The organism is Pseudodesulfovibrio pelocollis (assembly GCF_030282845.1).
GTDB lineage: Bacteria > Desulfobacterota > Desulfovibrionia > Desulfovibrionales > Desulfovibrionaceae > Pseudodesulfovibrio > Pseudodesulfovibrio pelocollis.
This window is the reverse complement of sequence record NZ_JASTWE010000015.1, coordinates 1-57036: the sequence shown is the minus strand read 5'-3', so window position 1 is coordinate 57036 and position 57036 is coordinate 1. Positions and strand designations below refer to the sequence as shown.

53 protein-coding genes (1 of these 53 only partly in view) are annotated in these 57036 nt (G+C 64.5%); 34 read left to right on the top strand and 19 right to left on the bottom strand.

Annotation, left to right across the window (positions count from 1 at the left end; translation table 11 throughout):
• Positions 1 to 1034, top strand: the 3' portion of a protein-coding gene (locus QQS14_RS07285) for an L-cysteine desulfidase family protein (RefSeq protein WP_285906311.1). Its footprint begins 283 nt before the window's first position; the window shows 1034 of its 1317 coding nt (coding positions 284-1317); its start codon lies beyond the left edge, outside the window; its stop codon occupies positions 1032 to 1034.
• A 78-nt stretch (positions 1035 to 1112) separates the two neighbouring features.
• Here QQS14_RS07285 and QQS14_RS07280 read toward each other — a convergent pair whose 3' ends face one another.
• The 5 genes from QQS14_RS07280 to QQS14_RS07260 all read right to left on the bottom strand — a co-directional run bounded on the left by QQS14_RS07280 (position 1113) and on the right by QQS14_RS07260 (position 6839).
• Entirely contained in the window at positions 1113 to 1580 is a 468-nt protein-coding gene (locus QQS14_RS07280) for a hypothetical protein (protein WP_285906310.1), read from the bottom strand.
• A 77-nt stretch (positions 1581 to 1657) separates the two neighbouring features.
• Positions 1658 to 2128 (bottom strand): outer membrane protein assembly factor BamD, encoded by a 471-nt coding sequence (locus tag QQS14_RS07275; protein ID WP_285906309.1) that lies wholly within the window; start codon positions 2126 to 2128, stop codon positions 1658 to 1660.
• A 96-nt stretch (positions 2129 to 2224) separates the two neighbouring features.
• On the bottom strand, positions 2225 to 3883 hold the full coding sequence (locus tag QQS14_RS07270; RefSeq protein ID WP_285906308.1) for a ribonuclease J: 1659 nt from the start codon (positions 3881 to 3883) through the stop codon (positions 2225 to 2227).
• Positions 3884 to 4609, bottom strand: a complete 726-nt coding sequence (locus QQS14_RS07265) for a lysophospholipid acyltransferase family protein (RefSeq protein ID WP_285906307.1) — start codon at positions 4607 to 4609, stop codon at positions 3884 to 3886. It lies immediately after the preceding gene.
• A 166-nt stretch (positions 4610 to 4775) separates the two neighbouring features.
• Positions 4776 to 6839, bottom strand: a complete 2064-nt coding sequence (locus QQS14_RS07260; RefSeq protein WP_285906306.1) for an elongation factor G — start codon at positions 6837 to 6839, stop codon at positions 4776 to 4778.
• Positions 6840 to 7098: 259 nt separating this feature from the next.
• On the opposite strand from QQS14_RS07260, the gene QQS14_RS07255 reads away from it, so the two are divergent.
• The gene (locus QQS14_RS07255; protein ID WP_285906305.1) at positions 7099 to 8061 is read left to right on the top strand and encodes a ParB N-terminal domain-containing protein; all 963 of its coding nucleotides are present in this window, start codon (positions 7099 to 7101) and stop codon (positions 8059 to 8061) included.
• Positions 8054 to 9172 (top strand): SPL family radical SAM protein, encoded by a 1119-nt coding sequence (locus tag QQS14_RS07250; RefSeq protein WP_285906304.1) that lies wholly within the window; start codon positions 8054 to 8056, stop codon positions 9170 to 9172. The genes QQS14_RS07255 and QQS14_RS07250 overlap by 8 nt, the downstream gene beginning before the upstream one ends.
• Before the next feature lie 11 nt (positions 9173 to 9183).
• Here QQS14_RS07250 and pgm read toward each other — a convergent pair whose 3' ends face one another.
• Entirely contained in the window at positions 9184 to 10836 is a 1653-nt protein-coding gene (pgm, locus tag QQS14_RS07245; RefSeq protein WP_285906303.1) for a phosphoglucomutase (alpha-D-glucose-1,6-bisphosphate-dependent), read from the bottom strand.
• 346 nt (positions 10837 to 11182) lie between these two features.
• Here pgm and QQS14_RS07240 point away from each other — a divergent pair, with 346 nt between their 5' ends.
• Together QQS14_RS07240 and QQS14_RS07235 are read left to right on the top strand one after the other, a co-directional pair.
• On the top strand, positions 11183 to 13075 hold the full coding sequence (locus QQS14_RS07240; RefSeq protein WP_285906302.1) for a methyl-accepting chemotaxis protein: 1893 nt from the start codon (positions 11183 to 11185) through the stop codon (positions 13073 to 13075).
• Positions 13076 to 13247: 172 nt separating this feature from the next.
• On the top strand, positions 13248 to 14135 hold the full coding sequence (locus QQS14_RS07235) for a tetratricopeptide repeat protein (protein WP_285906301.1): 888 nt from the start codon (positions 13248 to 13250) through the stop codon (positions 14133 to 14135).
• A gap of 11 nt (positions 14136 to 14146) precedes the next feature.
• On the opposite strand, the gene QQS14_RS07230 is transcribed toward QQS14_RS07235, so the two are convergent.
• The gene (locus QQS14_RS07230; RefSeq protein WP_285906300.1) at positions 14147 to 14566 is read right to left on the bottom strand and encodes a DUF3592 domain-containing protein; all 420 of its coding nucleotides are present in this window, start codon (positions 14564 to 14566) and stop codon (positions 14147 to 14149) included.
• Positions 14567 to 14671: 105 nt separating this feature from the next.
• On the opposite strand from QQS14_RS07230, the gene QQS14_RS07225 reads away from it, so the two are divergent.
• Positions 14672 to 15139, top strand: coding sequence for a hypothetical protein (locus QQS14_RS07225; protein WP_285906299.1), 468 nt, complete (start codon positions 14672 to 14674; stop codon positions 15137 to 15139).
• A gap of 37 nt (positions 15140 to 15176) precedes the next feature.
• Here the strand turns inward: QQS14_RS07225 and QQS14_RS07220 are convergent, their stop codons facing one another.
• Positions 15177 to 15575 carry a response regulator gene (locus QQS14_RS07220; protein ID WP_285906298.1) on the bottom strand — a complete coding sequence of 133 codons (399 nt, stop codon included), beginning with the start codon at positions 15573 to 15575 and terminating at the stop codon, positions 15177 to 15179.
• A gap of 9 nt (positions 15576 to 15584) precedes the next feature.
• Positions 15585 to 16205 (bottom strand): D-sedoheptulose 7-phosphate isomerase, encoded by a 621-nt coding sequence (locus QQS14_RS07215; RefSeq protein WP_285906297.1) that lies wholly within the window; start codon positions 16203 to 16205, stop codon positions 15585 to 15587.
• 209 nt (positions 16206 to 16414) lie between these two features.
• Between QQS14_RS07215 and purU the strand changes: the two genes are divergently transcribed.
• Positions 16415 to 17296, top strand: a complete 882-nt coding sequence (gene purU, locus QQS14_RS07210; protein ID WP_285906296.1) for a formyltetrahydrofolate deformylase — start codon at positions 16415 to 16417, stop codon at positions 17294 to 17296.
• A 24-nt stretch (positions 17297 to 17320) separates the two neighbouring features.
• Here purU and QQS14_RS07205 read toward each other — a convergent pair whose 3' ends face one another.
• Both QQS14_RS07205 and QQS14_RS07200 read right to left on the bottom strand, forming a co-directional pair.
• On the bottom strand, positions 17321 to 19012 hold the full coding sequence (locus QQS14_RS07205; protein ID WP_285906295.1) for an RAD23 family protein: 1692 nt from the start codon (positions 19010 to 19012) through the stop codon (positions 17321 to 17323).
• A gap of 156 nt (positions 19013 to 19168) precedes the next feature.
• Positions 19169 to 20071: an HD domain-containing protein gene (locus QQS14_RS07200; RefSeq protein WP_285906294.1), complete on the bottom strand. Its 903-nt coding sequence runs from the start codon at positions 20069 to 20071 to the stop codon at positions 19169 to 19171.
• A gap of 116 nt (positions 20072 to 20187) precedes the next feature.
• On the opposite strand from QQS14_RS07200, the gene QQS14_RS07195 reads away from it, so the two are divergent.
• Positions 20188 to 20499 (top strand): zinc-ribbon domain-containing protein, encoded by a 312-nt coding sequence (locus tag QQS14_RS07195; protein ID WP_285906293.1) that lies wholly within the window; start codon positions 20188 to 20190, stop codon positions 20497 to 20499.
• A gap of 46 nt (positions 20500 to 20545) precedes the next feature.
• On the opposite strand, the gene QQS14_RS07190 is transcribed toward QQS14_RS07195, so the two are convergent.
• Both QQS14_RS07190 and QQS14_RS07185 read right to left on the bottom strand, forming a co-directional pair.
• The gene (locus tag QQS14_RS07190) at positions 20546 to 21043 is read right to left on the bottom strand and encodes a hypothetical protein (protein WP_285906292.1); all 498 of its coding nucleotides are present in this window, start codon (positions 21041 to 21043) and stop codon (positions 20546 to 20548) included.
• Between the two features lie 17 nt (positions 21044 to 21060).
• On the bottom strand, positions 21061 to 21267 hold the full coding sequence (locus QQS14_RS07185; RefSeq protein ID WP_285906291.1) for a DNA-binding protein: 207 nt from the start codon (positions 21265 to 21267) through the stop codon (positions 21061 to 21063).
• 145 nt (positions 21268 to 21412) lie between these two features.
• Between QQS14_RS07185 and QQS14_RS07180 the strand changes: the two genes are divergently transcribed.
• On the top strand, positions 21413 to 22222 hold the full coding sequence (locus QQS14_RS07180; protein ID WP_285906290.1) for an ion transporter: 810 nt from the start codon (positions 21413 to 21415) through the stop codon (positions 22220 to 22222).
• Positions 22223 to 22230: 8 nt separating this feature from the next.
• On the opposite strand, the gene QQS14_RS07175 is transcribed toward QQS14_RS07180, so the two are convergent.
• From QQS14_RS07175 to QQS14_RS07165, 3 genes are all read right to left on the bottom strand, one after another.
• Positions 22231 to 22821, bottom strand: coding sequence for a hypothetical protein (locus QQS14_RS07175; protein ID WP_285906289.1), 591 nt, complete (start codon positions 22819 to 22821; stop codon positions 22231 to 22233).
• Between the two features lie 139 nt (positions 22822 to 22960).
• Complete coding sequence (locus QQS14_RS07170; protein WP_285906288.1) at positions 22961 to 26104, bottom strand: efflux RND transporter permease subunit; 3144 nt, start codon at positions 26102 to 26104, stop codon at positions 22961 to 22963.
• Between the two features lie 3 nt (positions 26105 to 26107).
• Positions 26108 to 27316: an efflux RND transporter periplasmic adaptor subunit gene (locus tag QQS14_RS07165; protein WP_285906287.1), complete on the bottom strand. Its 1209-nt coding sequence runs from the start codon at positions 27314 to 27316 to the stop codon at positions 26108 to 26110.
• A 315-nt stretch (positions 27317 to 27631) separates the two neighbouring features.
• Between QQS14_RS07165 and QQS14_RS07160 the strand changes: the two genes are divergently transcribed.
• The 12 genes from QQS14_RS07160 to tsaB all read left to right on the top strand — a co-directional run bounded on the left by QQS14_RS07160 (position 27632) and on the right by tsaB (position 39034).
• The gene (locus QQS14_RS07160) at positions 27632 to 27919 is read left to right on the top strand and encodes a DUF1844 domain-containing protein (protein ID WP_285906285.1); all 288 of its coding nucleotides are present in this window, start codon (positions 27632 to 27634) and stop codon (positions 27917 to 27919) included.
• A gap of 47 nt (positions 27920 to 27966) precedes the next feature.
• Positions 27967 to 29022, top strand: coding sequence for an N-acetyl-gamma-glutamyl-phosphate reductase (gene argC / locus QQS14_RS07155; protein ID WP_285906284.1), 1056 nt, complete (start codon positions 27967 to 27969; stop codon positions 29020 to 29022).
• 414 nt (positions 29023 to 29436) lie between these two features.
• On the top strand, positions 29437 to 31074 hold the full coding sequence (locus QQS14_RS07150) for a glycosyltransferase family 2 protein (protein WP_285906283.1): 1638 nt from the start codon (positions 29437 to 29439) through the stop codon (positions 31072 to 31074).
• A 138-nt stretch (positions 31075 to 31212) separates the two neighbouring features.
• Positions 31213 to 32040, top strand: coding sequence for a 30S ribosomal protein S2 (gene rpsB, locus QQS14_RS07145; protein WP_285906282.1), 828 nt, complete (start codon positions 31213 to 31215; stop codon positions 32038 to 32040).
• A gap of 2 nt (positions 32041 to 32042) precedes the next feature.
• A complete protein-coding gene (gene tsf / locus QQS14_RS07140) occupies positions 32043 to 32873 on the top strand; it encodes a translation elongation factor Ts (RefSeq protein WP_285906281.1) in 831 nt (276 codons plus the stop codon).
• A 101-nt stretch (positions 32874 to 32974) separates the two neighbouring features.
• On the top strand, positions 32975 to 33697 hold the full coding sequence (gene pyrH / locus QQS14_RS07135) for a UMP kinase (protein WP_285906280.1): 723 nt from the start codon (positions 32975 to 32977) through the stop codon (positions 33695 to 33697).
• Between the two features lies 1 nt (position 33698).
• Positions 33699 to 34253, top strand: coding sequence for a ribosome recycling factor (gene frr / locus QQS14_RS07130; protein ID WP_285906279.1), 555 nt, complete (start codon positions 33699 to 33701; stop codon positions 34251 to 34253).
• A 12-nt stretch (positions 34254 to 34265) separates the two neighbouring features.
• Positions 34266 to 34976, top strand: a complete 711-nt coding sequence (gene uppS / locus QQS14_RS07125; protein ID WP_285906278.1) for a polyprenyl diphosphate synthase — start codon at positions 34266 to 34268, stop codon at positions 34974 to 34976.
• 120 nt (positions 34977 to 35096) lie between these two features.
• Positions 35097 to 35897 (top strand): phosphatidate cytidylyltransferase, encoded by an 801-nt coding sequence (locus tag QQS14_RS07120; RefSeq protein ID WP_285906277.1) that lies wholly within the window; start codon positions 35097 to 35099, stop codon positions 35895 to 35897.
• Between the two features lie 13 nt (positions 35898 to 35910).
• Positions 35911 to 37128 (top strand): 1-deoxy-D-xylulose-5-phosphate reductoisomerase, encoded by a 1218-nt coding sequence (gene dxr / locus QQS14_RS07115; RefSeq protein ID WP_285906276.1) that lies wholly within the window; start codon positions 35911 to 35913, stop codon positions 37126 to 37128.
• A 57-nt stretch (positions 37129 to 37185) separates the two neighbouring features.
• Positions 37186 to 38244, top strand: a complete 1059-nt coding sequence (gene rseP, locus QQS14_RS07110; protein ID WP_285906275.1) for an RIP metalloprotease RseP — start codon at positions 37186 to 37188, stop codon at positions 38242 to 38244.
• Complete coding sequence (gene tsaB, locus QQS14_RS07105) at positions 38219 to 39034, top strand: tRNA (adenosine(37)-N6)-threonylcarbamoyltransferase complex dimerization subunit type 1 TsaB (protein ID WP_285906274.1); 816 nt, start codon at positions 38219 to 38221, stop codon at positions 39032 to 39034. Before rseP ends, tsaB begins: the two co-directional genes overlap by 26 nt.
• Positions 39035 to 39122: 88 nt before the next feature.
• On the opposite strand, the gene dnaA is transcribed toward tsaB, so the two are convergent.
• Both dnaA and thyX read right to left on the bottom strand, forming a co-directional pair.
• A complete protein-coding gene (gene dnaA / locus QQS14_RS07100; protein ID WP_285906273.1) occupies positions 39123 to 40469 on the bottom strand; it encodes a chromosomal replication initiator protein DnaA in 1347 nt (448 codons plus the stop codon).
• A 621-nt stretch (positions 40470 to 41090) separates the two neighbouring features.
• Positions 41091 to 41825 (bottom strand): FAD-dependent thymidylate synthase, encoded by a 735-nt coding sequence (thyX, locus tag QQS14_RS07095; RefSeq protein WP_285906272.1) that lies wholly within the window; start codon positions 41823 to 41825, stop codon positions 41091 to 41093.
• A gap of 137 nt (positions 41826 to 41962) precedes the next feature.
• On the opposite strand from thyX, the gene QQS14_RS07090 reads away from it, so the two are divergent.
• A complete protein-coding gene (locus tag QQS14_RS07090) occupies positions 41963 to 42412 on the top strand; it encodes a DUF2721 domain-containing protein (RefSeq protein WP_285906271.1) in 450 nt (149 codons plus the stop codon).
• Here QQS14_RS07090 and QQS14_RS07085 read toward each other — a convergent pair.
• Positions 42409 to 42954, bottom strand: a complete 546-nt coding sequence (locus tag QQS14_RS07085) for a nucleoside/nucleotide kinase family protein (RefSeq protein WP_285906270.1) — start codon at positions 42952 to 42954, stop codon at positions 42409 to 42411. The two genes, QQS14_RS07090 and QQS14_RS07085, sit on opposite strands and share 4 nt — an antisense overlap.
• Positions 42955 to 43041: 87 nt before the next feature.
• On the opposite strand from QQS14_RS07085, the gene QQS14_RS07080 reads away from it, so the two are divergent.
• The 12 genes from QQS14_RS07080 to ahbC all read left to right on the top strand — a co-directional run bounded on the left by QQS14_RS07080 (position 43042) and on the right by ahbC (position 56990).
• Positions 43042 to 44013, top strand: a complete 972-nt coding sequence (locus QQS14_RS07080; protein ID WP_285906269.1) for a zinc dependent phospholipase C family protein — start codon at positions 43042 to 43044, stop codon at positions 44011 to 44013.
• Between the two features lie 89 nt (positions 44014 to 44102).
• Positions 44103 to 44873: an AsmA family protein gene (locus QQS14_RS07075; protein WP_285906268.1), complete on the top strand. Its 771-nt coding sequence runs from the start codon at positions 44103 to 44105 to the stop codon at positions 44871 to 44873.
• Positions 44874 to 44968: 95 nt separating this feature from the next.
• The gene (locus QQS14_RS07070) at positions 44969 to 46657 is read left to right on the top strand and encodes a CgeB family protein (protein WP_285906267.1); all 1689 of its coding nucleotides are present in this window, start codon (positions 44969 to 44971) and stop codon (positions 46655 to 46657) included.
• Positions 46658 to 46888: 231 nt separating this feature from the next.
• Positions 46889 to 47773, top strand: coding sequence for a flagellin N-terminal helical domain-containing protein (locus QQS14_RS07065; RefSeq protein WP_285906266.1), 885 nt, complete (start codon positions 46889 to 46891; stop codon positions 47771 to 47773).
• Between the two features lie 162 nt (positions 47774 to 47935).
• Positions 47936 to 49636: a flagellar filament capping protein FliD gene (gene fliD / locus QQS14_RS07060; RefSeq protein WP_285906265.1), complete on the top strand. Its 1701-nt coding sequence runs from the start codon at positions 47936 to 47938 to the stop codon at positions 49634 to 49636.
• Positions 49637 to 49658: 22 nt separating this feature from the next.
• A complete protein-coding gene (fliS, locus tag QQS14_RS07055; protein ID WP_285906264.1) occupies positions 49659 to 50369 on the top strand; it encodes a flagellar export chaperone FliS in 711 nt (236 codons plus the stop codon).
• Positions 50370 to 50408: 39 nt separating this feature from the next.
• Complete coding sequence (locus QQS14_RS07050) at positions 50409 to 51527, top strand: glycosyltransferase (protein ID WP_425607917.1); 1119 nt, start codon at positions 50409 to 50411, stop codon at positions 51525 to 51527.
• Positions 51524 to 52738, top strand: a complete 1215-nt coding sequence (locus tag QQS14_RS07045; RefSeq protein WP_285906263.1) for a glycosyltransferase — start codon at positions 51524 to 51526, stop codon at positions 52736 to 52738. Before QQS14_RS07050 ends, QQS14_RS07045 begins: the two co-directional genes overlap by 4 nt.
• Positions 52739 to 52830: 92 nt before the next feature.
• Positions 52831 to 54063, top strand: coding sequence for a YIP1 family protein (locus QQS14_RS07040; RefSeq protein WP_285906262.1), 1233 nt, complete (start codon positions 52831 to 52833; stop codon positions 54061 to 54063).
• 9 nt (positions 54064 to 54072) lie between these two features.
• Positions 54073 to 54405 carry a hypothetical protein gene (locus tag QQS14_RS07035; protein WP_285906261.1) on the top strand — a complete coding sequence of 111 codons (333 nt, stop codon included), beginning with the start codon at positions 54073 to 54075 and terminating at the stop codon, positions 54403 to 54405.
• A gap of 113 nt (positions 54406 to 54518) precedes the next feature.
• Positions 54519 to 55646 carry an OmpA family protein gene (locus QQS14_RS07030; protein ID WP_285906260.1) on the top strand — a complete coding sequence of 376 codons (1128 nt, stop codon included), beginning with the start codon at positions 54519 to 54521 and terminating at the stop codon, positions 55644 to 55646.
• A 150-nt stretch (positions 55647 to 55796) separates the two neighbouring features.
• Positions 55797 to 56990: a 12,18-didecarboxysiroheme deacetylase gene (ahbC, locus tag QQS14_RS07025; RefSeq protein WP_285906259.1), complete on the top strand. Its 1194-nt coding sequence runs from the start codon at positions 55797 to 55799 to the stop codon at positions 56988 to 56990.
• The last annotated feature ends 46 nt before the right edge of the window (positions 56991 to 57036 follow it).

The window sequence follows — 57036 nt, the reverse complement described above, 5'->3', positions numbered from 1 at the left end:
ATGGCCATGTGGCTGAGGCCAAAGCCGCCCTGGCCGCCGGCAAGATCACGGTGTCGCTGCTCAAGGACCGCCACGGGCTCTTCGTGCGCAACGTGGTCCGGCGCGGCGACGACGTGGCCGAAAGCGTCATCGAGGGGCTGCACGACAACATTACCAGCCTGACCCTCAATGGGCAGCCCGTGGGCAGCCCGCTGCTCAAGCCCCACGGCGAGGACGGCCACGCCAGGCTCATGGAGATGGAAGAGTGGCTCAAGGGGCTCTCCCTGACCGAGATCATGGCCCTGACCGACCACCTGGACGAAGCGGACTTCGCCTTCCTGCGCGAGGGGGTGGACGTGAACATGCGGCTGGCCGAGCAGGGGCTCAAGTTCGGCCTGGGCCTCGGCGTGGGCAAGACCCTTGAGCGGCTGGTGCGCCAGCGGCTGATCAGGAAGGACATGATCCTGGCCGCCCGCATCCTCGCCTCCAGCGCGGCGGACGCGCGCATGTCCGGGATTCCGCTCCCGGCCATGAGTTCCGCGGGGTCCGGCAACCACGGGCTGACCGCTATCCTGCCCATCTGGGCTGTCAAGGACTTCATCGACGACGCCGACGAAAAGACCGTGCTCGAAGCCATCGCCCTGTCGCACATCGTCACCGCCTTCGTGAAGGCGCACACGGGCAGGCTCTCGGCCATCTGCGGCTGCTCGGTGGCGGCCGGAGCCGGAGCCACGGCGGGCATCACCTACCTGCTCGGCGGCGACGCAACCCACATCGCGGGGGCCATCAAGAACCTGCTCGAAGACCTGGCCGGCATCATCTGCGACGGGGCCAAGGCCGGATGCGCCCTCAAGCTCTCCACCGCTGCGGGCACTGCGGTGCAGGCCGCCCTTTTCGCCCTGCACGGGGTCAATGTCCACGCCACGGACGGCATCATCGGCGACTCGTCCGAGGACACCATGCGCAACATCGGCACCCTGGCCGTGGACGGCATGATCCAGACCGACCGGACCATCCTCGACATCATGCTGCGCAAGCGGCTCACCGAAGAGTAGCCCGACGCGACACGACACGACACGCAAAAGCCCTGCCCGCTCTCGCGGACAGGGCTTTTGCGCACATTCCGAGAAAGTCTAGAAGTAGGCCAGACCCTGCGGCGGGGTCTTGTTCTCGAAGAAGGCGTCCACCCGTTCCTTGTCGGCCGAACTGATGCGCAAGTCAGAAAGGTTGAGCGGTGTCGAGAGGTTGCCGTAGGTCTTGACCGCTCTGTCGATGAAGTCCGCGTCCACGAAGGCGGCCCGGATGGTCACCGGCCGACCGCCCCAGCCCACGGTCAGAGCCATCACCGGCTGGCGGTCCGGCCCCCGGGTGATGAAATTGCCGGTGCGGACCAGACTCTCGATGATCTGATCGGGAAATATCCCGGCCAGCCGACCGAGCTGATCGACAAAGGCGGGCATCACCGCCAGATAGTGCAGGTGGTCAATCTTGCAGGCGATGGACCGGCCGGGCATGTTCAGAATCCAGGGCTCCTCGGCAAAGCCCCGGCCCAGGGCCCGCTGCACCCTCTCGACAATCTCCGCGTAATCCTTGAGCGGCATGACAATCCCCCCGCGATGACGTTCCGGCCGCCCGGGCGGCCAAACAAGGACGCCCCGGCAGGCGGGGCGTCCTCGGATCACTTGGCTTGGGTGGCGAACTGTTGCATGTACCGGGCGTTGAGTTCCGCATTGACCTTGGCTGTAATGGCCTCGACCTTGGCCGCGCCCACATCCGGGGCGAGCGTGTTCAGCGTGTCCGGCAGGATGCGCTCGCAGTATTCGCTGCGGGCGTAGGTGTTCAGGTTCTCATGCTCGGTGTTGGTGGCCACATCGTAGCAGACCACCACCTTGGCAGCGTAGTAATTCTCATAGGCCGTGGCCGCATCGCCCGCCTTTTCGGCGCACTTGGCCTTGAGGAAATAGGCGTAGGCGATATCCATGGTCTCGTTGGGCCGGGCAATGGTCTGATCGAAATACGACTGGGCCCCGGCGCAATCCCCCTGCTTGTACAGGGCGACACCCTCGTCAAGGGCGGTCCGCTGCCCGCCGCACGCGGCCAGCGCAGCGGCGACCCCCATCAGCACGGCAACCATCAGCATCTTCTTCATCGGCACATCCTCGCTGGCAACGTTAAGATTCTACAGCATGTCTAATTATTAGCCCATTATGGCCGCCACGTCCAGACCTTGGCCCCGCGCAGCGAATCAGATGGAAATGACCAGGGGCACCACCACCGGGTCGCGACCGAGCACCTTGCGGAAGAACCGGCGCAGGGCCGAGCGGATGCGCTCCTTGAGCTTGGCCGTCTCGCCCGGGGCGATGTTCTCGTGCACGTCGAGCACGATGCATTTGGCGTCGTCGAGCAGATGCATGTACTGCTGTTCGAAGATGAAGCCCTTGGACATGATGTCCGGCCCCATGCTGATTTCCCCGGTGGCCTCGTCCACCACCAGGACCACGATAACCATACCCTCTCCAGCCAGCAGCTGGCGCTCGCGCAGCACGCTCTGGCCCACATCGCCCACGCCCTTGCCGTCCACCAGGATTCGCTCCGCCCTGAAGGTGCGGCCAAAATGCATGGAGCCGTCCGCCTCAAAGACCACGGACTGGCCATTCTCGACCACCAGGGCGTTCTCCTCCTCCACGCCGCACTCCGTGGCCAGCCGCACATGCTTGACCAAGTGGCGGTATTCGCCATGCACGGGGATGAAGTATTTCGGGCGCACCGCTTCGAGCATGAGGGTCAGCTCGCCCGCATGGGCGTGGCCCGAGGCATGGACGTCGTGCATCTTCTCGTAGAGCACCTCGGCCCCGAGGCGATAGAGATTGTTGATGACCCGGGTGATGGCCCGCACATTGCCCGGAATGAACCTGGAGGAGAGGATGCACAGGTCGCCGGGCTTGACCGATATCTGCCGGTGCTCGCCCATGGACATGCGCGAGAGAGCGGCCAGGGGCTCGCCCTGGGAGCCGGTGACCAGCAGCACAAGCTCGGAGTCGCCGAACTCGTCCAGCCGGTCAAGCTCTATGAAGGTGCCCTTGGGAATGCGCAGGTAGCCCATGTCGCGAGCCAGCTCGATGTTGCGCAGCAGCGACTTGCCGGACACCGCCACCTTGCGCCCCTCGCCGTCGGCCAGGTCGAAGACCTCCTGGATGCGCTGGATGTGGCTTGAGAAGAGCGAGACCAGGATGCGCCCCTTGGCCGTGGAAAAAATCTCGCGCAGGCTGACCTTGATCTCGCGCTCGGTCAGGGCGAACCCCTCCCGGGCCACGTTGGTGGAATCCGAGAGCATGAGGGTCACCCCCGGCTCGGAGAAGCGGCGAAAAGCGTTCAGGTCGGTGGCGTGCCCGCCCAGCGGGTTGCGGTCGATCTTGAAATCGCCGGTGTGCACCACCCGGCCCACCGGGGTCTCGATGCCCAGGCCATAGCCCTCGATGATTGAGTGACAGACCGGGAAGAAATTGAAGGTGAAATCGCCAAGCAGCACCCGATCATGGGGCCGCACCGGCCTCAGATCGGCCCAGCGGGCGAGATCGTGCTCGCGCAGCTTGTTTTCCACCAGTCCCAGGGTGAACTGGCTGCCGTAGACCGGCACGTCCACGTTCTGGAGCAGCCAGGGCAGCGCGCCGATGTGGTCCTCGTGGCCGTGGGTGAGCACGATGCCGTGCAGCATGGCCTTGTTCTGGAGCACGAAATCGAAGCAGGGAATGACCACGTCCACGCCGAAATGGTAGTCCTCGGGAAACATCAGGCCGCAATCCACCAACACCATGGAGCGCTGCGTCTTGAAGGCCATGCAGTTCATGCCGATCTCGCCCAGGCCACCAAGGGGGTAAACGCTGAAAGAAGGGGAATCCGTCATCTATGCATCCTTGGCGAGCAGTTCGCGGTAGGCGGTGCGCATCATCTCGCGCAGGTCGTCCTTGAAGGCTTCGCGGTCCTTGATGGTGTATTTGGCCGGGTCGATGACCGGCAGGGCCTTGAAGCGGATCACATGGCGGTTGTCGATGACCTTGGCCCCCTTGGGCATGATCTTGCCCGTGCCGGTCATGACAAAGGGCACCACGGGCAGGCCGCACTTGAGCGCCAGGATCATGCCGCCGATCTTGAAATCCATGAGATCATCAAGCTCGGTGTTACGCGTGCCCTCGGGAAAGATGAGGGGAGAGATGCCCGAGCGGGCCGTGTCCACCGCGGCGTTCAGGCTCTCCATGGCGGCCCGGCGGTTGTCGCGGTCGATGGAGATGTGGCCCGCGTGGGCCAGCGCCCGGCCGTAGATCGGGATGTCGAAGAGGCTCTTCTTGGCCACGAAGCGGATGCGGTTGCCCTTGAGCAGGGTGAAGAGCACCGGGATGTCGAGATTGCTCTGGTGGTTGCCGATGAAGACATAGTGCCCCTTGGGGTCGATCTCCCCCATGTCGGCCTCGATCCTGACTCCGGCAAGGCGCACGGCGGCCGCTCCCCAGGCAAGACCCCAGTAGTCGTATTCCTCGGGCGTGGAGCTTTCCCTGTCCACGCGGAGCATGCGGATGCTGTAGTAGATGGTGACGGGTATCAGGAGCAGAATGAAGAAAATGCGTCGGAACATGGACATCCTCTATGGTGTTGACTCACGACTGAGTAAACCATTATCCCGCGCGAAACAAGTGCGCAGCCAGCCGATTGCGAAGAACAGGAGGCATTCCTGCCGCCTGAAAACGGAAAAGGGACGGCGGAATACCCCGCCGCCCCTCGCGTTGTTTCAGGGGAACCGGCTATTCGTCCTCGCTGCCCTTCCTGTGGGCGGCGATGACCTTTTCCGCTTCCTGAGGCGGGCATTCCTCGTAGGAGGCGAACTCCATGAAGAAGGTGCCCTGGCCGCCGGTCATGGAGTTGAGATCGGGCGCGTACTTGAGCATCTCGGCCATGGGCACATGGGCCTTGACCTCGGTGATGCCCGCCTGGGAGTCGGACCCCAGCACCTTGCCGCGCCGCGAGGACAGGTCGCCGATGACATCGCCCATGAAGGAGTCCGGCACGGCCACTGTGACGAGCATGATCGGCTCGAGCAGGGCCATCTTGGCCTTTTCGCACGCCTTTTTGAAGGCCAGGGAACCGGCCACCTTGAAGGCCATTTCCGAAGAGTCCACGGAGTGGTAGGTGCCGTCGTAGAGGGTGACCTGAAAGTCGATGACCTGGTATCCGGCCAGCACGCCCCGGGCCGCGGACTCCTGGATGCCCTTGTCCACGGCCGGGATGAACTGGCGCGGGATGGAGCCGCCCACCACCTGATCCACGAACTCGTACCCCTCGCCCGAGCCCCTGGGGGCCACATGAATCCAGCAGTCGCCGAACTGGCCACGGCCGCCGGACTGCTTCTTGTGGCGGCCCTGGATCTCGCGCGCGCCGGTCTTGAAGGTTTCGCGATACGGCACCTTGGGGGTCTTGAGCAGAATTTCCGTCTTGTAGCGCCGCTTGGCCTTCTCCACCGAGACCTCGATGTGGTTCTGGCCCATGCCCGAGAGCAGGATGTCGCCGGACTCCTCGTCGCGGCTCAGGGTCAGGGTGATGTCCTCGTCCAGCAGCTTGCCCACTGCGGCGTAGACCTTGTCCTCGTCGCCCTTCTCGGCCGGGGCCAGGGCAAAGGTGATCAGCTGCGGGGACATCTCGGGCCTCTTGAGCACGAAGCTGCCCTTCTCGGCCGTCAGGGTGTCGCCGGTGGAGGTGTTCTTGAGCTTGGCCAGGGTGACGATGGAGCCGGGGCCCATGGGCGTCTTGGACTGGACCTGCTCCTTGCCGTTCATCAGCAGCAGCTGGCCCACGCGCTCCTTCTCGCCGTTGCTGGCGTTGAGCAGCGCCGAGTCGGGCTTGAGCTCGCCCGAGAGGACGCGGACCACGGTCAGTTGCCCGGCAAAGGGGTCGGCCAGGGTCTTGAAGACGAAACAGGCCAGGGGCTCATCCGGGGAGCTGGCGCGCTCGCCCTCTTCGCCCTCCCAGGCCTTGTGGGCCAGGGGGTCGGGCAGCAGGCTCTGGACGGTGTCGAGAATCATCTGGCCGCCCTGGTTGTTCAGGGCCGAAGCCACGACCACGGGCACCAGCTCGCCCACGGCCACGCCCGCCTGCAACCCCCGGGTGATGTCTTCCGGGGAGAGCTGGCCCTCCTCCAGATATTTTTCCATCAACTCCTCATCGCTCTCGGCGATGTTCTCGATCATGGCCTCGCGCAGGGCCTCGACCTCGTCGGCCACCTCGTCGGGGATGGCCTCTTCGGAGACCGCGCCGTCAGCGCCGAACATCAGCGCCTTGCCGGACATCATGTCCACCACGCCCCGGAAGTCCTCCTTGCTCCCCACAGGGTAGTAGAGCAGGGCCGGACGGGCGCCCAGCGCATCGGAAATGCCCGCAAACGCCGTGTCGAACTCGGCGCGGTCGCGGTCCATCTTGTTGATGACGATCATGGCGGGCAGCCCCATGCCCTGGATCATCTGCCACACCTTGCGGGTCTGCGGCTTGACGCCGTCCACCGCGTCGATGACCAGCACCGCGCCGTCTGCGGCGGTGAGGGAGTAGGAGAGGTCCCCTGAAAAGTTGGAATCACCCGGAGTGTCGATGAGAAAATGGTCGTTTTTCTTCCACTTGAAGGTGGCGATGCCGGGCTGGGTGGAGCCGCGACGCTTGATCTCCTCGGGCTCGTAGTCCAGAACGGTGCTCCCTTCCTCGACCTTGCCCAAACGATTTATCACACCGGCGTTGAAAAGCAGCATTTCGGCGACAGTGGTCTTTCCGCTGCCGCCGTGGCCGACGAGTGCGTACGTTCTCTGTGTCTTCAGGTCAGGCATTTTCTACTCCGCTGGTATTTATTGGTTTTTCCTTTGGTCAGGGGAACCTCGGACCCCATGGCAGCACTGGTACTTGGTTTTTCACAGGTTTAGTCCTATAGGAAGAGCAACGCGAGATTGTCAAGGGGGGCCACCCAAAAAATCTGCCCCCATGATGCTGTTTTTTTTAGCCATTTTGTCGAATCTTTCGGGAGGCGGACAACAAAGTCTCGCTTTCCCGAACAGTTACCCACCGGCGAGCACACACCAGGAGCCCGAAGTGCATCTTTCAAACGAGACCGTGACCGCCCCGGCCAGCGCCATCCGCACCGCAGGGGCACACCTCTTCTGGGCCGCCGAGCCATCGCCCGGCCTGATCCGCTCCATGGCCCGCCACGGCCAGGCCCAGGCCGTGCTCGTCCGGGAGACGGCAGACGGCCTCGCTCTGGTGGCAGGATACGCCCGGGTGGCCGCCCAGGGCCAGCTGGGCCAGCCGGTCCTGGCCCGGCTGGTGGAGACGGCCGACCCGGTGGAACTCGGCCTGCTCTATCTGGCCGACAACAGTCTGCGTCCCCTGGACGACGCCATGCGGCTGGCCGCGCTCCGCTACTTCCGCCTCCTGCTCGACGACGCACAGCTGGCCGGGGAAGTACTGCCCTGCCTGGGCGTCACCCCCGGCAGCCGCGATGCGAAGCTCCTGGCCGACTGGCTCACCCTGGCGGACTCCTGGCAAGGGCACCTCGCCGCCGGACGCGTGCCCCTGGCCGCCGGGACCGTCCTGACCCGCATGGACGAGGCGGACCGACTGGCCGTGGCCCCCTTCTTCGCCGAGCTGTCGTGGTCCCGCTCCAACGCGGTCAACCTGCTGACTTGGCTCTACGAGGCGTCGAAGATGACAGGCAGGCCCGTGGCCGAGGTCATGGCCGACTCCGGCATGAGCCATGGCCCGCTGCGCGAGCTTTCGCCCAAGGACGCCATGGCCCGGCTCACCGCCCTGGCCCGCGAGGCGCGCCAGCCCACCCTGCGCGCCATGCAAACGCGTTTCGACACGGCCGCCCGGAAACTGGTCGCTGACACCCGCTGGCGCGTGGCCCAGCCCGACAATTTCGAGACCAACGGGGTCGAACTCACCGTCCGCATCGCCGATCCCGGCCAACTCGAACAGGCCGTGCATGATCTTCAGGCCATGGCCGACCGGCCGCATTGGCACCAACTCTGGGACACCACCGCAGACCATGACTGATCCCTCCCCGCTGCCGTCGCACCTGCGCCGCATCGCCCAGGTCTTTGTGGACGAGTCCATGGCCGACTCGCCCCTGGCCCGCCGCGTGCGCCACAGGCTGGCCGACTCCACCCATGGCCACATCCCCTGGACCGTGGTTCCGGCCGGGGCCGACCGCGTCCACTTTGACCGGGGCGCTGATCAGGCGCTCTACCTCAAGGAATACAAAGGAAAATTCCTGCGATTCTGCCCCGGCACCCGCGCCTACCACTGCTGCGCCTACCGCATCATCCACATCGGCGAGAACTGCCCCATGGCCTGCTCCTACTGCATCCTCCAGGCCTACTTTCAAGACCGCGTGCTCAAGATATGGGCCAATCAGGACGACCTCTTCACCCAACTCGGCGAGGCTTTCAGCGCCGACCGCTCCACCCGGTTCCGTGTCGGCACCGGCGAGTTCACCGACTCCCTGGCCCTGGAACACCTGACCGGCTACAGCCGCGACCTCATCGCCTTTCTCAATGATCACGACAATGTGGTCCTCGAACTCAAATCCAAGGTGGTGGACCTCTCCTGGATGGACGCGGCCAAACGCACGGACCGGGTTCTGCCCGCCTGGTCGCTGAATGCTCCCTTCATCAACGAACACGAGGAATTCCACGTCTCCACCCTGACCGAGCGCCTGGAGGCCGCACGCACCTGCGCCCGGGCCGGGTTCCGGGTCTGCCTGCACTTCGACCCCATCATCCACTTCCCCGGCTGGCGCGAGGGCTACGCCCAGACCATCGACATGATCTTCGACTACCTCACGCCGGACCAGATCGCCTACATGAGCCTCGGCTCCTTCCGCTGCATGCCCCAGCTCACGCCCATCATCGCCGACAATTTCCCAAGCGCCACCTACATCTACAACGAGTTCGTGCCCGGCCTCGACGGCAAGGCCCGGCTGCTCCGCCCCCTGCGCCTTGAGCAGTTCACCTTCATGGTCGACCGCCTGCGCGCCCACGGCATGGACAGGCAGCTCTACTTCTGCATGGAATCCTCGGAAGTCTGGCAGCAGGTATTCGGCCACACCCCCAGGCACCTGGGCGGGCTTGCCAACCACCTGATGGCCCGGGCCTTCGGGGAATAGCACCCCTCGGCTTACGCCCCCGCCTTGATGAAGACGGCGTCGACGATGGCCCGGGCCTCCTGCTGGATGGCCTTCAGGTGATCCGCGCCCCTGAATGATTCCGCGTAAATCTTGTAGATGTTCTCGGTGCCCGAGGGACGGGCGGCGAACCAGCCGTTGTCGGTGACGACCTTGAGGCCGCCGATGGACGCATCGTTGCCCGGAGCGCGGGTGAGCTTGGCCCGGATGGATTCCCCGGCCAGGGTGTCGGCCGCGACCATGTCCGGCGTGAGGCAGCAGAAGGCGGCTTTTTGTGTTGGGGATGCGGGAGCGTCGATGCGTTGATAGATGGGCGCGCCGTGCTCGGCTTCGAGATCGCGGTAAATCTCGCCGGGGTCGCGCCCGGTGCGGGCGGTGATCTCGACGGCCAGCAGGTCCATGATGATGCCGTCCTTGTCCGTGGTCCAGACGGTTCCGTCGCTGCGCAGGAAGCTGGCCCCGGCCGATTCCTCGCCGCCGAACCCGCACGAGCCGTCGAGGAGTCCGTCCACGAACCACTTGAAGCCCACCGGAACCTCGTGCAGACGGCGGCCCAGGCTGGCGGCCACCCGGTCGATCATGGAGCTTGAGACCAGGGTCTTGCCCACGGCCGCGTCGGCCGACCAGCCCGGGCGGTGGGTAAAGAGATAGTGCACGGCCACGGCCAGGTAGTGGTTGGGGTTGAGCAGGCCCGAGCTTCTGGTGACGATGCCGTGGCGGTCGTAGTCCGGGTCGTTGCCAAAGGCGATGTCGTACTCGTCCTTGTGCCGGATGAGGGAGGCCATGGCCCAGGGGGATGAGCAGTCCATGCGGATCTTGCCGTCCCTGTCAACAGTCATGAAGGCGAAGGCGGGGTCCACGACCGGGTTGGTCACGGTCAGGTCGAGGCCGTACATCTCGGCCAGGGGCTCCCAATAGGCGATGCCCGAGCCGCCCATGGGGTCCACGCCGATCCTGAGGCTGGCATCGCGGATGATGTCGAGGTCCACGACATTGCGCAGATCAGTGATGTACGGGGTGATGAAGTCGTGATGCTCGGTCGTGGGGCTCCTCATGGCGCGGGCGTATGGGATGCGTTTGACGCCCGCCAGGTTTGCCCGCAGCAGCTCATTGGCCCGGTCCTGGATGGCCCTGGTGGCCGCGGTTTCGGCCGGACCGCCCTCGGGCGGGTTGTATTTGTAGCCGCCGTCGCGCGGCGGGTTGTGGGACGGGGTGATGACCACCCCGTCGGCCAGTCCGGTGGTGCGGCCCTTGTTCCAGGTGAGGATGGCGTGGGAGATGACCGGGGTGGGCGTGTAGCCGTGGCCGCGCTGGATGCGCACCATGACCTTGTTGGCGGCGAAGACTTCAAGAGCGGTGGCCAGGGCTGGTTCGCTCAGGGCGTGGGTGTCCATGCCCAGATGGAGCGGGCCGTCGATGCCCCGGGCCGCGCGGTGTTCGCACACGGCCTGGCTCACGGCCAGGATGTGGTCCTCGTTGAAGCTGCCGTCAAGGGACGATCCTCGATGGCCCGAGGTGCCGAAGCTCACGGCGCAGGCCGGGTCAGCCGGGTCGGGCCTGGTCTGGAAATAGGCGGCCACGAGCCGGGGGATGTTGACAAGGATGTCCCTTGGGGCAGGCTTTCCGGCCAGTTCGTGCTGGGGCATGGCGAGGTCTCCGTTTCGTTGCAGGCTTTCGCGTCACACGCAAAAACATAACATCAAAGTCGCGACCCTGTCATGTGCTGCGGTGGTCGCGATGCCACGGTCCTGCATATGCAAGCCAAGATACTTGGCTACAAATAGTAACTATTAACTACAAACCAGATTATAAAGGAAGATTTTTATCAGGCATGGCAATTGGCGATGATGTTTCCCGATGGTCAGCGTGTGCCGCCGTTTGATCGACCGATCACTTGGCGACGGGGAGGCGCGTCGAACCGCGGGCAGCAACGCAGTCTGGAGTAAAGCCGCATATGCGGCGCAACCGGAAAGGACAAAGGAGCAATGCAAGATGTTTGATTTTGTGAACAAGAGACTGGCGAGCGCCGTGCTTCTCCCCGTCATCGCGTCCATCATCCTGGGGGTGGCCGCCCTGGTCTGGTATGTCCGGGGTTCCTCCTATGCCATGATCCTGGAGACCGAGACACAGGCCGCCGCAAGCCAGGCCGCCAGTGTGACGGCCGCCCTCGACCTCTTTGTGCAGGACACGCTGGCAGCGACACGGGCCATGGCCGGGCGGTGGGAAGTCGTCGCCGCCCTGAGTTCCGAATCGGACGCCGCCCACGCAGTGCTTTCGGACTATGCCAGGGAGAATCCCAACCTGTGGGCCGCCGTGGCCTTTGACACGCGCGGGCGGGTGGTGGCCGGAGCCATGGCCGATGGCGGGAACATGATCGACCTTGACGTGTCGGATCGCGACTATGTCCGGGCGGCTCTCGGCGGCGAGGCAGCCTTCGTCTCGCGCACGGTCTTCAAGTCACGCACCGACGGGGCGCTGACCTTTGCCGTGAGCGCGCCGGTGCGCGACAACCGGGGCACCATTGTCGGCGGCGTGGCGCTCTTCTCGGCCTGGGACATGTTCGGCCGGAACTTCGTGGACCCCGTTGTCATCGGGCATGAGGGATACGGCTTCATCTTCGACGAGACCGGCCGATTCATCTATTACCACATTGATCGAAACATGGTCCTGGAGGATTTCAGCCAGCACGAGTTCGTGCGCCGGGCCATGACCATGCGCAACGGCGAAATCACCTACGACTGGCAGGGACGGGCCAAGGTCATGGCATTCAGGACCGATCCGACCACGGGCTGGATAGTGTGCATGTCTGCCTTCGAATCGGATCTGGCGGCGGGCGCGGTGCGCCAGGGGTATGTCCTGATGGGCATCGGCGCGGCCATCGCGCTGGTGGTGTCCGGTCTGGTGGCCTTCTTCCTGCGCCGACTGGTGGTGACGCCGGTGACCAGAGGCATGCACGCCTCCAACAGCCTGGCACAGGGCGACCTGACCTTTGACCTGCATAGCGACTCGCCCAATGAGTTGGGGCGGCTGACCCGCGCCCTGGGCGAGATGATCGGCTCGCTGCGCAGCGTGGTGGGCACTGTCAAGTCAGCGGCCGAGATCGTGGCCGCCGGAAGCGAGGAGATCGCGGCCTCGGCCGAGCAGATGAGCGAAGGCACTACCGAGCAGGCGGCCAGCGTGGAGGAGATATCGGCCTCCATGGAGCAGATGGCGTCGAGCATCCGCCAGAACATGGAGGTGGCCCGCCAGACCCGCGACATGGCCGTCAAGATGGCCAGCGACGCGACCCTGGGCGGCGAGGCCGTGTTGCAGACCGTGGCCTCCATGCGCGATATCGCGGACCGGACCTCGGTCATCGAGGAGATCGCCCGACAGACCAACCTGCTGGCGCTCAACGCGGCCATTGAGGCGGCCAGGGCGGGCGAGCACGGCAAGGGATTCGCCGTGGTGGCGGCCGAGGTGCGCAAGCTGGCCGAGCACAGCGGCGAGGCGGCGCGCAGGATCAGCGAGCTGACCGGCAGCAGCCTCAAGGTGGCCGAGGAGGCAGGAGGCATGCTCCAGAAGATCGTGGCCGACATCAAGCGCAATGAGCAACTGGTGGACGAGGTGGCCGCTGCCAGCCAGGAGCAGGACGCTGCCGCCGTGCAGATCACCCAGTCCATCCAGCACCTGGATATCGTGGTCCAGAAGAACGCCTCGTTCTCCGAGGAACTGTCGGCCACGTCCGAGGAATTGTCGCAGCAGGCCGTGCAGTTGCAGCAGACCATGGAGTTCTTCACCGTGGCTGACGACAATGGCAGGGGCCGGACCGAAGCAGTCCGGGTGGTGCCGGGCCGTCCGGCTGCGGCGCTGCCCCGTGGCAGGAACGGCCTCGAACTCATGTAGCTCCCGGCAAAAACCGGCGCGGCGGCGCTTCCGGCATGGCCGGGAGCGCCGCCTTTGCCTTGGCCGGGCGGGCGCGTGTCACACGGCTGTTTCCAGACGCTTGCTAAAACACTCCCCCTGTATTAGTTTGCGGAGGAACCGTTTTGTCTCAACCGGCGGGAAAGATTGATCGATGCCAGCCAACAAGGTCACTGCCAAGGACATCCGCGAGGACATCGCCCGCGCCCGCGCCTATGCGGGCAGGAACGATTACATGCGCACGCTCAGCTGTCTGGCCAATGCCGTGCGCGGATTGGTCCTCAGCCAGATCTTCGGCGCGGAGAAGTTCGAGATATACGCCCACCTGGAAGAGGCCCTGCGCGACCTCAACAAGATGAAGATGATCAAGCGCCTCTTCCCCGACGGACTGACCTTCACCCGCGGCAAGGAAAAGGCCTTTTACCAGACCCTGATGCGGCTGCACGGCAAACTCGGGGAAGCCATGGAAAAGGCGCGGCTGACCAAGATGCGCCAGCGCCTCGCCGTACTGGACGACAACCTGATCAAGGCGGGCCAGCTGATCAAGGACGGCAACAAGCTCGAAGCCCGCAAGTTGTATCGTAAAATTTCTGAATATTTCAAGGACATCGAAGGCATAGACTCTGACATCGGCAACAGGCTGACCATGTTCGGCATGTTCCCCGAGGCCGTGGAATATCTGACCAAGGCGCTGGCGACCGCGGCCGCAGACACCCGCGCCCACAACGCCCTCATCCTCTGCTACGAGGGCATGCGCGAGCATGCCAAGGCCATGGAGGCGGTCAAGGAAGCCATGCGCCGCCTCGGTCCCAGCGAAGGCCTCTACCTGCGGCTGGCCAAGCTGCACCTGCTCAAACGCGAATGGGGCCAGGTCCACACCAACGCCCAGGCCGTGCTGGATCGCAACCCGCTCAACTCCGAGGCCCAGAAGCTCCTCAAACAGTCGGAAACCAAGGTGTTCGCCCGCCAGTCGGAACCAGCTTCCTCCCCGGGCACGGCACCGGCCAAGCCCAACGGGAAAACCCACAAACTCGAACTCTAGCCCCCGGGCTCTCAGCGGAGCATGGCGCGCAGCCAGAGCTGAAAGCGCGGCTCGATCTCGCCCGGCGTGCGCGAAACGGCGGGCCGCTGGCTGGCGTAGAGCACCTCAATGCGCTCACCGGGCCGGTAGCGCTCCCATTCCTCGTGGGGCAGACGGGCCGTGGCGTTGCGCACTAGGCCGTCGGCATCCACGTACTTGTAATCGACGAAGAACCGGGAGCCCTCGCTGGTGGCTGCCTCGGCGCGCACGGCTGTGACCACGCCGGTGGTGAAGCTCTCCCCGTAGATGCGGAACCGCTCGGCGCGCAGGATATCGTAGGGGACCATGGACAGGGCGTAGATGATGAGCGCCACGGCCGCGCAGCCAACGACCCCGCGCAGTACGCGCATGGCCGGGGTGCGCCTGACGCGATTGCCCGAGAGAAAGGTCATGGCATTGGATACACGGCCCGGCGCAAGGGCGCAAGGACCGAAAAAGCCGGTTCGGACGGATTTCCCCCCTTGCCATCCGCGACCGGGCCGGTCTACAGTGGAGCAATGGCACAAAAGAGCGAGAAATATCAGGCTGCAAGATCGACCCCCTCCCCTGCCCCCGCCGGGGACGCCGTCGCCCTGATCGAGGGGACCATCCAGCGCATGACAGCCTCGGTGCGCCGCGAGATGGCCGGGAGTCCGGCCATGTCGGCCGTGGCAGCCACAGGCAAGACGCCCGGAGCGGACGACAGCGAAGCCCTGGAGGCCCGTCCGCTGGGCTGGTGGGTGCTCGTCTGCGGCGAACCCCTGAACGAGCGCTCCCTTGCGGCCCGAGACGCGGCCCGCGACCGGCTCCTTGATCAGGTCCGAGCCAGCGGCCTGATGCTGGCCGAAAACATCTGGGTGTGGGATGAAACCGGCATGGCCCAGCTGGTCATCAGCACCGTGCCGAGCCTCAAGCGCGCCGAGCGGCTGGCCAGCCACCTTCGCGGCAAGGGGCTGACCGTCCGCATCCGCCGCGAAAAATTCTGAACAGGAACCCTACCTCCCCGCCGCTGCCCCGGACGGCTCAGTCGATGAGCCCTAGGCAGCGCAACTCCCGCTCCACCACTTCCTGACACACGGGCTTGGGTATGCAGGCCGCGACCTGGCCCATGGTGCCACTTGCCCGCAGGGCCCCTTCATCCTCGTCCAGAGCGGTGGTGATGATGGCCTTGATCCCGCTCTCCGGGGGGATGCCCCTGCCCCGCTCCACACTGCGCATGCGCTCCAGGGTTTCAAGACCATTGATGCCGGGAAGCATCACGTCCATGAAGACTATGTCAAAGGGCGCGGTATCCAGCGCCCCGGAGAAAACATCAAGCGCCTGCTCGCCGCAATCCGCCACACGGCATTCGCCAAAGGACGAAAGAATGAGCTTGAGGAATTCCCGGTTGATGAGGGTGTCCTCGACAATGAGCGCGCGCATGGGGTTGGGCTAGGGCTCCCGGGACAGGAAGGGAGTCAGCTCGGCCACGGCCTCGAACAGAAAATGGTCCACGAGATGGCAGAACATGTGCCCTGCCGCGATGTGGATTTCCTGGATCACGGCGGTGTCCCCTGACGGAACGGTGAGCAGATAATCGGACACGGCGGTCATCTCCCCGCCGCTCTGGCCCGAGAGGCCCACGGTGGAGATGCCGTTGCGCCGGGCCTCGCGCATGGCGCGGACGACGTTGGCGCTGGTGCCCGAGGTAGAGAGGCCCACCAGCATGTCGCCGGGGCGGCCCAAGGCCTGGACTTGCTTGGAGAAGACCTCGTCGAAGCTGTAGTCGTTGGCGATGGCGGTGAGGGCCGAGGTGTCGGTGGTCAGGGCCAGCCCGGGCAGAGGCGGCCGCTCCAGCCGGAAGCGGTTGGTGAACTCGGCGGCCAGATGCTGGCTGTCGGCAGCGCTGCCCCCGTTGCCACAGAACATGACCTTGCCACCGTTGGCCAGACACACGGCCATGGCCCGGGCGATGCCCACCACCAACTCGGCCTTGGCGTCAAAGAACGCCTTGCGCGCCTCCAGCCCGGCCGCGGCGTGGTCCATGACCTTCTTGAGAGCTGTTTCTGACATATATCGTATCCTTGTGGTGCTCGGAATTGAGTGAGGGCATACCCTAATGCAATTCATTGCGGCGCGCAATCGTCCCGGAACGGTGCCCGTCCGCGCCCGGGGACCGCAAAGGGCTTTTTTTCGACCGGTTTTTGGGGTACAGCCCACGGTCAGTCCCGGTCGGCGCGCGACCAGGCCCCATTCCCATTGACCAAAAGTGACGTGAGACAATGACAGAATCCAAGGAAAGCACGGTCCGGCTGCTCATCACCTGCCCTGACCAGCCCGGCATCGTGGCCGCTGTCAGCGGCTTCTTGCACAGGAAAAACGCCAACATCATCCACTCGGACCAGCACTCCACCGACCCCGAGGGCGGCCGCTTCTTCATGCGCAACGAATTTTTCCTGCCCGGCCTCGACCTCGACGGCCTGGCCCTGCTGCGCGAGGAGTTCGCAACACAGGTGACAGACGGATTCATCATGGATTGGAGCCTCAGCCCGGTCTGGGTGCCCAAGAAAACCGTCATCCTCTGCTCGCGGGTGGACCACGCCCTGATGGAACTGCTGTGGCGCTGGAAACGGGGCGACATGCGGGCCGACGTGACCATGGTCATCAGCAACCACCCGGACCTGCGCGGCTCGGTGGAGCACTTTGGCGTGCCCTTTCACCATGTGCCGGTGGGGCCGACCCTGCGCGACAAGGTCCACGCCGAGGACACCATGATGCACCTCATGGAGGGACAGGCGGACCTCGTGGTCCTCGCCCGCTACATGCAGGTTCTGACGCCGGACTTCGTGGCCCGGTTCGACCGGCGCATCATCAACATCCACCACTCCTTCCTGCCCGCCTTTGTCGGGGCCGACCCGTACCGCCGGGCGCACCAGCGCGGGGTCAAGCTCATCGGGGCCACGGCCCACTATGTCACCGAAGAGCTGGACGAGGGACCGATCATCGAGCAGGACGTCATCCGCGTCACCCACAGCCACGACATCGACGACCTCAAGCGGCTGGGCGCTGACATCGAACGCCATGTCCTGGCCAGGGCCGTGCAGTGGCACCTGGAAGACCGCGTCATCGTGGACGGCAACAAGACCATCGTTTTTCGCAGATAGAGGGCAGGCGATCCTGGCCGGGGATCAGGTTTCGGCGGGATCAGGCTGAGCCGGGACGCTCTCCGTTTCGAAGGGTTCGCCGGGGACGACCGCTTCGGCTGGCGGCGCGTCCTGCGCTGCCGCGCCGATGGGGGCGGCTTCCTGCCCGGAGTCGGCGGCCGCTTCGCCCGACGGGGCTGGGGCCTGACGCTTGGTCACGCCATATTTCACCAATATTTCTGAGAGCTTGACCTTGAGATTGGTGGTCGTCCTGGCCACCTGCTCCAGATTGATCAGGACCATGATGTCCACCCGGAAAAGGGCCTGGCCCCAGAGGGCGGCGATGGGCTCCTTGAGTTCGGGCTCCAGGTTGAGCATGTCCATGGCCCCGGCCAGTTGCTTGCCGGTCTTGGGCTTGAACAGGAGCGCGCCCTGGCGGGTGGCGTCGTTGGCAAAGAGCTGGGTCTTGCGGATCTTGGACATGCCGGGCAGGCCGTCCACCGCTGCCGCCGACACCCGCCGCGCCCGGCCGCTGCGCACCTGGATCTTGCCCCCCTCCCCGCGGCCGGTCTCGGCCAGGATATGGATGGTGTGGTTTTCCAGCAGGAAGAAGAGCATTTTTTCCAGCGTGGGGATGCTGAAATCCCTTGAGAAGGGGCGGATGGCCTCGATCTGGTCGGGCACGAACTCTTCCAGGGCGTTGTAGAAATGATCGCTGGTGCGGCCGATGGCAATGGCCGCGCCAAGCCCCACGGCCACCACTTGATCCACCAGAAACTTGAACTCCGTCTGCTCCCGCTTGCGCTCTTCATCCCCTTCCGAGCCTTCGCCCGCGGCGCGCGCCAGGGCGCGCTTGGCGTACAGGGTCTCGAAAATCTCGCTCACCGGGTCGATGCAGGTGATGCGGGCTGCCTGCAGCACTTCGCCGTCGCCGATGTCGGCCGCCTGGGTCAGCCCTGACAACCCACGGGCCAGCACGGTCTTGATGAGCTTGACCCGTTTGCGCCCCTCGAATTCGGTGCGGCTGGCGATGAAGCTCTTCTGGATGCGCGTCTTCTCGATGGCCTGGTTGGTGGGGTTGAGCCCGGCCAGGATGTCGTCGAAGAGGAAGCGGATGACCAGGAAGTTTTTCTCCTTGGTCACGGTGAAGCGCTCGCCGTCGAGGATGGCCCGGTGGGCGTCGGCCACGCGCTTGGCGATGAACTGCTGGACAAACGCCTTCCAGAACCGCTCGTCCAGCTCGTGCTGCTCGATGAGCACGCTATACTCGCGCAGGGCGTCCTGGCCGAAGTAGCGCAGGACGATCTCCTCGAAATTGTCGGTGATCAGGGCCATGGCGTAGACAATGCCCTGCACGCATTTGATGAGTATGGACTCGGTGTTGACCAGCCCGGTGCGCTGCTCGTCCGCCCGCTCCGTATCGCCCGCCCTGACGGCCTTTTCGTAGTGGCCGAGCAGGACGATGAAGCCCGCGATATGCTTGTGGATGTATTCGTAGCCGGGGTGCCCGGCCCGACCGCACAGCAGTTCGATGACGCTCGCCTGCTGCGCCTTGAGCAACGGGTATTCGCTGATGTTGCCGTGGTTCACCCGAATGAATTCCATCAGCAGGTCGCGCTCCATGACCTCGCGGAGCGCGGAGCGCTCCTTGAGGGCGCGCAGCTTCTGCTGATAGGCGGCCAGCCGCTGGTTCTTGTCCAGCTGGGAAGGCCCGGATTCGGGTGCTGATGCGGTCATGTTGTCCCCATGTCGCGGCTCTTCGGGATGGCTATCACCAGAACCCTACGCCATATCTGAATTTTTTGCAAAATATAATTGAGCCGTTCCGGCTCGGTCGCCATTGACACGGCAAGGGGATGGGGCTCGGCGGTCAGGGATGTCCAGGGCGGCCCCTCATGCGGCGATGCGCGCCGGGGCCTCGCGGCGGGAAAGGCTGCGGCGCAGCCTCACGCGATAGTCCCGGCCGTGCTCGTCCAGGATGAGGCCCAGGTAGTTCATGTTGCGCCGGGCCGCCTCGGTGTAGACGTCGCGCTCCACGCCGAAACGCGCCCGAAAGTGGGCGGGCATGCAGCCGATGACATTGGAGAGGCCATTCTCCATCCGGGTGCGCATGTAGGCGTAAAAACCCCGGGTGGAAGCTGCCAGATCAAAGCGCGACCCGAACTCGGTGATGCCTGCCTCGACGAATTCATCGAAAAGGAGGTCCAGCTTTTCCAGGTAGATGTCGTCCGCCATCTGGGCGATGATGTCGGCGGTGGCCAGAACGTGCGCCGCCAGCATGGCCTGGATGTTGGCATGGACCACGGTCAGGGGCGAGCTGGCCGGGTCGGTGCTGCGGATCATGCTCTCCATGTCCAGCATGTCGGCCACGGGCCAGCCGCTGGCGTCGGCGTAGGCTTCGAGCAGGTCGATGGACCGGTCCACATGGCTCGTGGTGAAGCGCGCGCCGGTGCCGATACGCTCCTCCTCGCGGCGGATGTAGCCCGCGTCGTGGAACAGGGCCGCCACAAGGGTCAGCTCGACGAGGCGCGGCGACAGATCGTGGCGGACGAGATGCACGCCGTGGAGCAACCGGGCCGAGGCCAGCAGCACCCCCAGGGTGTGCTGCCAGTCGTGGTAGCCCGTATCGCAGGGATGGTAGCCTTCCATCCGGCCGTGGAAGAGCCGGTCGGCATCGGCAAAGGCCCGGCCATAGCGGTCAGGCTCGAATCCTGGAAACATGGAGGCGACGATGGCGCGGACCTCGCGGTCCACTTCGGACGGATTCTTGATGATCAGGCGCACACAGCGGGTCATTATTCGGATGATACCTTCAGGGAAGTTTCCGATGCTGTTTTCACAGAAACCCGCCCGCGTCAACCATCCGGCCGGTCCGAACTTGACCCTCTGCGGCGAAAAGGCGATAACACGCCGTGATCACTTGCACCGGTTGCGGAAAAAGAAATGCGGACGAGGCGCGCTTCTGCGAGGAATGCGGCAGGAAGCTCCAGTCGTCGCGCCGCGCGAACCCGGCGGACGATTCCTCGGGGCGTCCCCTTTCGCCCTTTCGCCACCAGGGCATCGATCCCCTGGCGCGCGCCTCGCTGTGGCGCATGGTCGAGGCCTGGGCCTATGTGCTCGTGCTGGGCGGCGTGGCCGCCGTCTGTCTGGTGCGCGAGATGTGGTGGCCGATGTATCCGGCCGTGGCCCTGCTCGGGCTGATCGCCTGGCTGCGCCGCATCTGACCCGGTGCCACCCGCTCCCTTCCCTTTTGTCGCAGCCGCGTTGCGGCTACTGGCCGTTGTCGGTGGCGTTGACGCCTTGCAGCGCCCGGCGCAGATCCTCTTCAAGCAGTTCGGGGATGGGCCGGTTCCAGAACCTCTCCTCCTGCCGATCCTCCTCGGTTTTCACCGCGCAGCAGACGATGGGGCCGGTCATGGGGCAACCGGGGGTCTTGTAGTCCACCACCGCGCACTTGGAAGTGGCGTCGAAATGATAGGGGATGGTCCTGGTCACGGTCTTGAACTCCTTGCCCTGTATCCGGATGACGCTGCGGTCCACGCCCACGAAGAAGTGGGTCTCGCGATTGGCGTAGAAGGCCGAGAAGAGATAGAGGCCGTCGCGCATCCGGGAGACGTAGTTGATCTCGTCGGCGGGCTTGCACAGCAGGCGGCCGAGGGTCTGCCTGCCAAGGCATATCTCCATGTCCTGGATTTCGTCGGCCCTGGCCGGGAAGGCCAGGCAGACCAAGACGGCGAGGCTCAGTATCAGCTGTGTGATGGGGCGCATTCTCTGTCCTGTTCTGGCTAGCGGATGTCGAGAAAAAGCTGGAAACCGTCGGGGTCCGAGGTCTCGCAGCGCTCCTTGCAGCCGCAGCACTGGTAATGGCCGTCCTTGAGATACCACACGGCCTTCCACGAGTGCTCGCAGTTGAAGTATTCATACACCGAGGCATCCACCGCGCCGCGGTAGCGGGTGTAGCCCTCCTGGCGAATCCTGTCCGTAAACCTCATCGTCACAATCATCCGTTTGATATAGGGGTCGTTCCAGGCGGGTGTACACCCGATGCCGGGATTTTGCAAAGCCGCCTGCGACGCTTTCGTTGACAAGCCGGGAACAAAGGCGTTTACAGTCGTGTCCATCCACCGGGAGGACACCATGGCCAAACCGCTGAAAGAGACGCTCTACCTGCTGCTTGAAGACCCCGAGGGACGCGACCCCCGGGCCAGGGCGATCAGAGCCTTCCTCCTCGCGCTCATCCTGCTCAACATCGCGGCCCTGATCCTTGAGACCGTGCGCGAATTCTCCATCGCGAACGAGTTCTGGTTCAATGCCTTCGAGTGGCTCTCGGTCGGCGTTTTCACTGTGGAGTATGCGGCCCGAGTCTGGGTGGGCGGTCCTGGCCGGGCCAGCGGACTGGCCGCAAAGGTTCGCCACGCCCTCTCCCCGCTGATGCTGGTGGACCTGCTGGCCATCCTGCCCTTCTATCTCCCGCTGCTGCTGCCCGCCAACCTCGTCTTTCTGCGCGCCCTGCGGCTCATGCGCCTGATGCGCGTGCTCAAACTCGGCCGGTACTCGGAGGCCATCCAGATATTCTGCAAGGTCGTGATGCGCAAGAAGGAACAGCTGGTGGTGGCCTGCATCGCGGTGCTCATCCTGCTCATCATCTCGTCGAGCCTGATGTACTATTTCGAGAACGACGCCCAGCCCGACGCCTTCAGTTCCATCCCCCAGTCCATGTGGTGGGCCATCGTGACCATGACCACCGTGGGTTATGGCGACGTATATCCCATCACGGGCATGGGCCGGTTGCTGGCCTCGGTCATCGCCCTGCTCGGCATCGCCATGTTCGCGGTGCCTGCGGGTATCTTGAGCGCCGGATTCGTGGAGCACGACGAATCCGCGCAGACCGCCAGCGCCGTCTGTCCCCATTGCGGCAAGCCGCTGGGGCCGGGCCACACGGGCTGACACCGGACTCAATACTGTTTGGGAAACCGCCCGCCCATGAGGTAGTTCATGGCCTCGCGGTCGATGGTGCCCGAGGCCACGAAGAACTCCTCGCCCACCACTGCCGGATGATAGGCGAGCCCGTGGGGCAGCCCGTCGCCCGGGGCGCAGACGACACGCTCCGAGGGGATCATCGGGTTGATGTCCGCCAGTCCCTCGCGATGCAGGGGCGAGAGGATGACGTGGTCGAGGATCACGCCGCCGGGCAGGGTGGTCCACAGGTGGTAGGAGCCTAGGCACTCCTCGCCGCTTTGGTCCGCCAGCATGGCCTTGAACCGGGCCGGGGGCGCGTCCACCAGCATCCGGCCACCCACAGAGACCGAGCCCATGGTAATGACGCAGTCGGTCACCCCGTACTTCTTGACCAGCATATGGAACATGCCGAAGTTCACGGCCATGGCCTTGCCCGCGCGCTCGCCAAAGGGGATGTGGCTCGACGCCTCAAGCTCGTTGAGGATGGCCAGATCAAGGGGCCCGTCTGCTTCCGGCAGGGCGTAGCTGCCCAGCCCCCACTTGGCCGTGCGGCTCGCCGCAGCCCTGAATTCCTCGATATATGCCATGGACATCGCCTCCGTGATGGTGTCGGGGCTGGGTAGCATGTCGGATGCGCGGCCGCAACCACGGGTGCGGCGAGGCGAGCGCCCGTTTCAACCTTCGCCATGAAGGGAGGCCGCCCTGCCGGGCGGCCATACGATGCTGTTATTCCTGGGTGCCCAGCCCCCGCTTCAGCGCCTGTCCCGCTTTCTGAGCCACCCCCTGCACAAAGGTGTAGAGGGCGGGCACCACGAGCACGCCGAGGCAGGTAGCCGCGATCATGCCGCCGAAGACCGAGGTGCCCAGCGCGTGGCGGCTCGACGAACCGGCGCCCGAGGCCATGACCAGCGGGATGACGCCGAGGATGAAGGCAAAGGAGGTCATGAGGATGGGCCGAAAGCGCAGCTTGGCCGCGGCCATGGCCGCCTCGGGCAGGGACAGTCCCTGCTCGTGCTTCTCCTTGGCGAACTCCACGATGAGGATGGCGTTCTTGGCCGCCAGGCCGATGAGCATGACCAGACCGATCTGGGCATAGACGTTGTCGTCGAGCCCGCGAATCCACTGGGAGGCCATGGCCCCGAAGATGCCAAGCGGCACGCACAGGATGACGGCAAAGGGCGTGGCCCAGCTCTCGTACTGGGCGGCCAGCACCAGGAAGACCATGACGATGGCCAGGGCGAAGACGAGACCGGTCTGGCCGCCGGAGTGCTTCTCCTGATAGGCCATGGCCGTCCAGTCGTAGCTGTAGCCCTCGGGCAGGTTCGCGGCCGCCACCTCCTCCATGGCCCTGATGGTCTGGCCCGAACTGTAGCCCGGAGGCGTGGCCGCGTTGATCTCCACGGTGCGGAAGATGTTGTAGCGCTGGATGTATTCCGGTCCCGTTGTCCGGTCCGCCGTGCCCAGGGTGTTGAGCGGCACCATCTGGCCGTCGCCGGAGCGCATGTAGAAGCGGTTCAGGTCGTCAAGCCGGGTGCGGTATTGGGGTTCGGCCTGGGCCATGACCCGGTAGGTGCGGCCGTATTTGTTGAAGTCATTGATGTAGTAGCCGCCGAGGTATGTCTGCATGGTCTGGAAGACCTCGTTGAGGGGCACGCCCAGCTTCTTGACCTTGTCGCGGTCGATATCGACCATGTACTGCGGCACCTGGGCGCTGAAGGAGGTGAAGAGATTGGCCACCTCCGGGCGCTTGCCCGCCTCGTGCATGAAGGCGGTAGCCACGGCCGAGAGATCCTCGATGGAGCCGCCGGTGCGGTCCTGCAACTCGAACTGGAGGCCGCCGGTGGAGCTGAGGCCCGGTATGGCTGGCGGCTGGAAGCCCATGACGATGGCTTCCTGAATGCCCCGGAACGCCTGCTGCGCCCGACCCATGACGGCGTCGAAGGCGAGGTCTGCGCTGGTCCGCTCCGACCAGTCGTCGAGCATGACGAACACGGCAGTGCTATAGGACGAGTACGCGCCGGTGAGCATGTTGAAGCCGCCCAGGGTGACGTAGTCGTGGATGCCCGGGGCGCTGTCGAGATATTCTTCTATCTGCTCGGCCACCTCGTTGGAACGCTCCAGGGACGCGCCCTCGGGGAGCATGGCGTTGACGATGAAGTAGCCTTGGTCCTCGTCGGGCACAAAGCTCGACGGCAGGATGGAGAACAGCCCGCCGCAGCCCACGCCGAATGCCACCACCACCAGGAGGCCCAGGAACGAGCGCCTGACCATGGCCCCCACCGCCGCGTTGTAGCGGCTGCTCACGGCGTCGAAGACGGCGTTGAACCTGCCGAAGAACCAGCCCAGCGGGCCACGGATGGGCGTGTATGGCCGCAGCAACAGGGCGCTCAGGGCGGGCGACAGGGTCAGGGCGTTGATGGACGAGATGACCACCGACACAGACAGGGTCAGGGCGAACTGCTTGTAGAGCTGGCCCGTGATGCCGCCCATGAAGGCCACGGGGACGAAGACCGCCACCAGCACCAGGGTGGAGGCGATGATGGGCCCGGTGACCTCGGTCATGGCCTTCTTGGTGGCCTCCTTGGGCGAGAGGCCTTCCTCGTCGATGATCCGCTGGGTGGCCTCGACCACGACGATGGCGTCGTCCACCACGATGCCGATGGCCAGGACCAGCCCGAAGAGGGTCAGGGTGTTGATGGAGAAATCAAGCAGCGGAAACAGGGCAAAGGTGCCGATGAGCGATACCGGCACGCAGACCATGGGAATGATGGTGGTGCGCCAGTTCTGCAGGAAGATGAAGACCACCAGGAAGACCAGCAGGAGCGCCTCGAACAGGGTGTCCATGACCTCGTCGATTGACGAATTGACGAACCGGGTGGTGTCGTAGGGAATGGAATACTCGATGCCCTGGGGAAAATAGGTTTCGAGCTCGGCCATGGTCGCCGTGATGTTCTTGACCACGTCCAGGGCGTTGGCCCCGGGCAGTTGGTAGACCAGCAGCGAGGCCGTGGGCTTGCCGTTGAGCCTGGCGAAGGTGTAGTAGCTTTTGGCTCCCAGTTCCACCCGGGCCACGTCGCGCACCTTGACCGTGCTGCCGTCCTCGTTGGCCTTGAGGATGATGTTGCCGAACTCGTCGGCGTCAGTCAGCCTGCCCTTGACCCGCAAGGTCATCTGAAACTGCTGACCCTTGGGCGCGGGCGGCATGCCCAGCTGCCCGGCCGGAGCCTGGACGTTCTGCTCGTTCACGGCGTTGATCACGTCGGTGACCGTGAGGCCGTAGGAGGCCAGCTTGTCCGGATCAAGCCAGATGCGCATCCCGTAGTCCTGATCGCCGAAGAGGTTGACATCGCCCACGCCGTCGATGCGCTTGATGGCGTCATAGAGGTTGATCTTGGCGTAATTGTTCAGGAACAGCGAGTCGAACTGGGGCTGGTCCGAGGTCAGGCTGATGATGAGCACGAACTCGGGCGACTGCTTCTTGACCTGGACCCCGGTGTTGCGGACCTCCTGGGGCAGCTGTTGCAGGGCGAGGTTGACCCGGTTCTGCACGTCCACGGTGGCCAGTTCCAGGTCGCGGCCCAGCTCGAAGGTCACGGTCAGGTTCATGGAGCCGTCGTTGGACGAGATGGAGCTCATGTACATCATGTCCTGGGCGCCGTTGACCTGCTCCTCGATGGGCGTGGCCACGGACTGCTCCACGGTCTGGGCGTCCGCCCCGGTGTAGCTGGCCGTGACCCGGACCGAGGGCGGCGATATCTGGGGGTACTGGGCTATGGGCAGGGCAAAGAGGCTCAGGACGCCCACCATCAGGATGATGATGGCGACCACTGACGCGAAGATGGGCCGGTCGATGAAAAATCTGACGAACATGGGCTACCCGGCCTGCGGCGCTGCGGTGGCGTTGTGCTCCGCGTCGGGCGCGGGCTGGCCACTGCCATTGTCCGTGTCCATCGACTCCAGCACGGGTTTGATGGTCATGCCCGCCCTGACCCGGCGGATGCCGTCCACGATGACCATGTCCCCGGACGAAAGGCCTTTGCTGACTATCACCATATCCTTGGACTCGAAACCAAGGGTCACCGGCTGGCTGCGCACCGTGCCCGATTCGTCCACCACCAGAAGGGACTTCATGCCCTGGGTGTCGATGACGCCCCGCACCGGGACCACCACCGCGCCCTTGACGGTGTCGAAGAGCACCCGCACTTTTGCGTACTGGCCGGGCCGCAGGATGTGCGCCGGGTTGGGGAAGGTGACGCGCACGCCCAGCGTGCCCGTGCGCGAGTCCACGGCCCGGTCCACCATGTCGAAGGTGCCGTCGTGGTCGTACTCGCTGCCGTCGGCCAGGACCATCCTGACCTGGGAGTCGCGGCTGTCCTTGGCCGACTGGTCGCGCATGGCGCGGATGTAGTCGCTCTCGCTGACGCTGAAGTTGACGTAGACCGGGTCCACGGTGGACACCGTGGCCAAGAGGGTGTTCTCGCCCTGGCCGACAAGGTTGCCCACATCCACCTGCACCCGGCCGATGATGCCGTCGATGGGTGACTGTATCCTGGTGTAGCCCAACTCGATCCTGGCATTCTCCACCCGGGCCCTGTTGTCGCTGACCTGGGCCTTGAGGGTGGCCAGTTGAGTCTGGTAGCTCTCGTACTCGTCGCGGCTGACCACGCCCTCGTCAAAGAGCCTTTTGAACCGCTCGTAATCCTTCTGCGCCTTCTCGATCAGGGCCAGGTTGTAGTCCAGGCCCGACTGCTCCTGCTTGAGCGTCTCCTGAAAGGGCCTGGGATCAATGATGAAGAGCAGATCGCCCTTGGAAACCGAGGCTCCCTCCTTGAAATTCTTTTGCATCAGGAACCCGGCCACGCGGGCACGGATGTCAACGGTTTCGGCGGCATTGATCTGACCGATGAATTCACCCCAGTAGGGCATGTCCCTGGTCTCGGCCTTGATCACCTTCATGGGCGTGGCCTCGGTCTGGGCGGTTTTCGTGTCCGCGCCCTTGTCCTCGCCGCCGCAGCCGCTGACGAGCAGGGCTGCCGCCGCAAGGGAAAGGCCAAGCCGCAGAATGAGTCGTTTGGGTGTCATCGTGTCTTCTCTCGGGTTTGCTGTCTGATTGCCTGACCATGCAAGTCGCCGTATTCCATGGGGATTGCTTCCCCATGAAACCAACGCTGAAGAAATAATTGTCAACATATCAATTTCATAGAAGAAAATCGCATGGGTGGCAAGATGATATGCCAAATTTTGCCAATGCCGCAGCCCGGCCGTACCTGTTGACTCCTAAGCCCGCAGGAATTACTACCTTTGTGTGCGGCCGCGATTCCTGGCCGCAGGACACTCAACAGGCCGGTTCCCGGACGGCGCGGCCGAGGCACCCCGGGCGGTCCGACGGAGGCGAGGATGGCTGACAACACCTGCAAGGAAAACCCCATGAAGGGGATTCCGCTGGACATCAACTTCACCACCTTCATCTATTCCCTGTCGTCTTCAGCCATGGTCGCCCTGGGCGAAGCTCCGGACCCGAGCACCGGCAAGGTGGAGCTTCAGCGGCAGATGGCCAAGCACACCATCGACGTGCTCGGCATGCTCAAGGAAAAATTCGACAAGGGGCTGGACGACAGCGAGAAGAAACTGCTCTGCGACATCGTCTACAACCTGCGCATGACCTACGTGAACAAGGTTCGATAGACACCGAGCCCCCTGTTCCCCAACGACAAAACGAAGCGGAGACTGTCATGTCCCACATGATCAAGGCGGGGCTGGTCGGCGTGACCGGCTACACCGGCATGGAGCTTGCCCGGCTCATGGTCCACCATTCCTCCATGGAGTTGGTGCGCGTCACCTCCCGGGCCGAGGCGGGCAAACGGCTGGCCGACATCTATCCCTTCCTGCACCGGCTGCCCCTTGGCGAGCTGGTCATCACCCAGCCCGATCCGGCCGATCTGGCCGAGGAGTGCGATGTGGTCTTTCTGGCCGTGCCGCACAAGACGGCCATGGAGATCGCCGCCACTCTGCTTGATCAGGGCGTCAAGGTCGTGGACCTGTCCGCCGACTTCCGCCTCAACGACAAGGCCGTGTACGAACAGTGGTACGCCACCGAGCACACCCGGGCCGGGCTGCTGCCCGAAGCCGTCTACGGCCTGCCCGAACTGTACCTCGACCGGATCATGGGCGCGCGGCTCATCGCCAACCCGGGCTGCTACCCCACCTCGGCCATCCTTGGTCTGGCTCCGGCCCTGGCCGCGGGCATCGTCGAGACCGGCGACATCGTCATCGACGCCAAGTCAGGCGCGTCCGGCGCGGGACGCGGGGCCAAGGTCGGCACCCTGTTCTGCGAGGTGACGGACTCGTTCCGCGCCTACGGGCTGCCCACCCACCGGCACACGCCCGAGATCGAGCAGGAGCTGTCGAAGATCGCGGGCCACGGCATCACCGTCTCCTTCAGCCCCCATCTGCTGCCCATCGACCGGGGCATCCTCTCGACCATCTACAGCCGGCTCAAGGGCTCGCCCTCCCTCGACGAGGTGCACGACATCTTCACGGATTTCTACTCGGACAAGCCCCTGGTGCGGGTGCTGCCCAAGGGGCTGCTCCCCGAAACGCGGCACGTGCGCGGCACGGTCTTCTGCGACATCGGGCTGGTGGTGGACCCGAGGACCAACCGGCTGGTGATTCTCTCGGCCATCGACAATCTCTGCCGGGGCGCGTCCGGGCAGGCCCTGATGAACGCCAACCTCATCTGCGGGCTGGACATCGACGAGGGGCTGCCCATGGCGCCCATGATGCCGTAAGCAGACTGTTCAAAAACGACGATCTGCGGACGTTAAGCGACTGTAGGCGAGTCTTCGAGCCGTACAGAAAGCTTATTCAAAAAGTTCACAAATCCGCAGGACAGCGGATTTGGACGTCGGCTCCTGCCGACGCCCCGAAGGGGGGAGCCCCAGGACGGGGCGAATCAAATCCTTGCGTACATGAAGTACGCTTCGGTCTTGAACTTTTTTCGACCTAGCATCTCACCATTTTTGAACAGTCTGCATGTTCTGACTTTTTCGAGAGCTTGGTAAGCGCCAGCGCACGATTCTCCCTGCGGGGCCGGTCGCACCGGGCGGCTGGCCCCTGTTTTCTCCCCCGGCCCGCATCAAACCTGATGCAATTCCCGCCACTTTCCGATAGGGTTCCCGGAAAAACCATCAACCCGAGATTCCATGCCCGAAGTCCGCTACACCCCCACCGACCGTTTCGAGGAACTCGACCACCTCGACCTTGACGGGATATTCAGCGTTCTTGACGTCTACTGCGACACCTTCCTCCCTGACATGGAGGCGTGCCAGGTCTTTCTCGCCCGCATCCTGGGCACGTCCGGCGCGTCCGCGCACCCGGCCACGCGCCCCCGGGTGGCCGCGCTGCTACGCAAGGCATTGGCCTACGGCCCCTTTCACCTCCCCACTCTGGAAATCGCCCACGGCCTGACCGGCGACGCGGAACTGGGCGAGCGCATCCGCAAACTGCGCACCCTGGCCCTGGACCCGGCCCTGGCCGACCCCCGCGCCATCCTGAGCGACGAGGCCATGTTCACCCGCAAGCGGGACCGCCTACTGGCCATGCTCGCCGAAAAGCCGGGCCATGTGACGGCCGCGTCCCATCTGCTCTCCATCGACGCATGGCGGGGATTGCCCAGCGACGAATGGCTGGCGGGCTTCACCGTGCCCAAATACGTGCGCGCCCCCTGGGAACGGCGGCTGTTCCTGCACTACTCGGCCACGGGCGAGACCGAGCGCGCCCTGGCCCTGTGGCCCGGCGTGGCAGCCGGGGCCATCTGCGAGGTGGAGCTCAACTGCACGGCCGAACTCTTTGCCGCCTCGGGCGACATGGACCGGGCCGCGGCCTGTTACGCCAGGTCCCTTGAAATCGACCCCGCCCAGACCCCGGCCCGGCTGCGGCTGGCCGAGCTGCAATCCCCCACCCTGGCGGACGCCGCACTGCCGGACCAACGCGACGTGACCATCTGCCTCTATACCTGGAACAAGGCCGACCACCTGGAGCGGACCCTGTCCAGTCTGGCCGGAACCAGCCTGGGTCGGGCCAGAATCCGCGTGCTGCTCAACGGCTGCACCGACCGCAGCGCCGAGGTGGCCGAGGCGGCCCGGGCGCTGTTTCCCGGGCGCGACTACGCGGTGGTGGCCCTGCCGGTCAATGTGGGCGCTCCGGCGGCCCGCAACTGGCTGGGCGCCCTGCCCGAGGTCCGCGCCAGCGAGTTCGTGGCCTACATCGACGACGACGTGGACCTGCCCGGGGACTGGCTGGCCCATTTCCTCACGGTCATGGAGCACCATCCCGACACGGCCGTGGTGGGCTGCAAGGTGGTCTTCGGCTCGGACCCGAGGATGATCCAGTACCTGTACCGCGCCTTTGCCCTGGCCCGGCCGGAGATCATCAAGCTGACCGACCCGTGCCAGGTGGCCCAGATGGACCGGGGCCACTACGACTTCGTGCGCGAAACCGACACGGTCATGGGCTGCTGCCACCTGCTGCGCACCGCCAGCATGCCCGACGGGCCGGAATTCGACCTGCGCTACTCCCCCACCCAACTGGACGACATCGCCCACGACCTGACCTTGCGGCTGCGCGGCTTTGAGGTCCGCTACTGCGGGCTGGTCCGCTGCATCCACCACCAGAACACCGGGGGCAGCTTCAAGCGCCGGATGACCGATGCCCAGCTCGGCCAGGTGCTTGGCAACGATTTAAAATTCTTTTATTTTTTCAAGAAGCATCTGGAGCGCATCAGGGAGATCATGACCGAGGCCGCCCGGACCAGGGAAACGGCGTCGAAATTCGGCACCTGACCCCTTGCCATCCGCGATGGAATGCGCTAAGTACGCCGGACTTCAAATTCACACATCCCGCCCATAACTCCGGGTGGCCCGTGGTGTCACGGGCTCCTTCACAGGCTGCGGGATGGACGAAAAACCCAGGAGATCACCATGGCTTATGTTACCATGAAGCAGATGCTGGAGACCGGCGTCCACTTCGGCCACCAGACCCGCCGTTGGAACCCCAAAATGCGCCCCTTCATCTTCGGCGCGCGCAACGGCATCCACATCATGGACCTGCAACAGACCGTCAAGATGTTTGCCACGGCCCATGACTTCATCGTCGATACCGTGGCCAAGGGCGGCAAGGTGCTGTTCATCGGCACCAAGCGCCAGGCCCAGGAGGCCGTGACCCAGGAAGCCCAGCGCGCGGGGATGTTCTTCGTCACCCACCGCTGGATGGGCGGCACCCTGACCAACTTCCAGACCATCAAGAAATCCATCGACCGCCTCAAGAACCTTGAGCAGATGTTCGAGGACGGTTCCATCTCCCGCTACACCAAGAAGGAAGCCGTGGGCATGAGCCGCGAGGTCAAGAAGCTCAATCTCGCCCTGGGCGGCATCAAGGATATGGGCGACGCCCCCAGGGCCGCCTTTGTCATTGATCCCAAGCGCGAGCACATCGCCATCATGGAGTGCCGCAAGCTCGGCATCCCGGTGGTGGCCGTGGTCGATTCCAACTGCGACCCGGACATGGTGGACTACATCATCCCCGGCAACGACGACGCCATCCGCGCCATCAAGCTGTTCGCCACCCACATGGCCGACGCCTGCATCGAGGGCGCCGCCATGCAGAAAGACTTCGCCAAGGCCTCGGACGAGGCCAAAGCCGCCCCCAAGGCCGCTCCCGCCGAGCAGGCCGCGGCGACCCCCGCAGCTGAAACCGCAACCGAAGAAAAAGCCGAGGCTCCGGCCGAGGCCACTGCCGAGGAGAAGTAAGCATGGGCATCACCGCATCCCAGGTAAAGGAACTGCGCGAGAAGACCGGCGCAGGCATGATGGACTGCAAGAAGGCGCTGGTCGAGTCCGGCGGCGACGAGGAAAAGGCCGTCATGTACCTGCGCGAGAAGGGGTTGTCCAAGGCCGCCAAGAAGGCCGGACGCGCCACCTCCGAAGGTCTGGTCACCCCTTACGTCTCCGCCGACGGCAAGACCGTGGTCCTCTCCGAACTCATGTGCGAGACCGACTTCGTGGCCAAGAACGAGGACTTCCAGTCCTTTGCCAAGGCCCTGTCCGAGAAGATCGCCGGGCTTGACGTGACTAGCGGCGTGGCGGCCGACCTACCCGCCGAGGTGGCCGACGTGACCGACCTCATCGCCAAGCTGGGCGAGAACATGGGTGTGGGCCGCTTTGTCAAGGTCGCCTCCGACGATGCCATCGGCGTCTACATCCACTCCAACAACAAGCTCGGCACCGTCGTCGAGCTCAAGGGTTCCGACGACGAGTCCCTGGCCAGGGACATCGCCATGCACGTCGCCGCCATGAACCCCGCCTGCATCAGCCCCAAGGAACTGGCCCAGGATACCCTGGACAAGGAAAAGGCGCTGTACATGAAGCAGGCCATGGACGAGGGCAAGCCCGCCGAGATCGCCGAGAAGATCGTCATGGGCCGCCTGAGCAAGTTCTACAAGGAAGTCTGCCTCATCGAGCAGGTTTTCATCAAGGATGACAAGAAAAGCATCAAGGATCTGCTCGGCAAGGCCGAGGTAGCCAGCTTCCATCGACTGGCCCTAGGCGAGGGCGCACCAAAAGACGCCGACAGCGACGACTAAAAAAATGAAAACGGGCCGCACGGCCCGTTTTTTTTGATCGCAAAACATGGTATCGCCTGTGGGCGAGTTCTTCAGTGACACGCAAAGACCTTGAGGTGAAAATGGAAACGATGCGGTATTCGCGGATATTGCTGAAACTCAGCGGCGAGGCCCTGGCCGGAGAGCAGCGCTTCGGTATCGAGCCCGAGGCCATCGGTCAGTTCGCCAAGGAGATCGCCGAAGTGGCGACCACCGGACTCCAGGTGGCCCTGGTCATCGGGGGCGGCAATATCTTTCGCGGCATGGCCGCCAGCGCCAAGGGCATGGACCGGGCGCAGGCGGACTACATGGGCATGCTGGCCACGGTCATGAACGCCCTGGCCGTGCAGGACGCGCTGGAAAAGAATGGATGCAGCACCCGCGTCATGACCGCCTTCAGCATGGCCGAGGTGGCCGAGCCCTACATCCGCAGGCGGGCCATCCGGCATCTGGAAAAGGGCCGCGTGGTCATCTGTGCGGCTGGCACCGGCAACCCCTACTTCACCACGGACAGCGCCGCCGCACTGCGCGCGCTGGAGCTCAAGTGCGACGCCATCTTCAAGGCGACCAAGGTGGACGGCGTGTACGACAAGGACCCCCTCAAGTTCCCCGACGCCGTCCGCTACGACACCGTCACTTACATGGAAACCCTGGAAAAACGGCTGGGAGTCATGGACTCCACGGCCATCACCATGGCCCGGGACAACAACCTGCCGATCATCGTCTTCAATCTGTACAAGGAAGGCAACATCCGCAAGGCCGCCAGCGGCGAGAACATCGGGACGACCGTCCAAGGAGGAAACTGACATGCAATCCGTGCTCAACGATGGCAAAAAGCGCATGGCCGGAGCCATTGGCGCTCTGGAAAAGGACTTCGCGAAACTGCGCACCGGACGCGCCACCACGGCCCTGGTGGACACCATCATGGTCGATTATTACGGCACATCCACCCCCATCAGCCAGCTCTCCTCGGTCTCGGTGCCCGATGCCAAGACCATCACCATCCAGCCCTGGGACAGAGGCGCCTTCGGCGCGGTGGAAAAGGCCATCCAGACCTCGGACCTCGGACTCAACCCGGTCAATGACGGCAAGATCATCCGCATCGTCATCCCGCCCCTGACTGAAGAGCGGCGCAAGGAGCTGGTCAAGGTCGCCAAGAAATACACCGAGGAATGCAAGGTGGCCATCCGCAACGTCCGCCGCGACCTCAACGACACCCTCAAGAAGATGGAAAAAGACAAGGAAATCAGCGAGGACGAGTTGAAAAAAGGCGAAACCGACGTGCAGAAGCTGACCGACGACTTCGTCAAGCAAAGCGACAGCGTGTTTGCGGCCAAGGAAAAAGAAATCCTGGAAATCTAGGGACAATCTCTCTTGTCAAGCATCACAGTCCCCACCCACGTGGCCATCATCATGGATGGCAACGGCAGGTGGGCCAAACAGCGCGGGCTGCCCCGGACAGAGGGCCACAGGGCCGGCACCGAGGCGGCCCGCGCCGTGGTCACCCGCTGCCGCGAACTCGGGGTCAGACACCTGACGCTCTACACCTTCTCCAAGGAGAACTGGGCGCGGCCCAAGGACGAGGTGCGCACCCTCTTCGACCTGCTGACCACCTTCCTCACCCGGGAAGAATCAAGCCTCAAGAAGCAGTCCATCCGGCTCAAGGTGCTCGGCGAACTCGACGACATGCCCATGGCCGTGCGCCAGACCCTCAAGCATGTCATGCGCCAGACCGCCCAGTGCGAGGCCATGACCCTGAACCTGGCCCTCAACTACTCGGGCCGCGACGAAATCCTGCGGGCTGCCCGGGCGCTGGCGGCCAGGGGCGTGCCTCCGGAGGCAATCACCGAGGAGGCGTTCGCGGCCGAACTGTGGACCGCAGGGCAGCCCGACCCGGATCTGATCATCCGCACCAGCGGCGAGCAGCGCCTGTCCAACTACCTGCTCTTTCAATGCGCCTACGCCGAATTCTACTTCACGGACACCTACTGGCCCGATTTTTCCCCCGACGAATTGGACAAGGCATTTGCGGAACTGGCCGGACGGCGTCGCCGCTTCGGCCTGACCGACGAGCAGCTTGGCTGACCGCTCACGCGGGGCCAATGACAGGGGGCCGCACCGCGCCTTGCCCCCGCACGGCAAATAGCGTACACAGTTTGCACCCGCACCAACGCGAAATAACATGAAAAGCGCCGAAGATCAGCTATGACCATCTCCCTGCACAGAAAACGGCTCGCCACCGCGGTGTGCCTGACGGCCATACCGGCCCTTGCCCTCGTCTTCCAGGGATGGGTGCTTTTCGCTGTCCTGGCCCTGTTCTGTTCCCTCGCCCTCTGGGAGTTTTACGCCATGTTCCAGCCCCTGTCCGGGGCAGCGACCATCAAGGGGCTCGGCGCGGCCTTCACCTTCCTGCTGCTGGGCGCCTTTGCCGCAGGGGAGCCGGGCCATCCGGCCATGGTCCTCATCGGGGCCTTCTGGGCCGCGGCGTTCCTGTTCCTCGCCCGCTACAGCCGCGACACGGCTGCGTCCTTCAAGCCATGCCTCGTCTTCCTGGCCGGGCTGATCTACATCCCCCTCAATTTCCACTTCCTCCTCGCCTTCTCCCGCCACGAGATCCTGCTCGTCATCGGGGCCGCCGCCATCTCGGACACGGCGGCCTTCTACTGTGGCACCCTCTGGGGCAAGAAGAAGATCTGGCCCACGGTCAGCCCCAAGAAATCCTGGATCGGCAGCATGGGCGGCATGGCGGCCTGCATGCTGGCCACGGCGGCCTTTGGCCTGGGCTTCGGCTCGGCCCAGATATGGCAGTGGCTGCTGTTGGGCGCGGCCCTCAACCTGGCGGCACAGATGGGCGATTTCTTCGAGTCCGCCCTCAAGCGCTCCCTGGACATCAAGGATTCCGGCTCGCTCCTGCCCGGCCACGGCGGCCTGCTCGACAGGGTGGACAGCCTGCTCCTGGTGGTGCCTGCCTACGGCCTGATCCGCATGGCCCACACCTTTTTCTAATCCCCGGACCATCGTGAAGACGTACATATCCCCCTGGCCGCAAGCCGCCAAGCTGCCCGACTTCCCCCGCTCCGTGGCCGTGCTCGGGGCCACGGGCTCCATCGGCGTCAATGCGCTGAAGGTCATGGCCCGGCACCCGGAACTCTTCACGGTCATGGCCCTGGCGGGCGGACGAAACGGCACGCTGCTGGCCGAACAATGCGCCCGGCTGCGCCCCCGCTACGCCGCCGTGCTCGACGATGCGGCCCGGCGCGAGCTTGAGGCAGGACTGCCCGCCGGGTATTCGCCGCAGATACTTGTCGGCCCCGATGCCTTCACCACCCTGGCCGCACTGGACGAGGTGGACACGGTCCTCTCCAGCATCGTGGGCGCTGCCGGTTTCGAGCCCACCCTGGCCGCGGCCCGGGCTGGCAAGCTCATCTGTCTGGCCAACAAGGAATCCCTGGTGCTCGGCGGCCACATCATCCGCGCCGCCTGCCACGCCTCGGGCGCGGTGATCCTGCCCGTGGACTCCGAGCACAACGCCCTGTTCCAGGGGCTCATGGGTCTTGAGAGCGACGACGAGATCGCGCGGCTCATCCTCACGGCCTCGGGCGGCCCCTTTCGCGGCCGCGACGCCGCCTCCCTTGCGGGCGTAACCCGCAAGCAGGCCCTGGCCCATCCCAACTGGAGCATGGGCGCGAAAATCTCCATCGACTCGGCCACCCTCATGAACAAGGGGCTCGAAGTCATCGAGGCCTGCCACCTCTATGGTCTGCCGGTGGGCATGGTCCATGTGGTGGTCCACCCCCAATCCATCATCCACTCGCTGGTGGAGTATGTGGACGGGTCGCAACTGGCCCACCTGGGCATGCCCGACATGCAGGTGCCCATCGCCCACTGCCTGGGATTTCCCCGCCGCCTCGGCGTGGACGTGCCCCGGCTTGATCTGGCCCGCGTGGGCTGCCTGACCTTTGAGGAGCCGGACCTGGCCGCCTTCCCCTGCCTTGGGCTGGCGCGGGATGCTTACGATGCCGGGCCAAGCCACCCGGTGGTGCTCAACGCGGCCAACGAGGTGGCCGTGGCCGCCTTCCTGGACGGCCGCATGGGCTTTGCCGACATCCCGGCCACCATCGAGGCGGCCCTTGACCGGCATCGGCCGGTGGACGTATCCACCCCGGAGGCGGTGCTCGACCTGGACCGCGCCGTCCGGGATGAAATCCGGCGCGCCCTCTGGCCTGACGCGGATTGATGCTTATCTCAATCAGAGTCGCGACAACGAAACAGCGGGCGGCCGCATGAGGATTCTATGCTGACAAGCGCAATTGCCATCATCCTGGCCCTTGGCGGCCTGATATTCTTTCACGAACTCGGCCACTTTGCCGTGGCCCGTTTCTTCGGCATGGGCGTGCGGACCTTCTCGCTGGGCTTTGGTCCCCGGCTGGCCGGGTTCACCTCCGGCCGCACCGAATACAAACTCTCGGCCATTCCCCTGGGCGGCTACGTGCAGCTGGCGGGCGAACAGGGCGAGGAGGAAAAGGACTTTCCCGACGACCAGCTCTTCTCCGGGCGTCCGGCCTGGCAGCGGCTGTGCGTGGTGGCGGCCGGGCCCATCTTCAACTTCCTGCTCGCCTTCCTCATCTACTGGTTCCTGGCCATGGCCCAGGGCCAGGGCGTGGTCATGCCCACGGTGGGCGATGTCATGCCCGAGAGCCCGGCCTTCGAGGCGGGTCTGCGCAAGGACGACCATGTCCTGAGCGTTGACGGCAAGCCCATGGACTCCTGGAACGAACTGGTGGAGACGATCCGCGCGGGCAACGAGACGCCGCTTCGCTTCGAGGTGGCCCGCGGCGATGCGCGGCTGTACCTGACCGTGACCCCCAGAGTGAACACGGTCAAGAACCTCTTCGGAGAGGAAGTGACCGTGCCCATGGTGGGTATCGGCCAGGGCGGGGTCATCGAATACCGGCCCGTGGAGGGCCTCGGGGCGGGCATGGCCCTGAGCCACACCTGGACCATGTCCAAGGTCGTGGTCAAGGGCTTTGTCAGCATCATCGAGCGGCTCATCCCGGTGGAGTCCATCGGCGGGCCAATCATGCTCGCCCAGATGGTCCACTCAAGCGCCCAGTCCGGGTTCTACGACCTGCTGGGCATGGTCGCCATCATCTCCATCAATCTTGCCATCATCAACCTGCTGCCCATCCCGGTGCTGGACGGCGGCCACATCGTCTATTTCCTGCTCGAAATGATCTTCCGCCGCCCCATCAGCGATCGCTGGAAGGCAGCGGCAACCCGCGTGGGAATCCTCCTGCTGCTGATGCTCATGAGCCTTGCCATCTTCAATGACGTCCGCCGCCTGCTCTCATAAACCGAGCGGCCTGACCCTGGCCCTGGCCGGGGCCGAGGACCGCCTCCAACTGGCCCTGGGCCAGCCGTCGGACACGGGCTGGACCCTGCTCGCCTCGCGCGAGTGGACCGTACCCGGGCAGTCGATGCGCTTCCTCATGCCGGGGCTCAGGGAGACGCTGGACGGGTTCGGCGTCACGGCCTCGGCCATCGCGCGCATCGCCTGCGTGCGCGGACCGGGCAGCTTCACCGGGCTGCGCCTGGTCCTGGCCGCAGCCCAGGGCATTGCCTCAGGCACCGGCGCCTCACTGGCCGGCCTCGATCTCCTGCCCCTGCTGGCCGCAGGCCCAGGCCCGCTCCTGACCACCCCCCTGCACGTGCTGACCTACGCCCGGCGCGGGCTGGTCTATCTCCAGAGCTTCCACACCCCGTTGCTGGCCCCCTTCGCGCCCCTGGCGGTCTGCACCCTGGCCGAGGCGGCCGAGATCATGACCAGCCAGGACACGCCCGCCCACCTCATGGGCAGCGGCCTGCGCAAAAACCCGGCCTTCTTCGCCGAACTGGTCGCCAAAGCACCGGGCCTGACCCTGCTCCCGACCAGTTGGGACACCCCTTCCCCCGAACTTCTGCTGACGGCGGCCATGACCGCCCGATACGGCCACACCCCGCTGGAGCCGTGCTATGTCCGGCCCTCGGACGCGGAGACGAACCTGCCCCACTTCGCCAGACAGCGCGGCCTCGACCCGGATGAGGCGGTCAAGCGCCTGCGCGACCTCGGGCTCGGCCAGCAGGACGAACCCTCGGACCAATAAAAAACAGCCCCCCGGCTGATGGTCGGCTCGTACGAGCCGGTCATCCGGGAGGCCATGTGGGGCGTGTCCCCTGCCGAAGCGGCCCGCGTCAGGGGGTCAGCCGGTCCGTCGTCTTTTCGATCTGGCGGCCCAGCGGGGTCTGGAGCGAAATTTCGCGCTCGACCTTGGTGATGCCCTTGAGCACCGTGGAGTGTCTGCGGCCGAGCTTGTCGCCGATGTCCTTGAGGGACAGGTCGGTGTGCTTGCGGGCCAGATAAAAGGCGGTATTGCGCGCCAGGACCACCTGACGCTTGCGGCTCTTGGACTTCAACTCATCCTCGGAGAGGCCGTAGCTCTTGCAGATGAACTCCACGATGTTGAGGAGGTCGGGCGCGGCGTGATGCACGGCGTAGTTGTCGAGCACCTCCCAGGCGAGGTTGAGGGTCACGGCCCTGTTGAGGAGGCGCGCCTTGAGCACCAGGTTGGTCAGGCAGCTTTCGAGCTGGCGGATGTCGGTGGTGATGCGCTCGGCCAGCAGCTCGGACACCTCCACGGGCACGGACACCTGGAGCTTGCGCGCCTTTTCCATGACGATGCGCCGCCGGGTCTCCATGTCGGGCCGGTTGATGTGGGCCAGAAACCCGGAGCAGAAACGCGAAACCAGGCGGTTGTCCACGCCGGAAAACTCCTTGGGCATGAAGGAACTGGTCAGGAGCACCTTGCACCCGCGCTCGCGCAGGGCCGTCAAGGTGCACAAAAGCTCCTCCTGCATCTTCTCCTTGCCCTGAAAGAAGTGGACGTCCTCAAGGAGCAGCACATCGAGATTCTCGCGGAACTGCGCCTTGAACACGTCCACCTGCCGGGACTTGATGGCCAGCACCATGCGGGTGGCAAAGTCCTCGGACGACAGGCAGGCGACCTTGAGCTGTTTTCGATTGGCGGCCCGGCACAGCTGGTTGCCCACCGATTGCAGCAGATGGGTCTTGCCCAGGCCGGGGCCGGAACTGAGAAAAAGGTGGTCCGAGGAAAAGGCGCTGTCGCACAGGCTCTTGCTGGCCGCGCAGGCCAGTTCGTTGGACGGGCCGACCACGAAGTCCTCAAAGGAGAAGCGCCAGTTGCGCACGGTCACGGTCCTTGGAGCCTCGGCGATGGGCAGTCCAAGCTGAGAGGGCGCCGCCTCCCGGTGCTCCCGGACCGAGGGTGCGGCCGCCGGGGCGGACTTGCCCGCCACCACGGAGATTCTGGGATCACTGCCCATGACCTCGGCCGCAGCCTCGCGGATCACCTGGAGCAGCCGCTCGCGCACCCAGTTGGCCACGAACTCGTTGGGGGCGGTCAGGGTCAGCCTGCCGCCTTCGACAATGCCGTCAAGAGGTTTGATCCAGACAGTGAAGAGACCGGGGTTGAGGCTCTTTTCGAGCGAGTTGCGTATTTGCTTCCAGGCAGCTTTCATCATGTCGTGTGAGATAGTGGATTGACCGGCCCAAGACAATTCTTGATTTTCAAACGTGTGATCAAAGCCGGACTTGGGTTCTCTACAGTCACCTGCCGCGAAGTGATGGTACAACCAATTGAAATTAAAAATGATTGTAGCAAATTGGCTTGCGGAGTCGATTCCTGGTCTCAATCCGGTGAAACAGGCGCATGGCAAGGCTTCCCGGCCTTTCGATTTTCTCTAGATTTTCTATTTATCAACAGCATGTGAATTTCTTTTCAACAGCCGATGCTCTCTATTTCGGCAGATTTTCAAAGATTGGATGATTTTCCTTTCTATTCGAAATTATTTTCTCAAGCAAGATGTAGTAGCTCTGTCCCTTTGGAAAATTACTTCTTTAACTAACACAATGAAATAACTGGGCAATATACAAATTGAATGATAACCGTTTTCATCGGCCGCAACCGAATCGTCACACCCACACCCCACAAGCCCGCCCAGCGCAAGGCTTGGAAGCGTCTGGCCCATTATGAACACAAAAAAATCGTTGGAAATCAAGAAAAAAACACCTTGACAGAAAAAGTGCAAGGTGTTCCGGGCGCGAAACCCATGGGAGGAAATCCCGAGCTGTTGGAAAATAATCTAGTCGGCCTGGGCTCGGGTCGGATACTTGCCGCAGGCGAATTTTGGCGATTCCGGGCAATAACCGAGTTGTTCGCACCGGGCGCCGCCAGTGGCGAACAGGGCCGGGAGCCTCTCCTTGCAGATGACCAGCATGGCGTCGGCCAGGGCGCGGATTTCCCACTGTGCCCGATTGCAGCAGCGCAGATGGAAGAAGTGATGCAGGCTGCGGCAGTTCATGGTGATGACGATCTTGGTCTCGGCGGCCTGGGGGAGCACGAAGCGCGCGTCTTCGTTGGCCTTGGCCTTGCGGCCGTGGGCCACCAGGATTTCGCGCAGGTCGCCGTAGGCCGAGCGGACCTCGGCGATGAACCGCTCGAAGCGCTCCCTGGCCTCGGGTATCCGGGCGATGGCCGGGGGGATGATGTAGTCCAGATCGTTCTCGGCCACGTAGCGCTGGCTCTGCTGCGAATAGGAGGCGATGCGGTGGCGCACGATCTGGTGCGAGCAGGCCCGCGAGATGCCCTCCACCGCAAAGGTCATGGACACATGTTCCACCGGGCTGTCGTGGCCCGACTCCATGGTCATGCGCACGAACTCGGCCTGGGTCTCGCGGTCGATCTCGCCCGAGAGCAGCCGGGGCCACATGTCGGCCACGAATCCGGCGTGGTAGCACTGGCGAAAGGCGGCGTAGATGAGCGGCAGGGCGTCGGGGGTCATGGTCAGAAGTTCGACCCTGAGGTTCTTTTCGGGCATCGGCTGGGCTCCGTGGCGGCTGGTGTCGTTGACGGGTGTCACTGTGTAGCGCAAAGCGTCCCGGCTGTCACCCTCTGGCCGCCGTCCTTGCGCGCTTTGCCCTTGACGGCCCGCCGGATTGGGAGCACAGAGGCCCCATGGAAACCACGACTCTCGTCACCATTCTCCAGGCGTCCATCGCCCCCTTTGTGCTCATATCGGGCATCGGCCTGCTGCTGCTCTCCATGACCAACCGCATCGCCCGGCCCACAGACCTCATCCGGCGGCTCCTCGACATGCTGCCCTCGGCCCCGGAGCGGGACGTGAAATTCCTGCTCGACCAAGTGGTCGTGCTGCGCAAGCGTTGCTCCATCATGCGCTGGGCCATCTTCTTCTCCATCCTGGCCATCATCTTCGTCAGCTGCGTGATGCTGCTGCTCTACGCCAGCCTGCTCTTCGAGGTGCCGCTGCACTTCTGGGTCGAGGTGCTCTTCGGCGGCTCGCTGATCAGCCTGATCGTCAGCCTGCTCTACCTGCTTGAGGACATCCGCATCACCCTGCGCTCCCTGGATCTGGAAATCGAACGGCGCAAGGGAAGCCTCGGCTAGAGCGCGATCTTTGCCAGGGCGTCTTCGGCCATTTCCTCCAGGGACATTTCCTCCGGCAGATTCCCGGCCTGAAGGATGAAGTGGAGCACGCCGTAAAAAACCGGCTCCATGACCGCCAGCCGGGCCGACAAATCCCGCCACACCCCGTCCTGATCCCCGCCGCCGTCCCGCTCCACGACCCGTGCGGCCAGGGTGCGCGAATCGGCCATGAGGTAGAAGACCTTGCCTGCGCCGTGGACATGCGGCTGAACCGCCGGATCGGCCACCAGTTCGTCGGCCAGGACGATGACCGCCGCCGGTCCGTCCAGGGCGGCCACGGCTGACTCTGCGTCCTCGGGCGTCACCGCCCCGATCCCGAGTCGGTCTGCCAGCAGCCGGGCCAAGGCCGCCTTGCCGCTGCCGGGCAGCCCCACCAGCACCACCCGCCCGGTGTTCTTCCAGGCGTCGGCAAAATCTTCGCGCCGCTCGCCCCGGCCATGGGTCCGGGTGACCCCGACCTCGTCCACCTCGACCTCTTCCTTGATCAGATGATCGTATTTCATGCGCGCTCCTCGGGCTGATGAATGTTTTCCTTGCGGGGACGAAGGTATCAAGTAGAATGGCGGCAACGCAAACGGTTTGAGGACCCCATGCCCAAGGACCTGATCCACTTCGACATAGCCGGGCGCACGGCCCGGCTCCTTGCGCAAACGCGCTTCGGCCCCTGCCTCTCCGCAGAGGGCCACGGCCTGCATCTCGGCTCGGTCTTTCACGATGCCCTGTTCTACGCCGCATGGCCCGGCGACGCCCCCCTCGAGCGGCTGGCCCACACCCTGCACGGTGCCCGGGGGGAGGACACCTTTGCCCTGGTCAGGATGTTGGCCGCCCATGCGCGGACCGATGGCTCGCCCCTGGCCGCCGCCGTGCTGGTCGGGGTCGTGTCCCACCTCTTTGCCGACACGGTCATGCACCCGCTGGTCTGGCACCTGACCGGCGACTACTACGCATCCGACGCGACCGCCCGATCCATGGCCAGGCAGCGCCACCGCGCCCTGGAATCGCTCATGGACATGGTCGCCTGCCCGCACATGCTCGGCCGGACGCGCTATCGCCTGGGCCTGATGCTGCGCCGCTGCCCGGCCCTGCTCGAACGCGGGCTTCCCGTGGCCGGGCTGGCGGCCATGGCCGGGATGGAGCCGGACGCAACCCGCGCCGGGCTTGCCCGGGCCTGGCGCATCTTCGCCCTGTTCCAGGCTGCGTACTCGAACCGGCCGCTGGCCCGCGCAGCCTTTGCCCTGCGCCCCCGACTGCCCCGAGCGGCGGCGGAACTGGCCGCCCTGGCCTACGCGCCCCAACTTCTGCGTCAGGCCCAGACGCTGGCCGGACCCATCGCCTATCGCCACCCGGTCACCGGCGAAACGCTCACGGCCACCCTTGACCAACTCATGGACGAGGCGGCGCAACGCGCGGCCGCCCTGTGCCTCAAGCTCGAACCCGCAATTTTCGATTCGGACGGGATAGACCTGGACGAGATGGGACCATCCATGGACGCCGGACTGCCCGGGGTGGAGAGCGACCGCATGCGCCACTTTGCCAGCCCGCCCTTTCCCGAGTTGGCCTGACCCGATTCGGGCACAAGATCGTTGCGCTTGCCGCGCCAATGGCCTACGCTGCAAGCATTGGAAAATCCTCGCATCACAGGAGCGCACCCATGAAAAAATTCCTCACCATCGGCCTCGGCGTGTTGATCGTCGGCATCATAGCCATAATAGTCCTCGCCATTCTCAACCTCGGCTCGATCATAAAAACCGCGACCGAGACCTACGGCCCGCGGATCACCAAGACCGAGGTCAGGCTCGGCTCGGCCGACATCTCCATCCTCTCGGGCTCCGGCAGCCTCAACAAATTCGTCCTCGGCAATCCCGAGGGATTCACCATGCCAAACGCCCTGACGTGCGACACCATCTGGATAAAGGTGGTCAAGGAATCCCTGACCACGGACACCATCGTCATCGAGGAAATCATCGTGGACGGCCCGGTGGTCAGTTACGAAAAACGGGGCAACGCCGACAACTTCCAGACCATCCTGAACAACATCAAGCAGACCGTGGCCAGCGAGAAGAAAGCCACCCCGGCCGAGCAGGAAACCACGGGATCGGAAAAATCCATCCAGATCAATAATTTCATTGTCAAGAATGGGCATATCAACCTGGGCGGCTCCCTGCTCGACGCCTTTGGCGCGGACCAGGGTGTGGGCATCGCCATGCCCAACATCCACATGAAGGACATCGGCAAGGACAAGAAGATCACCCCGGCCGAGGCCTTTGCCCTGGTCCTGGCCGAGATGACCAGCGGTGTCACCGGCACGGTCACCCAGCTCGCCAGACAACTCTCCGAGACCCTGGGCAAGGCTGTCGGGGGCGTGGGCGAGGGAGCCAAGTCCCTGGGCTCCACGGTCAAGGGACTGTTCGGCTCGGAATAGCGGATCGCGGGGCCGCGCCGGAAACGGGCGCGGCCCCATTACATTTAATATAGGACACGACCGGGTCCGCCGACAGACAGAATCCCCCCAGATCAATGCCACACCCCGCACCCTACACAGCTCATCCCCTGACCGGGCCGGACGGCCTCTGCGACATCCGCGTCCGGGTCAACGGCAAGACATGGCACCTGTGGGGACGCAACGGGCCGGAGCGCGAGCAGGCCCTGGCCGATGCCGTGGAGCCGGGCAGCCTGCCCGTGCTCATGGGCGCGGGGCTGGGCCACTGCCTGCGCACCCTGATCGCCCGGGGTGGCCCGGTGGCCGTGGTGGACCGCGAGGCCGGCATCGAGGCGATCACCGGGGTACGCCGCGAACTGGGCGAGCATCCGGCCGTGACCTGGATCGACGACCCCGCACCCGAGGCCGTGCTGGGCTGCCTTGCGCGCTGGAGCACCGCCCACGGCCACGCGCCGCTGCACCCGGTGATCATCCCCCTGTACCAGAGGCTCGATGCGGCCTACTACGGCCCCATCTCCCAGGCCATCAAGGCCGGAGCGCAGGCCGATTTTAGGGCCGAGGCCGCGTACCCGAAATTCCGCTCGCAGACACCACGCGTCCTGTTTTTCGACTCCAGCTACTTCCTGTGCGGGGAAATCCTGGCCACCCTGGCCCGGCTCGACATCCCCCACCGCATCCTCCCCCTGGAACGCTCCGCCACCGGCAGCGCCCGATTCATCGAAGACCTGCTCCACGCCATCCTCGACTTCCGGCCCGACTTCGTGCTGACGGTCAATCACTTCGGCCTCGACCGCGAGGGACGGCTGGCCGGACTCCTGGCCGAGCTGGGACTCCCGCTGGCCTCCTGGTTCGTGGACAACCCGGCCCTCATCCTGCACGACTACGCCCATCCCGGAGCGGACAACACGGCGGTCTTCACCTTTGACGCCGGAAACCTTGCCATGCTGCGCGCCCGTGGATTTGCCCGGGTGGAGTACCTGCCCCTGGCCACTGACCCGGAGCGATTCCGGCCCGGGCTCGGGTCTGCCGCCCCGCCGCAGTGGGCCGCCGAGGTCTCCTTTGTGGGCAACTCCATGGCCCGGCCCGTGGCCCAGACGCTGGAGAACGCGGGCCTGCCCGAGACCATGCGCGCCGAATATCCCAAGGTGGCGGCCGAGTTCGGCGCATCGGGCCAGACCGATGTGCGCGGCTTCCTGGCGTCCCACCGCCCGGACTGGCGCACCGCCCTTGACGAACTGCCCACCCCGGAGCGCAGGCTGGCCTTGGAATCGCTGCTCACCTGGGAGGCCACGCGCCAATACCGGCTGGCCTGCGTCCAGGCCATCCTCGGCTTTGTCCCGCTCATCGTGGGCGACGAGGGCTGGCTGGACCAGCTCGGCCAGCCAGCCGACTGGCGCAGGCTGCCGCCCCTAGACTACTACGCAGACCTGCCCCGCTTCTATCCCCTGTCGGCGGTCAGCCTCAACTGCACCAGCCGCCAGATGGTCGGAGCGGTCAACCAGCGCGTTTTCGACATCCCTGCCTGCGGGGGGTTCGTGCTCACCGACCGACGGGAACAGATGGACGACCTTTTCGAGCCGGAAGCCGAAGTCGTGGCCTATGACAGCCCGGACGACATCCCGGCCCTGACGGCCGAACTGCTGGCCGATCCGGCCCGGCGCAGGCGTGTCTCCCGCGCCGCCCGGGCGCGCATCCTGGCCGAGCACACATACGAGATCCGGCTGCGCACCCTGCTTGCGGCCATGCGCGACACCTTCGGCGGCTAGCCCACTTCCCCCCTCCCCGCCTTTTTTTGCGCCCATGCTCCACAGGCCGGACATTCTTTCCGGCTTTCCTTCACATTGACTTCGCAATCAAAAAAAACATTCACACAACCTAAAGTTTTCCCATGGCCGGACGATCAGTAGGGCAACACAAGAAAGGTCCGCCCGGTAATCCACACCGCCGGAACAACGGATCTTAGGCAAGGAAGCCGAAACACTTTCAAGGAGGAAATTATGTCCCTGGTTATCAACAACAACCTGATGGCGATGAACGCCGCCCGCAACCTTGGCACCTCGTACGGTGCCCTGGAACTGTCCACCCGTCGTCTGTCCTCTGGCCTGCGCATCACCACGGCCGCGGACGACGCCGCCGGTCTGGCCGTCCGCGAGCTCATGCGCGCGGACATCACCTCCCTGACGCAGGGTATCCGCAACGCCAATGACGCCATCTCCCTCATCCAGACGGCTGACGGCGCCCTGGCCGTCATCGATGAAAAGCTGATCCGCATGAAGGAACTGGCCATGCAGGCGGCCACGGGTACCTACAACTCCGACCAGCGCCTGATCATCGACTCCGAGTATCAGGCCATGGCCTCGGAAATCACCCGTATCGCCAACTCCACGGACTTCAACGGCATCTACCTGCTCAACGGCAACCTGTCCGGCCAACACGACGGCTCCGGCATGGCCGTCACCGGCCAGCTGAAGGTCCACTTCGGTACCGGCAACGACTGCTCCGAGGACTACTACTACATCCAGATCGACAACGCCACGGCCTCGGCCCTGGGTGTCGGCCTCGGTGCAGGTACCGGCGCTGGCGCGTCCATCTCGACCCAGGCCCTGGCACAGCAGGCCCTTGATGTGCTCAACACCGCCATCATCTCCAAGGACAAGATCCGCGCCAACCTCGGTGCCATGCAGAACAGGCTGGAGAACACCGTGACCGTTCTGGAAATCCAGGCCGAGAACGTCCAGGCTGCCGAATCGCGCATCTCGGACGTGGACGTGGCCAAGGAAATGACCCAGTTCGTCCGCAACCAGATCATGACCCAGGCCGCCGTCTCCATGCTGGCCCAGGCCAACTCCCTGCCGAGGATGGCCCTGTCCCTCATCGGCTAGGCGCGCCCCAGGTCGCAGACCCAGCGCACTCAGGCCGGGCCCTCCCCCAAGAGGGTCCGGCCCTTTGATTTCAACAGGTTACAATGATCGGCACTGGCATCCGGATTGCATCCTACACGGCAGCCCACTGCAACCGGAAAAAACTTCCGACAGGAATACGCCATGGCAGACGGAACATACTCCTCTGGTTCGATCAATTTCTCCGGCCTTGGAAACGGCACGGACTTCAACAAGCTCATCGAAGGCCTCCTCGATGTGGAGCGCAGGCGCGTCACCAGGCTTGAAACGTGGAAAAGCTCCTGGCAGCAGAAGAACGACCAGTTCTCCACACTCAACACCCAGATGCTCAACCTCAAGACAACCCTTGAGGATTTCGACACCATCAACGAGTTCCTGAAAAAGGTCGTCACCAGCACCGACACCACGCGGCTCACCGCCACGGCCGAAAGCCACGCGCTGGAGACCAACGCCACCATCGAGATCGGCCAACTCGCATCCAACGACGTGCATATCACGGCCTCTGGCACCAGTTCGCTCAAGACCGCCATCACCTCGACCAACACTTTTTTCAAGTTCTCCTACGCGGGCGAAGACTATACCATCAACGACATCCCGGCGGGAACCACCCTCGAAAACTTCGTCAACATCATCAACAATCACCCCGACTCGCGCACGCGCATCCGGGCATCCACGGTCTACGATGGCTCGGTCTACCATTTGCAGATCAGCGGCCTCGAACAAGGCAGCAAAAACCAGGTGACCATCTCCGACGAGGGCGACATCATCTTTGGCGGCTCGTCCTTCCGCGAGACGCAAAATGCTGTCAACGCGCAAATCCGGGTCAACGGCTTTCCGTCCGCCGGCGGCGGCTGGATAGAGCGCCCGTCCAACTCCATCAACGACGTGCTCGAAGGCATCACCCTCAACCTGCACGACGCGGAACCGGGCCGCACCATCAAGCTGACCACGACCACGGACACGGCTGGAATCCGCGGGACCATCGACAAGTTCATCAGCTCGGTCAACGAGGTCCGCGCGCTGATCATCAAGATGACCAAGGTCAATGACGAGGGCGAGGGCTCCATCCTCACCGGCAACTACGGCGTGGACATGATCGCCCAGAAGCTCAAGAACATCACAGCGGACATGGGAATCGGCTTCTCGGTGTGGGACCCGGAAAACATGACCGGGGACAGGTTTTCGGCCCTGTCCCAGCTTGGCATCATGACCGACGCCGAGCAGGGCTCGCCAACATACGGCCTGCTCAAGATCGACGAGGAACTCTTCGAGAAGGCCATGGCCGAGAACGATCCCGAGGCCATCGCCCGCCTCTTCGCGGCCAACAACTTCGGAGAGAGCGACTCCCCGGACTTCACCTTCTCCTCCCTCATCGACGGCACCACCAAGCCCGGCGTGTACAAGGTGGAGATCGTCAGCGACGGCACCAAGATCATCAGCGCCACCATCAACGGCGAAGAGGCGTCCATCGACGGCTGGGAAATAACGGGCAAGTCGGGCGCCGCCCTCGGTATGGCCGTGCGCCTGGACAACATCTCGGCCGGGACCCACAGCGGCACCGTCTCCATCAAGACCGGCAAGGTCGGCGAGATGATCGAGGAACTCAAGGCGCTGACCAAGCCCTACAGCAAGTTCACCTACGAGGGCGGTCCCCTTTCTGTCCTCCAGGACAACTACAGGGACATCATGAACTCCATCGACGAAAAGATCGCCTTTGAAACAAAGCGCATCAGCAAGATGGAAACCAATCTCAAGCTCAAATTCGCGCGCCTGGACGCACTGCTCGGCCAATACGAGCGGCTGCAGGGGCAGCTGGGCTCCTCCATCGCGCAGTTGACCGCCTAGAAGACCACAGGAGGATGGCTGAATGACCAACCCCGCAAGGGCATACCTCACGACTCAGGTCGAAACGACCACCCAGGGCGAACTGCTGATCATGCTCTACGAGGCGGCGATCAAGTTCCTCAAGCGCGCCAAGATCGAGATTGACAACAAGGACTACGCCAAGAAAGGCATCTACATCTCCAAGGCCATGGCCATCATCCATGAGCTGGCCGAGAGCCTGAACAAGGAAAAGGGCGGCGACATCACGCCCAGGCTCAACCAGCTGTACATGTTCTGCACCTCGCAGCTGATCAAGGCCAACATCCGCATGGACAACAAGATGATCGACGATGTCATCAAGATCCTTGATGGCCTGTGCTCGGCCTATGCCCAGATCCTGCCTGGCGCTGCCAAGTCCGCCCCGGCCCAGGCTGCACAGCGGGCGACGCCGCCCCTGCCGGGCATGGGCCAGATGCCCTATACGGCTCCGCCAGCAGGTATTCGCAAGCCCCAGCCAAACACTCCGGCCGCGCCGGAAACCCAGTCGGCCGGGCCTGTCGCGCAGAAGACGGCGCAACCAGCCGCCGAAAACCCGTCGATGAAGACAGAACCGTCGGCACAACCCAAGCCGCAACCGGCTTCGGAGCAGCCCGGGCAGCCCGAACCGGCAAAACCGCAGCCGCCGAAGCTGCACACCGCCTTCAGCGCGGCCAAACTCCGCGCGGCCAACGCCTACACCAACAATAACCGATAGACCCTGTCCGGCCCGCAAGGGCCGGACTCTCGTCGCGCCATGCGCCGTGTTTACAATACCGGCACCTTGTGTCACTTTCCGGCCATGCCCCACTCCCCTGTCCGCGTTCTGCACATCGTCAACTCCCTCGGGCTCGGGGGCACCGAAAAAACGATGCAACTCCTCGTCGCCCACCTGGACAGGAGCCGCTTCCAACCCGCCGTGTTCTGCCCGCAAGATGGCCCGCGCGCGGAACAGATAAGGAAACTGGGTGTCAAGACCCACATCGACAGCGACCTGCTGACCGTGCTCCAGCGGCTCAAACCCGCCATCGTGCACATCCACCGGGCGGGCTGGCCCGAAACGCACACCCTGCGGACACTCCGGCTGGCCAGGGTGCCCGTGGTGGTGGAGACCAACGTCTTCGGCAGGCACGACCCCAGTGCTTCGGCCAGGGTCATCGACCACACCCTGTTCGTCTCCCGCTTCTGCCTCGACAGGTTCTCACAGGAAACCGGCATCCGCGTGAACCCGCGCCGACACTCGGTCCTGTGCAACCCGGTGGATACCGATACCCTCGCAGCCGCATCGCCCCCTGAGCGCGATTTCTCGACTCCCTCGGCGGCCCGCATCTCGCGCGCCGATCCGGGCAAGTGGTCGCGACTGGCGCTGGATTTCGTGCCCGAAGTGGTCCGGGCGGTCCCGGACTTCCGCTACCACATCGTCGGGGGCATTCCCGAGGCCGTTGACTTTGCGCGGGACAACAATCTGGCGCAGCACATGATCTTTCACCCCCCCCTGGCCTCGGACGTTGACATCGCCGCCTTCCTCGCCCCGGTCTCCCTGCTGGCCCACGCCAACGACACGGGCGAATCCTTCGGGCTGGTCATCGCCGAGGCCATGGCCTGCGGCCTGCCCGTTGTCACCCACCCCTGCCCCGGCTCGCGCGACAACGCCCAGCTCGAACTGGTGGAACACGGCGTCACCGGACTGGTGGCCCGCGACGCGGCCGAATACGCGCAGGCGGTGATCCACCTCCTGACCCACCCGGCCGAGGCCCGGCGCATGGGTCGCGCCGGGCGCGACAAGGCCGCAGCCCTCTTCAGGGCACAGACCGTGACCGCCAGACTCGAAGCCCTCTACCTGGAACTGCTCGCACGCAAAGGAATACAATCATGAGCGCCTCCCTCATCGCCCGATACACCGACGCGGTTCTCGACTTCTCCCTTGACGAAACGCAGCCCGCGCCCGAGACATCGCGCCCGCCCGCGCCGTCGGACGAGGATGTCGCCGCCTTTGTCCGGCGCACCCTGCGGCTGGCCGAAAAGAGCGGCGCGGACCACCTCGTCCTGCTGGGGCTCGGCTCTGGCGTCATCCCCACGGCCCTCAAGGACTCCATGCCCGACACCATACGCCTGATCGTCTGCGAGATGGACCCGGACGCGGCCCGCACCTTTATGGACGCCAACCCGGACTGGCGCGACGGCTCGGGCAGGGGCTGCGTCATCGCCGATGCCTCGCCCTGGGCGCAGCTGTGCCTGCTGGCCCTCTCGGGCGCCAACACCCAGAACAGCGCCACGGCCCTGGCCCCGGACCTGGGCGACCAGGACCGGGCGCGGCTTCAGGCCCTGCAACGGCTCTTTGTCAGCGCCCGGCCCCATCAGGCCATCAACAGCGCCCTGCTCAGCCATGTGGCGGTCCAGGCCCCGGACCTGAGCGTGGGAGCGATCCTCAGCCCCGACGAGCCGGAACTCGACGCCTTCTTCAGCCAGTTCCCGGACTGGGTTCGCGAGGTGGTGGTCATCTGGGACGCCGGGAGCGTGCCGGACCGGATCTTTGCCTGCGCCGCGCCGGTACGCCATCTGGCCCGGCCTCTGGACGATTTCGCCACCCAGCGCAACCACATGCTCGACCATTGCGCGGGCGACTGGGTGCTTTTCCTCGACGGCGACGAATGTTTCAGTCACGATGTCTGGAGCCTGTTCACCGCGCTAATGCTCATCAAGCGGCTTGAGGCGTGCTACTTTCCACGCATGACCCTGTACCCGGACGAGAGCCACTGCAAGGTGGGCTTCGGCCTGTGGCCCGATCTCCAACTGCGGCTGTTCCGAAACCGGCCAGGCGTCCGCTTCGAGCGGCCAATTCACGAGCGGCTGACAAACCTCACCGGCCGCACGGCCCTGGCCCTGGACGCACCCATCCTGCACCTGAGCCGGGTGCGCAAGACCCCGGAACAGCTGGCGGCCAAACTGGAGCGCTTCCGTCAGGTGGGCGGCACGGCCCATCGCCTGAACAGCGACTACCCGCACCTGCCGCGCGCCCTGTTTCCCGAGGCGGCCTTCATCTCCGGCACGCTCCAGACGCTGCTGCTGGAGGAGAACCCGGCCTGACCCCGCGCAACGCATTGCGCATCGCTTGATTCTTCCATATAAAATGGATACGAGCATGCATCCTGGACCAAAACGTCATTCAAGGAACGACGATGGAAATACTCTGCCCGAAATGCCAATTCAGCCGCCAAGTGAACGAGTCGAAAATCCCGGCCCGTTCACAGATAGCCACCTGTCCCAAGTGTCAGACCAAATTCAAGTTCCGCGATCTCCCGGACGAGGATGAATTCGCGCTGGAAACACCGGAGCCGCCTCACTATGACGACACCGCTGCTGACAGCGACCAACTGAATACCGACCGCGCCGAATCAGGCAACGAGCCCGCCGCCCCCGTGGAACCGCCCGCCCCTGTGGAACCGCCCACCCCGGCCGACCCGGAGTCCGCGCCGCATGAGGAGCCGGACTCGACCTTCCCGGACCTTCCGCCGGACGACGACATGGTCGAACAGGAGACGCCGAAACGCGCCGCCAAAGACGACCCAGACGCCGAAATGGACGAGCTCTGGGACAGGCTCAGCGACATGCGCCCGCCCCGGAACGCTCCCCCGGCCCACCGGGAACAGCCGCGCGAGGCCGACTCCGCCCCCGAACCCATTCCGGGATGGAACGGCCAATTCGACGAGTCCTTCCCGGACCCCATGGACGAGAAGCCGACAATCAAGGATGACGACGATGCCTTTGGCGACGCACCTGGCGAGGCCGGGCCGCAGGTGCCGCCGCCCTTCGAGCAGCTCGACCGTTACGGGTTCTTTCCCGGCCTGTTCATGACCGTCAGGCTGATCCTGCGCTCGCCCCGGCTTTTCTTCGCGGTCATGCCGGTGGGCGGAGGGCTGGCCAAGCCCCTGACCTTCACCATCCTGGTGACCATGATCCAGGGGCTGGCCCAATACTTCTGGCAGGCGGCCGGGCTGTCCACCTCCATGGGCGAGGCCGCGCCCGAGCCCAGCGGCGGCGCAGCCGGGGCGCTGGTGATGCTGCTGTTCATGCCCGCCATCATCGCGGCCGGACAGTTTGCCATCTCGGCCATCTACCACCTGCTCATGATCCTGATGCGCGCCGACACCCAAGGATTCGAGGGCACCTTCCGCGCCCTGGCCTATGCCAATGCCCCACTCATTCTGGGCGTCTTCCCCATGCCCGGAATGCAGGTGGAGATCGGCTGGATGGCCATTGTCGCCGTGTGGGTGCTCCTCCTGACCATCATCGGCCTCAAATACATCCACAAGGCCAGCTATTCCAAAGTCGTGCCCGTGGCCCTCATCCCCCTGCTGCTGGGCCTCATCGGCGGGGTCATGGCCTTTTACAGCCAATTGGCGACCATTTAGGCGGACTCCATGGGCTGGCTGGGCGACACCATCGAGGCTTGGCGGGCGCGGCGCAGGCTGGCGCGCGAGATCGACCCGCGCGCCATCCAGCGCATGGCCCGGGAAATCCGCGACCTGGCCATGCTGGCCGCCCATCTCGGCCCCAGGGGCAAGGATGTCAGGGCCCTGATCAGAAACATCCTGGCCGAGATGGACCGGCTCACCGAACTGACCGACCGGCCCGAGTTCCGCCGCCTCTCGCCAGGCAAGCGGCTGCTGCTGCGCCAGGGGCTGCTCGAATCGCGCGAACAGCTTCTCGAATCCATCGAGTCCACCCCCTCTCCCACAGAGCGAATCCAGTAGACCGACACCCCTGACGGCATGCTCTTTGCTGTGTCCCTTGCCAGAGGACCAGGGAGCGTCGCCGCCGTGGCGCGACTTCCCGCTGCCGCCGCAACCACAATCCGGTGTGTGCCATGAAAAAACTGATCGTTTTCGCGCTGTTGCTGGCCATGAACGCCTGCGGGCACATAGACCCGTCCATCACGGACCAGACCAGGATATACAGCGACCCCACCGTCAGGAAATCGCCGCTCCAGGTGGCGGTCCACCCCAAGGGCCGCCAGTACCGGCCGCTGACCGCCTATTTCCATCCCTTCATCATCCAGCAGGAAAGCAGCGACTATGCCCAGCTCTCCGTCACCTTCGCCAGGATATTCAACAACGTCTGGCTCGAGGAGCGGCTCTTCACCACCCAGGAGTTTCGGCCGGAAAACACCTACCAGGGGGTGAACACCGCCCTGCGCCAGGCCAGGATGCGCGGCGCGGACCTGACCATCGTCGGCTACGTTCCCTATTTCTATGCCGGGCACACCCTTGACGACACGGCCATCACCATCCAGATCGACATCTACGAAACCACAGGTGGCACCCTGCTCTGGACCATGCTCCAGTCGGGCCGCATCGAAAGCAGGCTGCCCAAAGACTACATCTATTTCCGGCACGAGTTCCGTATGACCGACGCGCCGTTCGACATGATCATCCGATCCATCGCCTCGGACATGGCCATCCCTCTCAAAAGCTGGCTGCCCTCGCCGGACGCCGACTTCGCCTTTGCCAGCAACGCCCGCGACGTGACCGCCAGCCTCACCGGAGCGCCTGCGCCCGCCCCCAGCGCCGCGGGCCAGGAATTGCCCCCGGAAACGCCTGCCCCGAAAGCGCCCAGCGGACCGGCTGCCGATCTGCTCCGCCCCCAGGTCAACGGCGTCAATCTCGACATCCAGTTCGACTTCGACAAGGACACGGTCAAACCCGAGTCCTACCCCCTGCTCGACGCCCTGGGCGAGGCATTGAACTCGCCACAGCTCAAGGGCCGCAAGATCATCGTCGGCGGCCACACCGACATGCGCGGCGACGCCGCCTACAACCTCGGCCTGTCCAAGCGCCGGGCCGAGGCGGTCAAGACCTACCTTGTCAACAAATGGGGCGTGGCTCCGGCCCTGATCGATACCGTGGGCTACGGCAAGACCCGGCCCATCGCCACCGGCGCCACGGCCGAGGACATGCGCAGGAACCGGCGCGTGGAGATCCGGCTGGCCGAGTAACGACCCGCCGCCCTTGACATTTCGAGAACAATTCTTACATACTGCCCTGACACTGGAAAGGGGGGTGCCAAGCCCCCCTTTTTGCGCTTTTACACCGCCAGCAATGTGTGCTACCTGACAGCTTCACTTCATCAGAGAGGTTACATTCACATGATCGGCATATCGAAACTCTATTGCGGTGCCGTGGAGCCGTCCGACGCGCTCCGCTATGGCCGCGAATCCGGGCAGCTGCCCTCCCACCTGCTTCAGTTCTCCAAGGACAAGAAACCCGTGGTGGTCTGGAACATGACCCAGCGGTGCAATCTCAAATGTGTCCACTGTTACGCCCACGCCGTGGACCCAAGCAGCCACAAGGACCCCATCTCCACCGACAAGGCCAAGGAAATCATCGACGATCTCGCCCAGTTCGGCGCGCCGGTCATGCTCTTCTCCGGCGGCGAGCCCCTGGTGCGCGAAGATCTGGTGGAGCTGGCCAAGTACGCCACCGGCCAGGGCATGCGCGCGGTCATCTCCACCAACGGCACCCTCATCACCAAGAGCAAGGCCAGGGAACTCAAGGAAGTGGGTCTCTCCTACGTGGGCATCTCCCTTGACGGGGCCGAGGCGGTCCATGACAAGTTCCGCGGCGTCAAGGGCTCCTACAAGCAGGCCCTCAAGGGCGTGGAAAACTGTCAGGCCGAGGGGCTCAAGGTGGGCCTGCGCTTCACAATCAACAAGCGCAACTCCCAGGAGATCCCCCATCTCTTCGACCTCATCGAGCAGCTTGAGGTGCCGCGCATCTGTTTCTACCACCTCGTCTACTCCGGCCGCGGCTCGGACCTGATGAAGGAAGACCTGGATCACGCCGAGACCCGGCAGGTGGTGGACCTGATCATGGACCGCACCCGCGCCCTCTTCGACAAGGGCAAGCCCAAGGAAGTGCTGACCGTGGACAACCACGCCGACGGCCCATACCTCTACTACCGCATGCTCAAGGAAGACCCGGCCCGCGCCGCCGAGGTGCTCGAACTGCTCAAGATGAACGAGGGCAACTCCTCGGGGCGCGGCATCGGCTGCATCTCCTGGGATGGCCAGGTCCACGCTGACCAGTTCATGCGCCACATCACCTTTGGCAATGTGCTTGAGCGCCCCTTCTCCGAAATCTGGACCGACCCGGAAATCGAGCTGCTCCACAAGCTCAAGGACAAGCGGCCCCACGTCAAGGGACGCTGCGCCACCTGCCGTTTCCTCAATGTCTGCGGCGGCAACTTCCGCGCCCGGGCCGAAGCCGTGTACGACGACTTCTGGGCACAGGACCCGGCCTGCTACCTCACCGACGAAGAAATCAGCGGCGAACCGCTGTAGGGGGGAGGGGGCGGATGCCTCCGGCGGCCGGGGGAAGGGGGAAAAG

Coding starts and splice junctions, on each gene's coding strand:
- QQS14_RS07185 (WP_285906291.1), bottom strand. CDS start 21,267: ATGAGGTTTACGGACAGGATTCGCCAGGAGGGCTACACCCGCTACCGC.
- QQS14_RS07070 (WP_285906267.1), top strand. CDS start 44,969: ATGCCACACCCCGCACCCTACACAGCTCATCCCCTGACCGGGCCGGAC.
- ahbC (WP_285906259.1), top strand. CDS start 55,797: ATGATCGGCATATCGAAACTCTATTGCGGTGCCGTGGAGCCGTCCGAC.
- QQS14_RS07040 (WP_285906262.1), top strand. CDS start 52,831: ATGGAAATACTCTGCCCGAAATGCCAATTCAGCCGCCAAGTGAACGAG.
- QQS14_RS07240 (WP_285906302.1), top strand. CDS start 11,183: ATGTTTGATTTTGTGAACAAGAGACTGGCGAGCGCCGTGCTTCTCCCC.
- pgm (WP_285906303.1), bottom strand. CDS start 10,836: ATGCCCCAGCACGAACTGGCCGGAAAGCCTGCCCCAAGGGACATCCTT.
- QQS14_RS07030 (WP_285906260.1), top strand. CDS start 54,519: ATGAAAAAACTGATCGTTTTCGCGCTGTTGCTGGCCATGAACGCCTGC.
- thyX (WP_285906272.1), bottom strand. CDS start 41,825: ATGCCCGAAAAGAACCTCAGGGTCGAACTTCTGACCATGACCCCCGAC.
- QQS14_RS07220 (WP_285906298.1), bottom strand. CDS start 15,575: ATGCGCGCGCTCATTGTCGAGGACACCCTCATCAACCGGGAATTCCTC.
- QQS14_RS07165 (WP_285906287.1), bottom strand. CDS start 27,316: ATGACACCCAAACGACTCATTCTGCGGCTTGGCCTTTCCCTTGCGGCG.
- QQS14_RS07065 (WP_285906266.1), top strand. CDS start 46,889: ATGTCCCTGGTTATCAACAACAACCTGATGGCGATGAACGCCGCCCGC.
- QQS14_RS07035 (WP_285906261.1), top strand. CDS start 54,073: ATGGGCTGGCTGGGCGACACCATCGAGGCTTGGCGGGCGCGGCGCAGG.
- QQS14_RS07170 (WP_285906288.1), bottom strand. CDS start 26,104: ATGTTCGTCAGATTTTTCATCGACCGGCCCATCTTCGCGTCAGTGGTC.
- QQS14_RS07080 (WP_285906269.1), top strand. CDS start 43,042: ATGCCCAAGGACCTGATCCACTTCGACATAGCCGGGCGCACGGCCCGG.
- tsf (WP_285906281.1), top strand. CDS start 32,043: ATGGGCATCACCGCATCCCAGGTAAAGGAACTGCGCGAGAAGACCGGC.
- QQS14_RS07260 (WP_285906306.1), bottom strand. CDS start 6,839: ATGCCTGACCTGAAGACACAGAGAACGTACGCACTCGTCGGCCACGGC.
- QQS14_RS07150 (WP_285906283.1), top strand. CDS start 29,437: ATGCCCGAAGTCCGCTACACCCCCACCGACCGTTTCGAGGAACTCGAC.
- fliS (WP_285906264.1), top strand. CDS start 49,659: ATGACCAACCCCGCAAGGGCATACCTCACGACTCAGGTCGAAACGACC.
- QQS14_RS07265 (WP_285906307.1), bottom strand. CDS start 4,609: ATGTTCCGACGCATTTTCTTCATTCTGCTCCTGATACCCGTCACCATC.
- QQS14_RS07085 (WP_285906270.1), bottom strand. CDS start 42,954: ATGAAATACGATCATCTGATCAAGGAAGAGGTCGAGGTGGACGAGGTC.
- QQS14_RS07045 (WP_285906263.1), top strand. CDS start 51,524: ATGAGCGCCTCCCTCATCGCCCGATACACCGACGCGGTTCTCGACTTC.
- pyrH (WP_285906280.1), top strand. CDS start 32,975: ATGGAAACGATGCGGTATTCGCGGATATTGCTGAAACTCAGCGGCGAG.
- QQS14_RS07235 (WP_285906301.1), top strand. CDS start 13,248: ATGCCAGCCAACAAGGTCACTGCCAAGGACATCCGCGAGGACATCGCC.
- QQS14_RS07180 (WP_285906290.1), top strand. CDS start 21,413: ATGGCCAAACCGCTGAAAGAGACGCTCTACCTGCTGCTTGAAGACCCC.
- rseP (WP_285906275.1), top strand. CDS start 37,186: ATGCTGACAAGCGCAATTGCCATCATCCTGGCCCTTGGCGGCCTGATA.
- rpsB (WP_285906282.1), top strand. CDS start 31,213: ATGGCTTATGTTACCATGAAGCAGATGCTGGAGACCGGCGTCCACTTC.
- QQS14_RS07075 (WP_285906268.1), top strand. CDS start 44,103: ATGAAAAAATTCCTCACCATCGGCCTCGGCGTGTTGATCGTCGGCATC.
- QQS14_RS07200 (WP_285906294.1), bottom strand. CDS start 20,071: ATGACCCGCTGTGTGCGCCTGATCATCAAGAATCCGTCCGAAGTGGAC.
- QQS14_RS07225 (WP_285906299.1), top strand. CDS start 14,672: ATGGCACAAAAGAGCGAGAAATATCAGGCTGCAAGATCGACCCCCTCC.
- QQS14_RS07250 (WP_285906304.1), top strand. CDS start 8,054: ATGACTGATCCCTCCCCGCTGCCGTCGCACCTGCGCCGCATCGCCCAG.
- dnaA (WP_285906273.1), bottom strand. CDS start 40,469: ATGATGAAAGCTGCCTGGAAGCAAATACGCAACTCGCTCGAAAAGAGC.
- QQS14_RS07190 (WP_285906292.1), bottom strand. CDS start 21,043: ATGCGCCCCATCACACAGCTGATACTGAGCCTCGCCGTCTTGGTCTGC.
- QQS14_RS07280 (WP_285906310.1), bottom strand. CDS start 1,580: ATGCCGCTCAAGGATTACGCGGAGATTGTCGAGAGGGTGCAGCGGGCC.
- QQS14_RS07205 (WP_285906295.1), bottom strand. CDS start 19,012: ATGACCGCATCAGCACCCGAATCCGGGCCTTCCCAGCTGGACAAGAAC.
- argC (WP_285906284.1), top strand. CDS start 27,967: ATGTCCCACATGATCAAGGCGGGGCTGGTCGGCGTGACCGGCTACACC.
- QQS14_RS07050 (WP_425607917.1), top strand. CDS start 50,409: ATGCGCCGTGTTTACAATACCGGCACCTTGTGTCACTTTCCGGCCATG.
- QQS14_RS07230 (WP_285906300.1), bottom strand. CDS start 14,566: ATGACCTTTCTCTCGGGCAATCGCGTCAGGCGCACCCCGGCCATGCGC.
- QQS14_RS07270 (WP_285906308.1), bottom strand. CDS start 3,883: ATGACGGATTCCCCTTCTTTCAGCGTTTACCCCCTTGGTGGCCTGGGC.
- QQS14_RS07120 (WP_285906277.1), top strand. CDS start 35,097: ATGACCATCTCCCTGCACAGAAAACGGCTCGCCACCGCGGTGTGCCTG.
- purU (WP_285906296.1), top strand. CDS start 16,415: ATGACAGAATCCAAGGAAAGCACGGTCCGGCTGCTCATCACCTGCCCT.
- QQS14_RS07215 (WP_285906297.1), bottom strand. CDS start 16,205: ATGTCAGAAACAGCTCTCAAGAAGGTCATGGACCACGCCGCGGCCGGG.
- QQS14_RS07175 (WP_285906289.1), bottom strand. CDS start 22,821: ATGGCATATATCGAGGAATTCAGGGCTGCGGCGAGCCGCACGGCCAAG.
- tsaB (WP_285906274.1), top strand. CDS start 38,219: ATGACGTCCGCCGCCTGCTCTCATAAACCGAGCGGCCTGACCCTGGCC.
- QQS14_RS07090 (WP_285906271.1), top strand. CDS start 41,963: ATGGAAACCACGACTCTCGTCACCATTCTCCAGGCGTCCATCGCCCCC.
- QQS14_RS07275 (WP_285906309.1), bottom strand. CDS start 2,128: ATGAAGAAGATGCTGATGGTTGCCGTGCTGATGGGGGTCGCCGCTGCG.
- frr (WP_285906279.1), top strand. CDS start 33,699: ATGCAATCCGTGCTCAACGATGGCAAAAAGCGCATGGCCGGAGCCATT.
- QQS14_RS07160 (WP_285906285.1), top strand. CDS start 27,632: ATGGCTGACAACACCTGCAAGGAAAACCCCATGAAGGGGATTCCGCTG.
- fliD (WP_285906265.1), top strand. CDS start 47,936: ATGGCAGACGGAACATACTCCTCTGGTTCGATCAATTTCTCCGGCCTT.